Source organism: Salinivibrio sp. HTSP (genome assembly GCF_003390965.1).
GTDB lineage: Bacteria > Pseudomonadota > Gammaproteobacteria > Enterobacterales > Vibrionaceae > Salinivibrio > Salinivibrio kushneri.
The window spans coordinates 1-57,671 of record NZ_PXUD01000027.1; the positions used below are offsets into that span (position 1 = coordinate 1).

The 57,671-nt window shown below is 50.9% G+C and carries 50 protein-coding genes and 1 tRNA gene; 13 read left to right on the forward strand and 38 right to left on the reverse strand.

What is annotated here, in order from left to right:
• Positions 1 to 104: 104 nt before the first annotated feature.
• The 6 genes from C7A19_RS05550 to rlmE all read right to left on the reverse strand — a co-directional run bounded on the left by C7A19_RS05550 (position 105) and on the right by rlmE (position 5,593).
• Positions 105 to 190: transfer RNA gene (locus tag C7A19_RS05550), tRNA-Leu, on the reverse strand.
• Between the two features lie 7 nt (positions 191 to 197).
• Positions 198 to 536: a preprotein translocase subunit SecG gene (gene secG / locus C7A19_RS05555; protein WP_069362133.1), complete on the reverse strand. Its 339-nt coding sequence runs from the start codon at positions 534 to 536 to the stop codon at positions 198 to 200.
• 177 nt (positions 537 to 713) lie between these two features.
• A complete protein-coding gene (glmM, locus tag C7A19_RS05560; protein ID WP_077458691.1) occupies positions 714 to 2,051 on the reverse strand; it encodes a phosphoglucosamine mutase in 1,338 nt (445 codons plus the stop codon).
• Positions 2,051 to 2,902: a dihydropteroate synthase gene (folP, locus tag C7A19_RS05565; RefSeq protein ID WP_155522546.1), complete on the reverse strand. Its 852-nt coding sequence runs from the start codon at positions 2,900 to 2,902 to the stop codon at positions 2,051 to 2,053. The genes glmM and folP overlap by 1 nt, the downstream gene beginning before the upstream one ends.
• A 60-nt stretch (positions 2,903 to 2,962) precedes the next feature.
• The gene (gene ftsH, locus C7A19_RS05570; protein ID WP_069362131.1) at positions 2,963 to 4,912 is read right to left on the reverse strand and encodes an ATP-dependent zinc metalloprotease FtsH; all 1,950 of its coding nucleotides are present in this window, start codon (positions 4,910 to 4,912) and stop codon (positions 2,963 to 2,965) included.
• 51 nt (positions 4,913 to 4,963) lie between these two features.
• Entirely contained in the window at positions 4,964 to 5,593 is a 630-nt protein-coding gene (rlmE, locus tag C7A19_RS05575; protein WP_116644412.1) for a 23S rRNA (uridine(2552)-2'-O)-methyltransferase RlmE, read from the reverse strand.
• A gap of 205 nt (positions 5,594 to 5,798) precedes the next feature.
• Here rlmE and yhbY point away from each other — a divergent pair, with 205 nt between their 5' ends.
• Positions 5,799 to 6,095, forward strand: coding sequence for a ribosome assembly RNA-binding protein YhbY (yhbY, locus tag C7A19_RS05580; protein ID WP_069362129.1), 297 nt, complete (start codon positions 5,799 to 5,801; stop codon positions 6,093 to 6,095).
• 102 nt (positions 6,096 to 6,197) lie between these two features.
• On the opposite strand, the gene greA is transcribed toward yhbY, so the two are convergent.
• Entirely contained in the window at positions 6,198 to 6,671 is a 474-nt protein-coding gene (greA, locus tag C7A19_RS05585) for a transcription elongation factor GreA (protein ID WP_069362161.1), read from the reverse strand.
• A gap of 291 nt (positions 6,672 to 6,962) precedes the next feature.
• Between greA and dacB the strand changes: the two genes are divergently transcribed.
• Positions 6,963 to 8,405, forward strand: coding sequence for a D-alanyl-D-alanine carboxypeptidase/D-alanyl-D-alanine-endopeptidase (gene dacB, locus C7A19_RS05590; protein ID WP_116644413.1), 1,443 nt, complete (start codon positions 6,963 to 6,965; stop codon positions 8,403 to 8,405).
• Positions 8,406 to 8,457: 52 nt separating this feature from the next.
• Here the strand turns inward: dacB and carB are convergent, their stop codons facing one another.
• The 9 genes from carB to murJ form a co-directional block, all read right to left on the reverse strand.
• Entirely contained in the window at positions 8,458 to 11,685 is a 3,228-nt protein-coding gene (carB, locus tag C7A19_RS05595; RefSeq protein ID WP_077522884.1) for a carbamoyl-phosphate synthase large subunit, read from the reverse strand.
• Positions 11,686 to 11,700: 15 nt separating this feature from the next.
• Positions 11,701 to 12,840 carry a glutamine-hydrolyzing carbamoyl-phosphate synthase small subunit gene (carA, locus tag C7A19_RS05600; RefSeq protein ID WP_069362127.1) on the reverse strand — a complete coding sequence of 380 codons (1,140 nt, stop codon included), beginning with the start codon at positions 12,838 to 12,840 and terminating at the stop codon, positions 11,701 to 11,703.
• 466 nt (positions 12,841 to 13,306) lie between these two features.
• Entirely contained in the window at positions 13,307 to 14,110 is an 804-nt protein-coding gene (dapB, locus tag C7A19_RS05605; RefSeq protein WP_069362126.1) for a 4-hydroxy-tetrahydrodipicolinate reductase, read from the reverse strand.
• Positions 14,111 to 14,245: 135 nt separating this feature from the next.
• Positions 14,246 to 15,190 carry a 4-hydroxy-3-methylbut-2-enyl diphosphate reductase gene (gene ispH / locus C7A19_RS05610; protein ID WP_077458694.1) on the reverse strand — a complete coding sequence of 315 codons (945 nt, stop codon included), beginning with the start codon at positions 15,188 to 15,190 and terminating at the stop codon, positions 14,246 to 14,248.
• A gap of 10 nt (positions 15,191 to 15,200) precedes the next feature.
• Entirely contained in the window at positions 15,201 to 15,632 is a 432-nt protein-coding gene (gene fkpB / locus C7A19_RS05615; protein WP_069362124.1) for an FKBP-type peptidyl-prolyl cis-trans isomerase, read from the reverse strand.
• A gap of 44 nt (positions 15,633 to 15,676) precedes the next feature.
• Positions 15,677 to 16,186, reverse strand: coding sequence for a signal peptidase II (lspA, locus tag C7A19_RS05620; protein WP_069362123.1), 510 nt, complete (start codon positions 16,184 to 16,186; stop codon positions 15,677 to 15,679).
• Positions 16,186 to 19,011, reverse strand: coding sequence for an isoleucine--tRNA ligase (gene ileS / locus C7A19_RS05625; protein ID WP_116644414.1), 2,826 nt, complete (start codon positions 19,009 to 19,011; stop codon positions 16,186 to 16,188). Before ileS ends, lspA begins: the two co-directional genes overlap by 1 nt.
• A gap of 30 nt (positions 19,012 to 19,041) precedes the next feature.
• Positions 19,042 to 19,977 carry a bifunctional riboflavin kinase/FAD synthetase gene (ribF, locus tag C7A19_RS05630; RefSeq protein WP_069362121.1) on the reverse strand — a complete coding sequence of 312 codons (936 nt, stop codon included), beginning with the start codon at positions 19,975 to 19,977 and terminating at the stop codon, positions 19,042 to 19,044.
• Positions 19,978 to 20,068: 91 nt separating this feature from the next.
• Entirely contained in the window at positions 20,069 to 21,640 is a 1,572-nt protein-coding gene (gene murJ / locus C7A19_RS05635; RefSeq protein WP_077650917.1) for a murein biosynthesis integral membrane protein MurJ, read from the reverse strand.
• A 286-nt stretch (positions 21,641 to 21,926) separates the two neighbouring features.
• Between murJ and rpsT the strand changes: the two genes are divergently transcribed.
• The gene (gene rpsT, locus C7A19_RS05640) at positions 21,927 to 22,187 is read left to right on the forward strand and encodes a 30S ribosomal protein S20 (RefSeq protein ID WP_046075100.1); all 261 of its coding nucleotides are present in this window, start codon (positions 21,927 to 21,929) and stop codon (positions 22,185 to 22,187) included.
• 55 nt (positions 22,188 to 22,242) lie between these two features.
• Here the strand turns inward: rpsT and C7A19_RS05645 are convergent, their stop codons facing one another.
• The 4 genes from C7A19_RS05645 to nhaA all read right to left on the reverse strand — a co-directional run bounded on the left by C7A19_RS05645 (position 22,243) and on the right by nhaA (position 25,042).
• Positions 22,243 to 22,560: a metalloregulator ArsR/SmtB family transcription factor gene (locus C7A19_RS05645; protein WP_069362119.1), complete on the reverse strand. Its 318-nt coding sequence runs from the start codon at positions 22,558 to 22,560 to the stop codon at positions 22,243 to 22,245.
• Positions 22,561 to 22,626: 66 nt separating this feature from the next.
• Positions 22,627 to 23,520 carry a transcriptional activator NhaR gene (gene nhaR / locus C7A19_RS05650; RefSeq protein ID WP_046075098.1) on the reverse strand — a complete coding sequence of 298 codons (894 nt, stop codon included), beginning with the start codon at positions 23,518 to 23,520 and terminating at the stop codon, positions 22,627 to 22,629.
• A gap of 72 nt (positions 23,521 to 23,592) precedes the next feature.
• The gene (locus tag C7A19_RS05655; RefSeq protein ID WP_116644415.1) at positions 23,593 to 23,868 is read right to left on the reverse strand and encodes a hypothetical protein; all 276 of its coding nucleotides are present in this window, start codon (positions 23,866 to 23,868) and stop codon (positions 23,593 to 23,595) included.
• Positions 23,837 to 25,042 (reverse strand): Na+/H+ antiporter NhaA, encoded by a 1,206-nt coding sequence (nhaA, locus tag C7A19_RS05660; protein ID WP_077522874.1) that lies wholly within the window; start codon positions 25,040 to 25,042, stop codon positions 23,837 to 23,839. The genes C7A19_RS05655 and nhaA overlap by 32 nt, the downstream gene beginning before the upstream one ends.
• A gap of 420 nt (positions 25,043 to 25,462) precedes the next feature.
• Between nhaA and C7A19_RS05665 the strand changes: the two genes are divergently transcribed.
• Complete coding sequence (locus tag C7A19_RS05665) at positions 25,463 to 26,611, forward strand: Na/Pi symporter (protein WP_077772283.1); 1,149 nt, start codon at positions 25,463 to 25,465, stop codon at positions 26,609 to 26,611.
• Between the two features lie 100 nt (positions 26,612 to 26,711).
• Here C7A19_RS05665 and C7A19_RS05670 read toward each other — a convergent pair whose 3' ends face one another.
• The 5 genes from C7A19_RS05670 to rppH form a co-directional block, all read right to left on the reverse strand.
• Positions 26,712 to 27,551 (reverse strand): thymidylate synthase, encoded by an 840-nt coding sequence (locus C7A19_RS05670; protein ID WP_116644416.1) that lies wholly within the window; start codon positions 27,549 to 27,551, stop codon positions 26,712 to 26,714.
• Positions 27,552 to 27,639: 88 nt separating this feature from the next.
• A complete protein-coding gene (gene lgt, locus C7A19_RS05675) occupies positions 27,640 to 28,437 on the reverse strand; it encodes a prolipoprotein diacylglyceryl transferase (RefSeq protein ID WP_077522870.1) in 798 nt (265 codons plus the stop codon).
• A 12-nt stretch (positions 28,438 to 28,449) separates the two neighbouring features.
• Positions 28,450 to 29,259 carry a sulfite exporter TauE/SafE family protein gene (locus C7A19_RS05680; RefSeq protein WP_069362113.1) on the reverse strand — a complete coding sequence of 270 codons (810 nt, stop codon included), beginning with the start codon at positions 29,257 to 29,259 and terminating at the stop codon, positions 28,450 to 28,452.
• On the reverse strand, positions 29,256 to 31,514 hold the full coding sequence (ptsP, locus tag C7A19_RS05685) for a phosphoenolpyruvate--protein phosphotransferase (protein ID WP_077458702.1): 2,259 nt from the start codon (positions 31,512 to 31,514) through the stop codon (positions 29,256 to 29,258). Before ptsP ends, C7A19_RS05680 begins: the two co-directional genes overlap by 4 nt.
• Positions 31,515 to 31,532: 18 nt before the next feature.
• Complete coding sequence (rppH, locus tag C7A19_RS05690; protein ID WP_046075090.1) at positions 31,533 to 32,045, reverse strand: RNA pyrophosphohydrolase; 513 nt, start codon at positions 32,043 to 32,045, stop codon at positions 31,533 to 31,535.
• 619 nt (positions 32,046 to 32,664) lie between these two features.
• On the opposite strand from rppH, the gene mutH reads away from it, so the two are divergent.
• Complete coding sequence (mutH, locus tag C7A19_RS05695) at positions 32,665 to 33,339, forward strand: DNA mismatch repair endonuclease MutH (protein ID WP_069362111.1); 675 nt, start codon at positions 32,665 to 32,667, stop codon at positions 33,337 to 33,339.
• A gap of 51 nt (positions 33,340 to 33,390) precedes the next feature.
• On the opposite strand, the gene C7A19_RS05700 is transcribed toward mutH, so the two are convergent.
• A complete protein-coding gene (locus tag C7A19_RS05700) occupies positions 33,391 to 33,693 on the reverse strand; it encodes a DUF6482 family protein (protein WP_069362110.1) in 303 nt (100 codons plus the stop codon).
• Positions 33,694 to 33,892: 199 nt separating this feature from the next.
• On the opposite strand from C7A19_RS05700, the gene C7A19_RS05705 reads away from it, so the two are divergent.
• Complete coding sequence (locus C7A19_RS05705; RefSeq protein ID WP_069362109.1) at positions 33,893 to 34,927, forward strand: NADP(H)-dependent aldo-keto reductase; 1,035 nt, start codon at positions 33,893 to 33,895, stop codon at positions 34,925 to 34,927.
• A 55-nt stretch (positions 34,928 to 34,982) separates the two neighbouring features.
• Here the strand turns inward: C7A19_RS05705 and C7A19_RS05710 are convergent, their stop codons facing one another.
• Complete coding sequence (locus C7A19_RS05710; protein ID WP_116644417.1) at positions 34,983 to 36,539, reverse strand: alpha-glucoside-specific PTS transporter subunit IIBC; 1,557 nt, start codon at positions 36,537 to 36,539, stop codon at positions 34,983 to 34,985.
• 51 nt (positions 36,540 to 36,590) lie between these two features.
• Positions 36,591 to 37,919: a 6-phospho-alpha-glucosidase gene (locus C7A19_RS05715; protein ID WP_235614267.1), complete on the reverse strand. Its 1,329-nt coding sequence runs from the start codon at positions 37,917 to 37,919 to the stop codon at positions 36,591 to 36,593.
• Between the two features lie 168 nt (positions 37,920 to 38,087).
• Here C7A19_RS05715 and C7A19_RS05720 point away from each other — a divergent pair, with 168 nt between their 5' ends.
• Together C7A19_RS05720 and C7A19_RS05725 are read left to right on the forward strand one after the other, a co-directional pair.
• Positions 38,088 to 38,807 (forward strand): GntR family transcriptional regulator, encoded by a 720-nt coding sequence (locus C7A19_RS05720; RefSeq protein WP_077459011.1) that lies wholly within the window; start codon positions 38,088 to 38,090, stop codon positions 38,805 to 38,807.
• Positions 38,808 to 38,890: 83 nt separating this feature from the next.
• Complete coding sequence (locus tag C7A19_RS05725; RefSeq protein ID WP_077608222.1) at positions 38,891 to 39,322, forward strand: PACE efflux transporter; 432 nt, start codon at positions 38,891 to 38,893, stop codon at positions 39,320 to 39,322.
• Between the two features lie 34 nt (positions 39,323 to 39,356).
• Here C7A19_RS05725 and C7A19_RS05730 read toward each other — a convergent pair whose 3' ends face one another.
• The 5 genes from C7A19_RS05730 to xerD all read right to left on the reverse strand — a co-directional run bounded on the left by C7A19_RS05730 (position 39,357) and on the right by xerD (position 46,306).
• Positions 39,357 to 40,694, reverse strand: a complete 1,338-nt coding sequence (locus C7A19_RS05730) for a sigma-54 dependent transcriptional regulator (RefSeq protein ID WP_069362104.1) — start codon at positions 40,692 to 40,694, stop codon at positions 39,357 to 39,359.
• Between the two features lie 235 nt (positions 40,695 to 40,929).
• Positions 40,930 to 42,438: a lysine--tRNA ligase gene (gene lysS / locus C7A19_RS05735; RefSeq protein ID WP_116644418.1), complete on the reverse strand. Its 1,509-nt coding sequence runs from the start codon at positions 42,436 to 42,438 to the stop codon at positions 40,930 to 40,932.
• A gap of 26 nt (positions 42,439 to 42,464) precedes the next feature.
• A protein-coding gene (gene prfB, locus C7A19_RS05740; protein WP_116644419.1) for a peptide chain release factor 2 occupies positions 42,465 to 43,563 on the reverse strand; the annotation gives its coding sequence in 2 pieces (ribosomal slippage) (positions 42,465 to 43,487 and positions 43,489 to 43,563; 1,098 coding nt in all).
• 94 nt (positions 43,564 to 43,657) lie between these two features.
• Positions 43,658 to 45,388 carry a single-stranded-DNA-specific exonuclease RecJ gene (gene recJ, locus C7A19_RS05745; RefSeq protein ID WP_116644420.1) on the reverse strand — a complete coding sequence of 577 codons (1,731 nt, stop codon included), beginning with the start codon at positions 45,386 to 45,388 and terminating at the stop codon, positions 43,658 to 43,660.
• 21 nt (positions 45,389 to 45,409) lie between these two features.
• On the reverse strand, positions 45,410 to 46,306 hold the full coding sequence (gene xerD / locus C7A19_RS05750) for a site-specific tyrosine recombinase XerD (RefSeq protein WP_162300251.1): 897 nt from the start codon (positions 46,304 to 46,306) through the stop codon (positions 45,410 to 45,412).
• A 143-nt stretch (positions 46,307 to 46,449) separates the two neighbouring features.
• Between xerD and fldB the strand changes: the two genes are divergently transcribed.
• Entirely contained in the window at positions 46,450 to 46,968 is a 519-nt protein-coding gene (gene fldB, locus C7A19_RS05755) for a flavodoxin FldB (RefSeq protein WP_069362101.1), read from the forward strand.
• An 85-nt stretch (positions 46,969 to 47,053) separates the two neighbouring features.
• Here the strand turns inward: fldB and brnQ are convergent, their stop codons facing one another.
• Complete coding sequence (gene brnQ, locus C7A19_RS05760; protein WP_077486867.1) at positions 47,054 to 48,358, reverse strand: branched-chain amino acid transport system II carrier protein; 1,305 nt, start codon at positions 48,356 to 48,358, stop codon at positions 47,054 to 47,056.
• A 308-nt stretch (positions 48,359 to 48,666) separates the two neighbouring features.
• Here brnQ and C7A19_RS05765 point away from each other — a divergent pair, with 308 nt between their 5' ends.
• From C7A19_RS05765 to C7A19_RS05775, 3 genes are all read left to right on the forward strand, one after another.
• A complete protein-coding gene (locus C7A19_RS05765) occupies positions 48,667 to 49,371 on the forward strand; it encodes a methyltransferase (protein WP_162300249.1) in 705 nt (234 codons plus the stop codon).
• Between the two features lie 160 nt (positions 49,372 to 49,531).
• On the forward strand, positions 49,532 to 50,698 hold the full coding sequence (gene srmB, locus C7A19_RS05770) for an ATP-dependent RNA helicase SrmB (RefSeq protein ID WP_235614269.1): 1,167 nt from the start codon (positions 49,532 to 49,534) through the stop codon (positions 50,696 to 50,698).
• Between the two features lie 237 nt (positions 50,699 to 50,935).
• Entirely contained in the window at positions 50,936 to 52,483 is a 1,548-nt protein-coding gene (locus C7A19_RS05775) for an alanine/glycine:cation symporter family protein (RefSeq protein ID WP_116644424.1), read from the forward strand.
• A gap of 78 nt (positions 52,484 to 52,561) precedes the next feature.
• Here the strand turns inward: C7A19_RS05775 and C7A19_RS05780 are convergent, their stop codons facing one another.
• Entirely contained in the window at positions 52,562 to 53,260 is a 699-nt protein-coding gene (locus C7A19_RS05780; RefSeq protein WP_077608229.1) for an oxidative stress defense protein, read from the reverse strand.
• A gap of 301 nt (positions 53,261 to 53,561) precedes the next feature.
• Between C7A19_RS05780 and C7A19_RS05785 the strand changes: the two genes are divergently transcribed.
• Positions 53,562 to 54,152: a LysE/ArgO family amino acid transporter gene (locus C7A19_RS05785; protein ID WP_069362154.1), complete on the forward strand. Its 591-nt coding sequence runs from the start codon at positions 53,562 to 53,564 to the stop codon at positions 54,150 to 54,152.
• Between the two features lie 56 nt (positions 54,153 to 54,208).
• Here C7A19_RS05785 and mscS read toward each other — a convergent pair whose 3' ends face one another.
• The 3 genes from mscS to C7A19_RS05800 form a co-directional block, all read right to left on the reverse strand.
• Positions 54,209 to 55,066: a small-conductance mechanosensitive channel MscS gene (mscS, locus tag C7A19_RS05790; RefSeq protein ID WP_077486872.1), complete on the reverse strand. Its 858-nt coding sequence runs from the start codon at positions 55,064 to 55,066 to the stop codon at positions 54,209 to 54,211.
• Between the two features lie 173 nt (positions 55,067 to 55,239).
• A complete protein-coding gene (fbaA, locus tag C7A19_RS05795) occupies positions 55,240 to 56,316 on the reverse strand; it encodes a class II fructose-bisphosphate aldolase (protein WP_077486873.1) in 1,077 nt (358 codons plus the stop codon).
• Positions 56,317 to 56,469: 153 nt separating this feature from the next.
• Complete coding sequence (locus tag C7A19_RS05800) at positions 56,470 to 57,636, reverse strand: phosphoglycerate kinase (RefSeq protein WP_069362095.1); 1,167 nt, start codon at positions 57,634 to 57,636, stop codon at positions 56,470 to 56,472.
• Between the last annotated feature and the right edge of the window lie 35 nt (positions 57,637 to 57,671).

The following is a 57,671-nucleotide window of genomic DNA, read 5'->3' on the forward strand; positions in this document are numbered from 1 at the left end:
GGTTATGAGCCCGACGAGCTACCAAACTGCTCCATCCCGCGTCCGATTGCGATTATTATATCGCTTTTTGCAACAAAGGTGCAAGCTAATGCCCTTTGTGAACTTGGTGCCGAGAGCGGGACTTGAACCCGCACGCCTATAAGGCACTACCCCCTCAAGATAGCGTGTCTACCAATTCCACCACCTCGGCTCAATTTTTACTGAGGGATCTCACTGTTATCAACAGGGATTTCGTCCTCTTTTGGCGTCGCTTGCTGTTGCGTAGCAGGCTCGCTTAAATCTTCAAAACCGCCTTTTGCTTCAGGTTTGTGTGCAGTGAGGTTACCCAGCACCAAACTTAACGCAAAGAATGCAATTGCAAAACCGGTTGTCATTCGGGTTAAAAAATTTCCAGAGCCGCCAGAGCCAAATACTGTATTTGATGCTCCAGCCCCGAACGAGGCTCCCATATCTGCGCCTTTACCTTGCTGAACCAGAACCAGGCCAATTACACCGATTGCGGCCAACAGATAAATCACAAGTAGAATTTCGTACATGGTTCCACCTATGCTCCAGGTTGTTGAGCCGGCAGTGTTACTTCTCAGCCAGCGCAGCCCCCTTTGTTGGGAGCGGGTGAATACTAGCGAAAGCGCGGTGACGAAACAAGAGGAAATTGCAAAAAACCTTGATTTCGACGCTGTTTGCGCAATCTATGACCACCCGCTCGACGGTTATCAACAATTCGCCTTCACAGCCTCTGCGATTTCAAGCGCATAAGCGTGAACCTTGTCGGTATCCGGTCCCTCAACCATCACTCGAATCAAAGGTTCCGTCCCGGATTTACGTAACAGTACACGCCCTTGCTCGCCCAGCTTTTGCTCGACATTGGCTTTCGCTGCCAGCACCGGCTCGCTTTGTAACGGGTCAACCGTGCCACTAAAACGGACGTTCTCTAATACCTGAGGCAACAAGGTCATCCCGTCACTCAACGCTTTTAGATCCATGCCCGTCGCGGCGATGCTCGCCAACACTTGTAGTGCAGCGACAATGCCATCGCCGGTCGTGACTTTATCCAGCACAATGACGTGACCCGAGTTTTCGGCACCGATCCGCCACCCTTTCTCTTGCAGCAGCTCCATCACATAACGGTCGCCCACTTTGGCGCGTGCAAACGGAATACCGAGAGACTGAAGTGCAAGCTCCATCCCCATGTTGGTCATCAAGGTACCAACCACGCCGCCTTTTAATTCACCACGACGAAGGCTCTCGCGGGCGATAATATATGCAATCTGGTCGCCGTCGACTTTATTGCCAAGGTGATCCACCATGATGACGCGGTCTCCATCCCCGTCAAAAGCAATGCCTAAATCGGCTTTTTGCTCGAGGACGTGTTTTTGTAACGCACGTACGTCCGTGGCTCCCACCTCATCGTTAATATTGGTGCCGTTAGGGGCACAGCCAATGGTGGTCACCTCCGCACCCAGCTCACGAAATACCGAAGGCGCAATGTGATAGGTGGCACCATGGGCGCAATCGAGCACAATTTTTAACCCACTCAGGCTCAACGCGCTGGGGAAGGTGCCTTTACAGAATTCGATGTAACGCCCGGCCGCGTCGTTAATGCGGCTGGCTTTACCTAACTCCGCCGACTCGACACAAGTCAATGTTTTTTCCAGCTCAGCTTCAATCGCTAACTCAACCTCATCAGCCAGTTTCGTGCCCTCGGAGGAGAAAAACTTAATCCCGTTATCGTAATGCGGGTTATGCGAGGCCGAAATCACAATCCCGGCTTCCGCGCGGAACGTTTGGGTTAAGTAAGCAATCGCAGGTGTCGGCATAGGGCCGGTAAAGGCCGCTTCCAATCCCGCCGCAGACAGCCCTGACTCGAGCGCCGACTCTAACATATAACCAGAAATACGCGTGTCTTTACCAATCAGTACCTTACGCGTGCCTTGTTGCGACAATACGCGACCTGCGGCCCAGCCAAGTTTTAGCATAAATTCCGGCGTAATGGGAAATTCGCCCACCTTGCCGCGCACACCATCGGTGCCAAAATACTTACGCTCTGTCATTATTTTTCTTCTCCTAATTCATTTTTTACGCACGCTGTCATGGCGACCACCTTGAGCGCATCAGCGGTTTCTTTCACATCATGGACGCGAATGATCTGTGCGCCTTTCGCCGCGGCTAAGGTGGCACAGGCAAGGCTACCGCCCAGAATATCCTGCGGCGTTTTATCTAAAATCTTATAAATCATTGACTTACGAGACATTCCTGCTAATACAGGTAATCCAAAGTCATGAAAAGCATCGAGGTCAGCAAGAAGCTGATAGTTATGCGCCAACGTCTTACCAAAACCAAAGCCAGGATCCAGAATGATATTCTGTCGATGGATCCCCGCCTCAGTGCAGGCGTCGATACGTGCCGCTAAAAACGTTTTCACCTCACCAACGACATCTTGGTAGTCAGGGGCCGCTTGCATTGTTCGTGGCTGTCCTTGCATGTGCATGATGCACACAGGCACTTGCAGATCCGCTGCCGCTTCCAACGCCCCAGGCGCTTGTAATGCGCGCACATCATTAATGAGATTGGCACCCGCATTGACTGCGGCACGCATGACGGCTGCTTTACTGGTATCAATTGAAATCCAACAATCAGATTGCTCACGAATCGCTTCAATGACGGGAACAACACGATTAATCTCGTCTTGCTCATCGACATCGGCCGCACCTGGGCGCGTCGACTCGCCACCAATATCGAGAATGGTGGCGCCGTCTGCGAGCATCTGCATCGCACGTTCGACCGCTTTATCACAATGCTGAAATTGGCCGCCATCGGAAAAGGAATCTGGCGTGACGTTTAAAACCCCCATGATGACGGGGCGGGTCAGAGAGAGTGTGAGGTTATTGTGTGTTATTTGCATGCGTTTTTCCGAGCACGATCAAAAAAACCCCGACGTATCGGGGTTTGTATTCATGGGTATTTACGCTTCAGACTGGTTTTCTGAATCAAGCGGTTTTTGCTTTTTGTCGTCAGATGATTCGTCAGACGCGCTCGCTTTCGAGGCATCCGGCTTGCTTGGAGTATCATCAGAGGATGACCCCCCATCGCCACCTTCCCAGCCAGCAGGCTCTCGTACATCACGGCGAGCCATCAAGTCATCGATCTGCGCCGCATCAATGGTTTCGTACTTCATCAACGCATCTTTCATCGCGTGCATGATATCTAGGTTTTCTTCCAAGATTTGCTTGGCGCGATCGTAGTTGCGATCGATGATGCCACGGATCTCCGCGTCAATAAGTCGAGCCGTTTCATCGGAGATGTGCTTGGTCTGTGCCATAGAGCGGCCTAGGAAGACTTCACCTTCTTCTTCTGCATAAAGCAGTGGACCCAGCTTCTCTGAGAAGCCCCATTGCGTCACCATCTTGCGGGCAATATCGGTCGCGCGCTCGATGTCGTTCGATGCCCCTGTCGAGACTTTTTCCTTGCCGTAGATCAGCTCTTCTGCCAAACGGCCGCCGTACAGGCTCGAAATCATCGAGTCGAGATGCTGGCGCGACATGCTGATCCTGTCTTGCTCAGGCAAGTACATGGTCACACCCAATGCACGCCCACGCGGGATAATGGAGACCTTGTAAACCGGGTCATGTTCTGGCACCAAGCGACCAACAATGGCGTGACCCGCTTCGTGATACGCCGTTGACTCTTTGGTTTCTTCCGACATCACCATTGAACGGCGCTCTGCACCCATCATGATTTTGTCTTTCGCCAGTTCAAACTCGACCATCGACACCACACGTTTATTACCACGCGCAGAGAACAATGCCGCTTCGTTAACCAGGTTAGCCAAGTCAGCCCCTGAGAAACCTGGTGTACCGCGCGCAATCAGTGAGGCATCGACATCATTACCCAGCGGCACTTTGCGCATGTGTACTTTGAGAATATGCTCACGGCCACGCACATCTGGCAAGCTCACCACCACTTGACGGTCAAAACGACCAGGACGCAATAGCGCAGGGTCCAATACGTCTGGACGGTTGGTCGCCGCAATGACGATAACGCCTTCGTTGCCCTCAAAGCCATCCATTTCGACCAACATCTGGTTCAAGGTTTGCTCACGCTCGTCGTGACCACCACCAAGCCCAGCGCCACGCTGACGACCGACGGCGTCGATTTCATCGATAAAGATGATACACGGCGAGGCTTTTTTTGCCTGTTCGAACATGTCACGGACACGTGATGCGCCCACACCCACGAACATTTCCACAAAGTCAGAGCCAGAAATGGTAAAGAACGGCACTTTCGCTTCACCAGCAATCGCTTTGGCGAGCAAGGTTTTACCGGTACCTGGAGGGCCGACCATCAATACGCCGGTTGGGATTTTACCGCCTAGTTTTTGGAAACGGCTTGGATCGCGCAGGTAATCCACCAGCTCTTTCACGTCTTCTTTCGCCTCATCGCAGCCTGCGACGTCAGTGAAGGTAGTCTTAACCTGCTCTTCACTCATCATTTTGGCTTTCGATTTACCAAACGACATGGCACCTTTGCCGCCACCGCCTTGCATCTGGCGCATGAAGAAAATCCACACCCCGATAAGCAGTAGCATTGGGAACCAAGAAATGAAGATTGATGCCAACATGCTTGGCTCTTCAGGTGGCGTCCCTTTCACGCGAACGTTTTTATTAAGCAAATCATCCAACAACTTTGGATCATTCATCACAGGCATAAAGGTGACATAGCGTGAGCCGTCACGTCGGGTGACACTCAGCTCACGATCGTCAAATTTTACTTCCTGTATTTGATCGTTGCCGATTTCGCGTACGAAAGAGGTATAGTCGACTTGACGACCGGCGCTGTCTCCTGGTCCAAAGCTTTGGAACACAGACATTAAGACAACGGCGATAACCAGCCACAGAATCAAGTTTTTTGCCATGTCACTCAAGGTGTTAGCCTCGCATAACTGAGATAGATAAATGTAAGGGTACTACAGTTTATAACCTGTAGCCACAATGTAGACTTCTCGCGACCTTGCACGGGATGAGTCGGGTTTTCGAATTTTGACCGCTGTAAACATTTTACGCACCTCGGCCAAATACTGATCAAAGCCTTCGCCCTGAAAAACTTTTACCACGAAGCTGCCTTTCGGTCCCAGCACTTCACGGCACATTTCTAATGCCAATTCGACCAAATACATCGCTTTGGGTTGATCGGCCGCCTGATTGCCGCTCATGTTTGGCGCCATGTCAGACATCACCACATCAACTTGGTTGGGTTGAATGCGCTCGAGCAAGGTATCGAGTACCGTTTGTTCGCGAAAGTCCCCTTGCAGAAAGCTAACACCTGGCATGGAATCCATCGGTAAGATATCGCAAGCAATCACTTGCCCGTCGTCACCGACTTGTGTCGCGGCATATTGTGACCAACCTCCGGGGGCAGCGCCCAGATCCACTACCGTCATTCCCGGTTTCAAGATGCGATCTTTGTGCTGAATCTCTTCTAGCTTAAAAATCGCCCGAGATCGATACCCTTTCTTCTGCGCTTCATGAACGTATTTGTCGTCGAAGTGTTCTTTCAACCAGCGTCCTGAGCTGGCAGAGTGTTTTTTATTCGCCATGTTGTTCCTACTACGCCCACCCATCGCACCACATTCATATAAAATTCAGACAATTGTGTGCGTTAGCTTATTCTCAAAGACAGACTTACTCTCACCCAGCAGACCAAGTGCTTGCCATCCGCCCACTTTCTAGTGTTTCAGTTTGTGGTGAGATGGCGTTAGAATGGCATGTTTTCAACCCCTAGCAAATAGAAATCGAGCCAACATGAAACTCAGCACCAAACAAAAACAGTATCTCAAAGGACTGGCTCACCCCCTTAAGCCTGTCGTCTTAATGGGCGCCAATGGTTTAACTGAAGCCGTGGTCGCTGAAATTGAGCTTGCACTTGACCACCACGAGTTGATTAAAGTGAAAGTCGCTTCAGAAGACCGTGAGACCAAAAACCTGATTGTCGACGCCATTCTTCGGGAAACCGGCGCCGAAAAAGTGCAGGTGATCGGTAAAACCTTGGTGATTTATCGCCAAAGCGAAGATCGCAAAATTGAATTACCACGCAAATAGTCACGTGCGTGATCAGTCTGTGCTATCGCATAACAAAAAGGCCGCATTGCGGCCTTTTTACTGTCTCAGCATCGGAGAAGGGTTACATTCAGTAACACTTTTCTATACGTAATCGACGCTATCGAGTTCGAACTCTTTGACGCCACCCGGGGTAGTGATGCTCACTTCTTCCCCTTCTTCTTTTCCAATCAGGCCACGGGCGATGGGAGAATTCACCGAAATTAAATTCGCTTTGATGTCGGCTTCATCATCACCCACGATCCGATAGGTCACTTCTTCGTCCGTGTTCACGTCAATCAAGGTGACCGTCGCGCCAAAAATCACTTTGCCATTATTCGGCATTTTAGTGACATCAATCACCTGTGCCACCGACAGCTTGTACTCGATGTCACGGATTTGCGCCTCACAAATACCCTGCTCTTCACGAGCCGCATGATATTCTGCATTTTCTTTTAAGTCACCGAGTTCACGCGCCTCTGCAATGGCGTTGGAGATCTCAGGGCGACGCTTGATCAACTTGTCCAGCTCTTCTCGTAGCAGCTGCTCACCGCGTACGGTCATTGGCACTTTATCCATAAATGACATTACCTCTTTCAATCCACAGCAAAGGGATTTTGGCAAAACAAAGCCACGCCCAAATAAAATATCTGGGCGCGGCGGAATTCAACGCTTTTTTTAGATTGTAAACAAGAATTCGCGCAAAATCATCTCTTATCCGGCGATAGCGTGAGCCATCCATCTGCGATCCACTTTGCGGCTATCCACTTTATCATCAGCTTAACGAGAGGGTTGTCCGCCCCGAACCGCTTGTCTTCAAGGCTAGACAGGGTAGGATGGCATGCATGCGCAAATAAAAAGGCTTTTATCATGCTTTCCGCTCTTTTTCGCCATCTCGCTCTGATGACGATTTTCCTGGTGCCGTTTGCGTCGGCCTCGGCGGCGTCGTTAACGCTGGCACAACTGACACCGTTGCTGCCTAAAGGCAGCCAAGTCGCGCTATGGGTGAGTGATGCGGAGCAAAATCACCCCCAGATCAGTGAGCAAGCCGATGCGCTGCTACCCCCAGCCAGTACACAAAAGCTTCTCACCGGACTCGCCGCCCGGCTTTATTTACCCAGCACCTTCCGTTTTTCCACCCGATTGGTGCAAAGCGGTGATGACATCGCCCTTATTTTTAATGGTGATCCGTTACTGACTCGAAAAGATATTCGTCAACTGCTGAGTCAATTACCGCGTCGCGGTCTCGATACCATTAACAATCTCTATCTGGATGGACACGCGTTTGCTGGTCGCACCCGTGCGCCTGGCTGGCCATGGGATATTTTAGCGGTCTGCTACAGTGCGCCTTCCACGGCAATCACCCTCAATCACAACTGCGTGCAAGGGGCGATTTATAGCCAGCCTGATAGCAGGTTGACACGCGTACATGTCCCTGACCATCAGCCCGTTTCAATAGAGAACCAAGCGCGAGCGGTAAGCGAGGACGAACAAGCTACCCGCCATTGCGGGCTCGATCTCACCGCGACAGCAAAAAACACCTATTATTTTTCCGGTTGCCTCCCGCATCGGGCGCGTCCGCTGCCACTCAACTTTGCCGTACAAACGCCATCGATTTACGTCAAAGCCATTGTGGCCGATGAGCTCGCGCGCCTGAATGTGCGCGTGAAAGGCGATATTCGCGTGGCGCGGGCACCCAGTCAGTCACGCGAGCTGGCTCGTCACCAGTCAGCCCCCCTTACCTCCCTGCTCACCACGATGCTGCGCGACTCTGACAACCTCATTGCCGATAATCTTCTCAAAGCCTTAGGGCGCCGCTACTTTCAGCAGCCAGGCTCCTATCGCAATGGCGTCGCGGCGGTGAAGGCGATATTACAGGAGGCTGGGATTGACCTATCACAGGCCGTGCTGGTCGATGGTTCAGGGCTGTCTCGTAATAACCGTCTCAGCGCCCGCCAACTGGCGCAGGTGATGCATTATATCACCACGCATCCGACACTGGGCATGACTCAAATGCTCCCCACTGCCGGCGTGGATGGTACCCTCAAGTATCGCCAGAGCATTCGTCATGCGCCCATAAAAGGACGTTTAAAGGCCAAAAGTGGCTCGCTGTATGGCAGCTTTAATTTGGCTGGGATGCTAGAAGATGATTCAGGAAAACAGCACATCGTAGTGCAACTTGTCAGTCATTATCATCCCGAGGAAGACGCGCAGCCGGAGAATGTTCCCTCGCCGATTACTCAGTTTGAGCGTGAGTTTTATATGGCGCTGATCCGCGGTCAGTTAGGGCCGCCACTGGCCCAATCTCACTGAATAAAAAAAGCCCGCCAAGATAGCGGGCTGATATGCGTTGACAGTCGTACCGTTATGATTTGGTCTGCACCCGTGCATGCAAAGATTGCACAGGGTTGACCTTGCTCATGTCCGCCGCTGTTAGCGCCATACACGTGGCGAAGGCGGCGTTCAGCGTAGTGGTGTAATTCACCTTGGCTGCGAGCGCGCCGCGACGCAAGACTTTTGAATCTTCAATCGCTTGGCGTCCTTCCGTGGTGTTGACAATGTAGCTGTACTCACCATTTTTGATACGATCAAGAATGTGTGGTCGCCCTTCATGCACCTTATTGACCAAACGCGGATTGATACCCGCCTCACCAAGGATCACCGCGGTGCCATGGGTCGCGTCGAGCTCAAAGCCAAGCTTGAGTAACTTCGCTGCTAAATCCACCACGCGCTGTTTGTCATTATTGCGCACCGATAACAAGGCCCGTCCGCCCTCGCTGTACGCTTTACCGCAGGCGAGGTCTGCTTTTGCAAAGGCTTCGGCAAAGGTATCCCCCACGCCCATCACCTCACCGGTCGAACGCATTTCAGGGCCCAGTAATGGATCAACCCCTGGGAATTTGTTGAACGGTAGCACCACCTCTTTCACCGAGTAATAAGGCGGGATCACCTCTTTGACAAACCCTTGCTCAGCCAGGGAGCGGCCTGCCATGACGCGCGCAGCGATTTTCGCCAGAGGAACACCCGTCGCTTTAGAGACAAATGGCACCGTTCGAGCAGCGCGCGGGTTGACCTCGATGAGATAGATTTCATCATCCTTCACCGCAAATTGCGTATTGACCAATCCATTTACGCCTAACTCCAACGCCAGCTTGCGCACCTGTTCACGCATGCGATCTTGGATATCGTCACTTAACGTATACGCGGGCAGCGAGCATGCAGAGTCACCAGAGTGCACGCCTGCTTGCTCGATGTGCTCCATGATGCCGCCAATCACTGCCGTTTCACCATCGCACACCGCATCAATGTCCACTTCCGTCGCATCATCCAAGAAATGGTCCAGCAGCACGGGAGATTCGTGCGAGACACTCACCGCCTCATTAAAGTAGCGGCGCAGGTCGGTCTCATCATAGACAATTTCCATCGCCCGTCCGCCCAATACGTAAGACGGACGCACCACCAACGGATAACCAATTTCTTTGGCTTTCTCCACCGCTTGCTCCAGTGCAGTGACTGTCGCGTTGGCAGGTTGTTTGAGGCCAAGGCGCTGTACGGCATCTTGGAAACGCTCACGGTCTTCGGCACGGTCAATCGCATCTGGGCTGGTACCGATAATCGGCACACCCGCCGCTTCTAAGTCACGGGCCAGTTTAAGAGGCGTTTGCCCACCGTACTGAACAATGACCCCTTCAGGCTTTTCAACGTTCACTATCGCCAGCACATCTTCTAGAGTGATGGGTTCAAAGTACAAACGGTCAGAGGTGTCATAGTCGGTAGAAACGGTTTCTGGGTTACAGTTAACCATGATGGTTTCAAAACCGTCTTCACGCAGGGCCAATGACGCGTGAACACAGCAGTAATCGAACTCGATCCCTTGCCCAATGCGGTTAGGGCCACCGCCAATAACCATGATTTTCTTCTTATCTGTCGGCTGTGACTCACACTCTTCATCGTAGGTGGAATACATATAGGCCGTATCCGACGAGAACTCAGCAGCACAGGTGTCGACACGCTTATAGACAGGGTGAATCTGAAATTTGTCCCGCAGCTTGCGCACTTCAATTTCTGATACGCCCAACAAGGCGGCCAAACGCGCATCGGAAAAGCCTTTACGCTTTAACTGACGCAATGCGGCTTTATTAAGCCCCGCAAAGCCCTGCTCACGCACTTGCTGCTCATGCTTGACGATGTCTTCGATTTGCACCAAGAACCAACGGTCGATATTGGTCAGGTTAAACACCCCATCAACCGACATCCCTGCGCGGAAAGCATCGGCAATGTACCAAATCCGCTCTGCGCCTGGCTCTTTGAGTTCATGACGGATTTCGGTCAATGCCGTATCGTCATCCAGGTTCACCATTTCGTCAAAGCCCGCCGCACCGACTTCTAGGCCGCGCAGTGCTTTTTGCAATGATTCTTGCTGGTTACGTCCAATCGCCATCACCTCACCCACTGACTTCATCTGGGTGGTTAAGCGATCGTTGGCACCGGCAAATTTTTCAAAGTTAAAGCGTGGGATCTTAGTGACCACATAATCAATGGTCGGCTCGAACGACGCGGGCGTGGCGCCACCGGTGATATCGTTCATCAACTCGTCAAGGGTAAAGCCCACCGCCAACTTGGCTGCCACTTTGGCAATTGGGAAGCCGGTCGCTTTTGACGCGAGCGCCGAAGAGCGTGACACGCGTGGGTTCATCTCGATGATCACCATACGGCCATTTTTGGGGTTAATACCAAATTGTACGTTCGAGCCGCCGGTCTCAACGCCAATTTCGCGCAGCACTGCCAAGGATGCGTTGCGCATTAATTGGTATTCTTTATCCGTCAGAGTTTGTGCCGGTGCCACCGTGATAGAGTCGCCCGTGTGGACCCCCATGGCGTCGAAATTTTCAATCGAGCAGACAATGATGCAGTTGTCGTTTTTATCCCGCACCACTTCCATTTCGTACTCTTTCCAGCCAATGAGGGACTCATCGATAAGCAGCTCATTGGTGGGAGATAAATCGAGACCGCGCTCGCAAATATCTTTAAACTCTTCTTGGTTGTAGGCGATGCCCCCGCCAGTGCCGCCCATGGTAAAGGAGGGGCGGATAATACAAGGAAAGCCCACTTCGTCGAGCACCTTGTGCGCCTCATCCATGCTGTGGGCGATACCCGCGCGTGGACACTCCAAACCAATGCTTTGCATCGCCTCATCGAAGCGATGACGGTCTTCGGCTTTATCAATCGCATCAGCAGTAGCACCAATCATTTCCACGCCAAATTCGGCCAACACGCCATGGCGTTCAAGATCCAGGGCGCAGTTCAAACCTGTCTGACCACCCATGGTTGGCAGTACGGCGTCAGGGCGTTCTTTTTCGATGATGTGTTTCACCACCTGCCACTGGATAGGTTCAATGTAAGTGGCATCAGCCATCTCTGGGTCGGTCATGATAGTGGCTGGGTTGGAGTTCACCAGAATGACGCGATACCCCTCTTCGCGCAGGGCTTTACACGCTTGCGCTCCGGAGTAGTCAAATTCGCAGGCTTGGCCAATGATGATAGGGCCTGCGCCCAGGATAAGAATGCTTTTTATGTCTGTGCGTTTTGGCATGCTCAACGACTCCAATTAGGCGCGATGTTGTTTGATAAGATCGATAAAATGATCAAAAAGTGGCGCGGCATCATGCGGCCCCGGACTTGCCTCGGGATGCCCTTGGAAGCTAAATGCGGGCTTATCAGTGCGATGAATACCTTGCAAACTTCCATCAAATAGAGACACATGGGTGGCTCTTAATGTGTCTGGCAGACTGTCTTTATCGGCGGCAAAGCCATGGTTCTGGCTGGTGATCATCACCACGCCACGGTCTAGGTCTTTCACCGGATGGTTAGCGCCGTGGTGGCCAAATTTCATTTTCACTGTCTTCGCGCCGCTCGCCAGCGCCAATATCTGATGGCCCAAGCAAATACCAAAGACAGGCACGCCTGCTTCTAAAAACGCTTGTGTAGCCTCAATCGCGTAATCACATGGCGCGGGATCGCCGGGGCCATTGGATAAGAAGACACCATCGGGGTTCATCGCCAACACCTCATCAGCCGGTGTCGTCGCCGGCACCACAGTCAAGCGACAGCCTCGGTCAACCAACATGCGCAAGATATTGCGTTTGGCTCCGAAGTCATAGGCGACCACGTGATACGGCAGCTCACCTTCTACGGCAGCCTCGGGCAAGCCTTGATGAAGCTGCCAAGAGCCTTGCGTCCAGCGGTAACTTTCTTTGGTGGTCACTTCTTTGGCGAGATCCATTCCCTTTAAGCCAGGAAAGTCCTGCGCTTTCGCCAGCGCCAATGCCTCATCTACACTATCGCCGGCCACAATACAGCCGTTCTGCGCGCCCTTTTCTCGCAACAAGCGCGTGAGTTTGCGCGTATCAATATCGGCAATGCCGAGAATGTTGTGATGTTTGAGGTAATCAGAAAGGGACTGTTGATTGCGGAAGTTGCTGGCTAACAGGGGGAGATCACGAATGACGAGGCCTTGGGCGTGGACTTGGCTAGATTCTTCGTCTTCGGTGTTGGTGCCGGTGTTGCCAATGTGGGGATAGGTGAGTGTCACGATCTGACGGGAATAAGAGGGGTCGGTGAGTATTTCTTGATACCCCGTCATCGAGGTATTGAAAACCACTTCTCCCACCGCGGTGCCATCAGCGCCGATCGGGGTACCGTGGAACACTGTCCCATCTTCTAGGACTAAGAGCGCAGACTTGCTCAAGACAACCTCCAGTTATATAGAAATGCACTTTTTACGACTAACGTTGCATTCACGTATTCCATCTAAGATCAAAACCCGCGTCAAGCTGAATTTTGACAAATTGCGCGCATTCTAGGGACGAGGCGGCTAGCTGTCAATCAAAGCACAGTATTTTTCTTTATTTTATTAGTCACTCACTAAAAAAGCGCCATCAAAGCACCATAAAAACAAACCTAAACCGCGATTTACGGACAAAAAACACCCAAATCGAGCACTGAGATTCTTTTATTGCTCGTGTTTTCTCTCTTTAAAATGAAATCAAACTCGCAAACGTTTACCTTGCATTACTAAATGCTGATGAAGGCGACTTTGTCACTTAAAGTTCACGGAAGGCGCATAAAGAATAAGAAATAAGGAAATGAAAAGAAAACAGGGCAAAGCAAACAAGAGGGGATAAAAAAACATCGCGCCGAAGCGCGATGAATAATTATTTAAGATTGAGGACATCTTGCATCGTGTATAAACCGCGTTGATGCTGATTGAGCCATACCGCGGCACGTACCGCCCCTTTAGCAAAGGTATTACGATTAGAGGCCTTGTGTGTGATTTCGACACGCTCGCCAATATCGGCAAACATCGCTGTGTGTTCGCCGACAATGTCCCCCGCTCGAATGGTCGCGAAGCCAATTTCGTCTTTACTCCGCTCGCCAGTGATCCCCTCACGGGCATAAACCGCCACGTCACTAAGCTGGTTACCCATCGCCCCCGCGATCGCTTCACCCATACCTAATGCAGTACCTGATGGTGCGTCCACTTTATGGCGATGGTGCGCTTCAACAATTTCAATGTCGCACTCGTCTCCCATCACTTTCGCCGCCTGCTCAAGCAACTTGAAGACAAGGTTCACACCCACACTGTAGTTGGGCGCCATCACCATCGCTGTCGAGGATGCCGCCTCTTCAATGGTTTGTTTTTGCGCCTCATCAAAGCCGGTGGTACCGATAACCAGTTGCTTACCGACCTCTTGGCACAGCGTTAAATTGGCCAAGGTTGCAGCGGGAGCGGTAAAATCAATCACCACGTCAAAGTCGTCACTGACTTTACGCAAATCGTCCACCACATTGACGCCCAAGCGGCCGATCCCTGCCAGCTCGCCTGCATCGGTGCCGACTAAGCTAGATTCCGGCCTTTCGCTCGCCGCCCCTAATACGGCACCTGGATACTGTGAAACCGCTTGGATAAGGTTGCGCCCCATGCGCCCAGCCGCACCGGCTATGGCAATACGTACCATGATTTTCCCCTTTGTCACTTTGCCAGTTCACTGGCTCCTTCTCGGTAACCCATCACTCTAGCGCGTTCCTTGGCACTTGTATATTGGCGAAAAAAAGGGAAGCACGTGCTCCCCTCCTCGTCTTGATTATCACCCCTAGGTGACTTCTCGAATTTGCAGCTCTTTAGGCACTTCAAAAAACATGTTTTCTTCACGCCCAGCAAGGTTATCAACATGGGTCGCCCCCAGCTGCTTGATCCGCTCGATAATTTGATCCACTAGCTCTTCTGGTGCCGACGCACCGGCCGTGATCCCCACAGTATGCTTGCCTTCAAACCAAGCCGGATCAATATCTTCTGCCGTGTCAGTTAAATAACCTGGCGTTCCCAGTTTTTCGGATAACTCACGCAGACGGTTTGAGTTAGAGCTATTTTTTGAGCCGACAACCACCATCACATCACAGCTTTGCGCTAGATCGCGCACCGCATCTTGACGGTTCTGGGTGGCGTAACAAATGTCGTCTTTGCGTGGTCCTTGGATGTTAGGAAACACCTTACGCAGAGTATCAATCACATCCGCGGTTTCGTCGACCGACAGGGTGGTTTGACTGACATAATGCAGGTTATCCGGATCGCTCACCTCCAAGGTATACACATCCTCTGGGGTTTCGACCAAATACATCCCACCGGTTTCACTGGCGTATTGTCCCATGGTGCCTTCCACTTCAGGGTGGCCGGCATGGCCTATCAGTACCACTTCCATATTCTTACGGCTGGCACGCGCGACTTCCATATGCACCTTGGTCACTAGTGGGCAGGTCGCATCAAACACGGTTAACTGACGCGACTTGGCCTCATTGCGCACGGCCTGAGACACGCCGTGGGCGGAGAAAATCACAATACTGTCATCAGGCACTTCGCTGATCTGCTCAACAAAGATCGCCCCACGCTGCTTTAAGCCTTCCACCACAAAACGGTTATGCACCACTTCATGACGGACATAAATGGGAGGCTGATAGATTTCTAGCGCGCGCTCAACAATACTGATGGCACGGTCAACCCCTGCGCAAAAACCACGGGGGTTGGCAAGTAAGATCTTCATGTGTCCGCCTTTATTGCACACTTATAATTTCAACATCAAAAATGACGGTTTTCCCAGCCAGCGGGTGGTTAAAATCAACCGTGACGGAATCGCCCGTCACTGCCGTCACAATCCCCGGGATCTCCTGTCCTTGCGGCCCACTAAAGGCAATGATCGCCCCTTCTTCTGCGGGCGTTTCTCCACCAAAGTGACGGCGATCCATGTGATGGATGTTATCCGGGTTAGGTTGGCCGAATGCATCCTCTGGTGCCAAGGTGAAGCTGCTCGACTCCCCTTCTTTTAAGCCAAGAAGGCAAGTTTCAAAGTTTTCCGTCAAACTCCCGTCGCCCATTACCAGCTTCGCCGGTTTACCCGCATTGTGGGTGGTATCGGCGACCGAGCCATCTTCAAGTTTGATGGTAAAGTGCATAATGACTTCGCTAGACGCTGTGATTGCTGTCATGATTCATCCTTTTAGAACGTCGCGGTAACGGGGATAGATACGCATCACTCATGTTTGGTCGATGACTGGCCTTGACGAAAACTATCCAAAATAATCAATGCCGCGCCCACGCAAATCGCCGAATCGGCGAGATTAAACGCTGGCCAGTGCGACTGACCGAGATAGAAATCTAGAAAGTCAATCACATAGCCATGCACAAGACGATCAAACAGATTACCCAGGGCCCCGCCAATGATCATTGCATAAGCAATATTGATCATGCGTTTATCGGCCGGGGTATGCCGCATCCAATACGCCAATAACCCGCTCACCCCCAGTGCAATAACACTGAAAAGCCAACGTTGCCAGCCACCCGCATCACTTAAAAAACTGAACGCCGCGCCATGATTGTGCACGTACGTCAGGTTAAAGAAAGGCAATACTTCAATCCGATTCGCAAACCCGTATTCCATGGTTTGCATCACCAGCCACTTGCTGCCGATATCAAGTGCAAAGACCAGTGGCGCCAGCCAAAGCCAGCGCCATCCTGATTGTGAGAGGGAAAGAGTCTGCATCACACAAATTGGCGAGTTTCGCCTTCTCCTGCAATATTGGTCACGCATCGGCCACAGATCTCTTCATGACCTGCAATGGTGCCGACATCAGCAACGTGGTGCCAACAGCGCTCACACTTGGCCGCGCTTGATGCCGCCACTTCTACGGCCAATCCGTCGAGTTCCGTCTGCGTGGCAGACGCTGGCGCGTCACCGGCGACCACAGTTGCTTTCGAGGTCAGCAATACAAAGCGAAGCTCATCACCCATCAAGCGCAGCTTCTCGGCAAAATCAGCGGGAGCATAGAGGGTGACTTCCGCTTCTAATGAGCCACCAATGACTTTTTCATTCCGCGCTTGCTCAAGAGTTTTGTTCACTGCATCACGCACATCAAGCAGTTTCGCCCAGAAAGCCTGATTCAGCACAGCCTGCTGTTCTAGGTCAAACAAGCCGTCATACCAGACTTCGGTGAACACAAACGGGTTACGCTCACCCGGCATTTCATTCCAGATCTCATCGGCGGTAAATGACATAATCGGTGCCATCCAGCGTACCAGTGCTTCTACGATGTGGAACAGCGCCGTTTGACAACTGCGGTGCGCATGGCTGCCTGCTTTGGCGGTGTACTGACGGTCCTTGATGATATCGAGATAGAACGAGCCCATCTCAATCGAGCAGAACTGCATTAAGCGCTGGGTTACTTGGTGGAAGTTACACGCATCATACGCGGCAGTGATCTCTTGTTGCGCTTCGAGGGCGCGGCTCACTGCCCAGCGATCGACCGCCACCAAATCGTCTGGTGCAACCAAGTCAGTTTTAGGATCAAAACCGTGTAGGTTAGCGAGCAAGAAGCGCGAGGTATTACGGATACGACGATAAGCATCAGCACTGCGCTTGAGAATTTCATCCGACACACTGATCTCACCCGTGTAATCGGTTGATGCCACCCACAAACGAAGAATGTCAGCGCCCAGCTTGTTCATCACATCTTGCGGCATGATGGTGTTACCCAGCGACTTCGACATTTTGCGACCGTTACCATCAACGGTAAAGCCATGCGTCAGTACGCGGCGGTAAGGCGCTTGGCCTTTAATTGCCACTGACGTCATCAGCGATGACTGGAACCAGCCACGATGTTGATCCGAGCCTTCCAAGTACATATCGGCTTCTTGACCGTTAAACTCATCACGCTGATTGACCACGGCATAGTGCGTCGCACCAGAGTCAAACCACACATCTAGGGTATCCAAAACTTTCTCATACTGGTCAGCGTCATCGCCTAGCAGTTCGTTTAGATCGAGATCCCACCACGCTTGAATACCGGCTTTTTCTACACGCTGAGCCACCTGCTCAATCAGGTTGAGCGTATCCGGGTGTAGCTCGGAGGTTTCTTTATGCACGAACAGGGCAATGGGTACGCCCCAAGTACGCTGGCGAGAAATACACCAGTCTGGACGCCCTTCTACCATCGACTCAATGCGGCTTTGTCCCCAGTCCGGGATCCACTCAACGTTCTTGATCTCTTGCAACGCTTTGTCACGCAGACCTGCTTTGTCCATGGCAATAAACCATTGCGGCGTCGCGCGGAAAATAATCGGTGTTTTGTGGCGCCAGCAATGCGGGTAGCTGTGCTCATACGCGTGATGATGCAGCAACGCCCCGTGCGTTTTCAGCGCTTCAATCACATTGTCGTTGGCTTTGAACACGTGTTGACCAGCAAACAGTGGCGTATCCGGCAGATAAACACCATTGCTGCCAACCGGGTTAGCGACTTCGAGATCGTATTTTTGTCCTACCACAAAGTCTTCTTGACCATGACCCGGCGCCGTGTGAACCACACCCGTACCGGACTCGGTGGTAACATGATCACCCAGGATCACTGGCACATCAAAGTCGTAAAAAGGATGCTGCACGCGTTGAAGCTCTAGCGCTTCACCTTTACAGAAACCAAGGTTGTGATAGTGCTCAATGCCCGCGCGATCCATCACATCTTTTGCCAGCTCTGCGGCAAGGATCAAGCGCTGTGGCTGGTCACCTTCGACTTGGACTAAGACATATTCCAAGTCCGCCGCGACCGCGACCGCACGGTTCGCCGGCAAGGTCCAAGGGGTGGTGGTCCAGATCACCGCTGACACTGGGCCTTCACCTTGGTGATCGCCAGCTAGGGTAAATACGTTAACCAATGCTTGCTCATCCACCGCGCGGAAAGTCACGTCAATCGACGGTGATGTCTTATCTTGGTACTCAACTTCGGCTTCCGCGAGCGCTGAGCCACAGTCTGTACACCAGTGCACAGGCTTGAAGCCTTTGTGTAGATGGCCATTACCGGCAATTTTACCCAATGCACGGATAATATTGGCTTCGGTATTAAAATCCATGGTCAGGTAAGGCTTATCCCACTCACCTAACACGCCAAGGCGTTTAAAGTCCGCTTTTTGGCCTTCCACTTGTTTGGCGGCATATTCACGGCACTTTTCACGGAACTCGGCGGTAGAAACTTTCTGACCTGGCTTGCCAACTTTTTTCTCTACCATCAACTCGATAGGCAGACCGTGGCAGTCCCAGCCAGGGACGTACGGTGCGTCATAGTCCGCCAGCGTTTTCGATTTAATAATAATGTCTTTGAGAATTTTATTAACAGAGTGACCAATATGAATGTTGCCGTTCGCGTACGGAGGACCGTCGTGCAAAATAAATGTTTTTTTGCCTTTCTTCGCTTGACGGATTGCACCGTAAAGATCTTCATCGTACCAACGCTTGAGCATATCAGGCTCACGCTTAGCAAGATTACCTCGCATCGGAAACGCGGTTTCCGGCAGGTTTAAGGTATCTTTGTAGTCACTCATTGATTATTGATTCCGTATGGAGGTTACACTCTAGACATTATTGGCATCAGCCAGCCACGCACGCGCGGCTGATGCATCTCGTTGAATTTGCATTTTTAACGCGTCTACTGACGCAAATTTGGTCTCGTCACGCAACTTATGTAACAAGCTCACTTCAAGCTGTTTGCCATATAAGTCGAGCGTGTGATCAAAAAGGTGTACTTCGAGTTGCTGGTGCGTGCCGTTGACCGTCGGGCGATGTCCTACATTTGCCACTCCAGGTAATGATTGCCCGTCGATGGCCACCGTTACCGCATAAACACCAGACACAGGTGAAACGCGACGTTTAAGCAACACATTCGCCGTAGGAAAACCAATCGTTCGCCCCAGCTTGCGCCCGTGGGCAACCCGGCCACAAATACTATAAGGACGCCCCAGCATATCGGCCGCGGCTTTCATTTCACCCGCGGAAAGCGCATCACGAATCGCGGTGCTACTCACGCGACGATCACTGACACAAAAGCTTTCAGTGCTGACAACCGCAAAGTCATGCTCTTGTCCGGCTTGCGCTAAACGGGAAAAATCGCCCGCTCGCTTAAGGCCAAAGCGAAAGTCGTCACCCACAACCAGAAACTTAACACCCAATTGATTGACCAACAAGCGGTCCACAAAGGCATCTGGACTCATGGCGGCGAAGGCCGGGGTAAAACTGACGCACAACAACCTATCGACGCCCAGTTTGGCAAGCTGGGTGTATTTATCCCGCAATCGCGATAATCGCGCAGGCGCTTGCTCACCAAGGAATAACTCGAGCGGTTGCGGCTCGAACAGCATCACAGTCGCAGGCAAGTCAAGGGCTCTGGCCTTCTCTACCACTTGACGCAAAACAGCTTGGTGACCTAGGTGGACACCATCGAAATTCCCGATGGTCAGTACACAGCCTCGGTGTTGCGCCCGGATGTTGTGGATGCCTCGAATTAATTCCATCGCCTGCTGACTATTTGAACTATTAAAACTGGCGGATTATATACTAGTCAGCGCCGGCAATCAGCCCTGGATTGATAATCCGCGCTTTCTATCATCCACGGTGTCGAATATCACTCAACCGCACACCGACCAACAAGGCGGTGACAAGATAAAGCGCACCGCCCCCCACAATAAGGCCGCCTAACGTTACGCTTCGCGATAGCAAGGACATAGACACCCATTGAGACAACGCAGGCATCACCAGGTACAACCCGCCGATCATCACGCTCACCGCCAACACGAGTTTGCTAATAAAGCCGAGGGTCGCCCGCGATAACTGATAAATACCTTGTCGGTGTAATCCTTGATAGAGCAGGCCGGCGTTAATCAACGCAGAAAGTGCGGTCGCCATGGCCAGCCCGACATAACTAAACAAGTAAGCAAAAATGGCGTTAAAAACCATGTTACTCACCATGGCAATGACCCCGTACTTAACAGGCGTTTTAGTATCTTGGCGGGCGTAGTAGCCAGGCGCAAGGACCTTAATCACCATAAAGTTGACCAAACCACACGCATAGGCCATCAAGGATAAACTCGCCGCCTCTACGTCGGGGACGCCAAACTCACCCCGCATAAAGAGCACCATCAACATCGGTTTGGCCAGCACGATCAACCCCGCCATCGCCGGGATCCCAAGGAGCAACACCATACGTACCCCCCAGTCCATGGTGGCGGAAAATTGCTGAGGCGATTGATCCACATGCTTTTTCGATAACGCAGGGAGAATAACGGTGGCGATGGCGATGCCAAACAAACCGAGCGGAAACTCAAGCAAACGATCAGAGTAATACAGCCAACTGATCGATCCTGTCATCAAGAAACTGGCGATAAAGGTATCGAATAATAGGTTAATTTGGCTCACCGAGACCCCGAAAAGCGCCGGAATCATTAGCTGACGTATTTTCACTACCCCAGGATGACGCCATCCCCATTTAGGTTTGACCAACATGCCTTCTTGAGCGAGAAAAGGCAGTTGAAATAAAAGCTGAACCGCCCCCCCAACAAAGACACCAATCGCCAGGCCAATTTCAGGTTGGGCAAGATGCGGGGAGAGCCCTATCGCCGCCGCGATAATCGCGATATTCAAAAAAACAGGGGTGAAGCTCGACACAGCAAACTTGTTTAGCGTGTTGAGTATTGCCCCGGATAAAGCCACAAAGGTAATAAACCACAAATAAGGGAAGGTAATTTTGAGCATCAAGCTGGCAAGCTCGAATTTAGCCCCATCAGGTCGTCCTTCTAACCAATCAACAAACCATCCGGTACCAAACAGCGCCGCTAACACTGGCGAGCCAACCACCCCGAGCAAGGTGACAAGGGTGACCAAGCCACCCAAGGTGCCCACCACATTCGCCACCAGCTCACGCGATTGTGCGCGCGTGTCATCTTCTTTGTCGAGCGCTTGATATTCGGTTAATACGGGCACAAACGCTTGTGAGAAGGCCCCTTCCGCGAACAAACGGCGCAGAAAATTCGGAATTTTGTTGGCGAAAAAGAACACATCGGCGGCCGCTCCTGCCCCCATCAAATTCGCGATCACCACATCACGAACCAACCCTAAAACACGGGACACCAAAGTCATGGTGCTCACGATGAGCCCAGAGCGTAAAAGTCGCTTACTCACGGTTACCTCTTGAAAACACGTGCCCAATGCGCGTCACTGTCGCGCCTTTATTGTTTCTTTCCGCTGTCGCGCCATCGCTGACATCGATAAGAAATGGAAATATAGGTGACGTCGGGGCTGAAATGCTGATAGAATCAGCCGCCATATTAACTGTGATAACCCCGCAGCGCCAACACATCGTTGGAGCGGCGGATCTTTGCACAAATGAATTGACAATAGAGGTAAAAAGAGGCATAGTCCTCCGCCTTGAAATGTCACCGAACAAAAAGATTTGGGAGTTAGACCCTTGGCGAATATCAAATCTGCTAAGAAGCGTGCGATCCAGTCTGAGAAGCGTCGCCAGCACAACGCAAGCCGTCGCTCTATGATGCGCACCTATATGAAGAAAACTGCTTCAGCTATCGCTGCAGGCGACAAAGAAGCGGCAACCGCTGCTTTTGCACAAGTTCAGCCTATTCTTGATCGTTCAGCCACCAAAGGCCTGATCCACAAGAACAAAGCCGCTCGTTACAAAGCAGCATTTGCAGCACAAATTAAAGCGCTGTAATTTTGCTCTTTGCAAAGAGATAAAAAAAACCGGCCTCGGCCGGTTTTTTTATGGCTTAAGGATTGGGTGAATCCACGGTTTCCTTACAATACAGATCATGTAGTAACTGGATAACCGCCTCGACTTCATCACTTTTTAGCGAGTAATACACGGTTTGCGCTTCTTTACGCGTGGCCACCAGGCCATCTTTACGAAGCCAAGCAAGGTGTTGAGACAGCGCCGACTGGCTTAGAGGCACGCGATCTACGAGCTGCCCCACCGACAACTCTCCTTGCAATAAATAACACAGAATGAATAGGCGTTTCTCGTTAGCCATGGCCTTGAGCAAGTTTACCGCCTTCGGCCCATTCTGCTGCATACGGGCTAAATCCATTCAACTTCCATCATTGATTAATACTCATTGCCGTGAGTCTAGCACGATCTTTATGTCAGCTTGTAACTAAACAAATAAGCGACTGTAATCTGCCTCACAAATCCGCTTGACCGCTGGGTGCTGGATCATCCGCTCAGCGAATATCACATAGTATTCTTCTTTAACCGCGCTCAGCTCAACAATTTGCACCGCCTGTCCCAACCGGGTCACTTCTTCAGCATACGTGGTGGGCGCAATGAATAGTGCCTGATGACTAATGCCAAATGCTTTCATCAGTGCAGAGTCATCAAACTCACCCAGTATGTTGGGCACGATGCCTTGTTGATCAAACCACTGTGTGAGTTTTCGTCCCATAGCGGTTGCTTTGCTCGGCATCAATATTTTTTGCGTGGCAAGACGGATAGGTAGCGGCACATCGGGGGGCTCTGCGGGATTAGAGGAATACAAACTCATGCTACTCTCACCAAGCTTGACGCTAAATAACCCCGCCTGTTGCGTGGAATCGACTGGGCAGTCGGACAAGATCATATCCAATTTATGCTGAGAAAGCTGTTCGAGTAGCATCTCGTGCGTCGATTCAAAACAACGTAGGTGGATGGCATTATCGTTCGGGATAGCGTGAAGCAAGATTTGACTGATCAAACGCTTAGATAAGGCATCAGCCACCCCTACATCAAATAAGATGTTTTCTTGTTGGCTATAGTTAACAATATCCAGCATCTCATAACTCAAGCCAAACATACGGTCCGCATATTGAAAAACGAGCTGACCCAGTTCGGTGGGCTCAACATAACGGCCATTGCGTTTAGTCAGCTTGCCATTTAAGCGCTGTTCCAGCGCTCGGATTTGCCCTGTCACGGTTTGTGGTGTTAAACAAAGTTTGTCCGCCCCTTGGGTGATAGAACCTTGCTTGCAGACCATCCAAAAATAGTAAAGGTGGTTGTAGTTTAGGTGAGCCATGCTGATTGATAAAAAAACGCCAGAGTGGCAGCTTACGCTGCCCCTCTGGCGCCTTCAAGTTCCATGCACGTTTTAGTCTTTCACATCATCTTTATCGAGCGGCTTTCTCACCCGCTCTCCAGCACGATGCTCTAACGCACGCTCCGAAAAGCTCGACCCATTTTCGACTTTATCTGTGTCGTTTAATGAGGCCTTCATCGCTTTTCCATCTGCCACGCCCGCTAAGTAGGCTTGGCACACGTCGCTGTTATCCTTTTCTCCGTGGCAGTACATCTCTTGGTTCGCCGCCATGGCAGAGCCAGAGACGGCAACCAGGCTAGTAATCAATGCTAGTGTCGCCTTCTTCATACTCGTCTCCTCGTTCATCAGCAAGCGCGCTGGCTGGGGGCAATGCAAAGTGCAAGACCGCATAACCAATCACCGCGGCCAAGGTTGATCCTATCAAGATCCCCAGACGAGAGAGTGTGACGAACTCGCCATTCACACCGACAAAGGCCAGTGACGAGATAAAAATCGACATGGTAAAACCAATACCACAAAGCACTGACACCGCGAAGATGTGGGTGAAATTCACACGTGCTGGTAATTTGGCAATGCCTAGTTTCACCGCTGCCCAGCTAAAGCTAAAGATACCCAAAGGCTTACCAATCAGCAGACCTAGAGCGATACCTAGCGGCAACATTTCAGTTAAGTTGGCCAAAGAGACGCCATCCAAAGACACCCCGGCATTGGCAAAGGCGAAGATAGGCAGGATCAAATACGACACATAAGGATGCAGGGCGTGCTCCATTTTTTTCAACGGTGATGGGTCATCATCCGTTTTCCCCTTAAGTGGGATAGCAAAACCAAGCACCACACCGGCAAGGGTCGCGTGAACACCTGACTGCAGAACACTGAACCATAGCAGCAAGCCGACCACCACATAGGCAGTGATACTGGTGACTTTGCGCATATTCATCGCCACCAAGACCAAGGTAGCCGCAAATGCGCCCGCTAAAGCAACCACAGACAAATCACTGCTGTAGAACAGTGCAATGATCACTATTACGCCAAGATCGTCAATAATCGCTAACGCGAGCAAGAAGACCTTTAACGCCAAAGGGACACGATTACCCAGCAATGCTAAGACGCCGAGGGCAAAGGCAATATCGGTCGCAGCCGGGATCGCCCATCCCGATACCGCGAGTGGATCGCCCCAGTTAAAGGCGAGGTAAACCAATGCGGGTGCGAGCATACCCCCAATGGCGGCGACCGCCGGGAAGGTCGCTTTATCTTTCGAGTTTAAGGCACCTTGCACCAACTCACGCTTCACTTCCAAACCAATCAGCAGGAAAAAAATCACCATCAAGCCGTCGTTGATCCAATGACCAACCGATAAACCGGCTATATAGGTATGAAGGGTGCTGTCATATAAAGGCTGTAGATCCGAGTTCGCTACGAACATCGCCAATACCGCCGCAATAATCAGCACAATACCTCCTGCGGATTCCATTTTCAGAAACTGACGAATGACATCAGTCATTTAAGCACTCCATACAAAAAAAGTGGATTTCCGTAGTCTAGTCAGCCAGACCACTTTTAGAAAAATCGTTTGTTCTGATAGTAAACATCGGGAAAACCGATATGAAAACTAACTTACCATTGATTTATTCGCAGTCTAATCTTTTTTTACCTTGTTAACCGCCCTGCTTCTAGCATAGTGCCATCGAGCGCGCGCCTGTTACATTTTTTTACGCGGATTTTTTTACGGCACCGAACGGTCACAAATAATACTTAAAATCAGCAAGCTAACTGACGCGAATTCCACTGATAACCTCGTCCAGATCGGATTTTCAAACCACTGCAGTATTTGTGTCATATTTCTGAAATATTACCTTCTTACTATCGCCGCAGATTTTTGCTTTGACACTAAACTGACATCGAACTGTCACGGAGATATCTTATGACTCCCCATGCTACAGCGGTAGAGGCAACCCAGAGCTCCTCAAATTGGTTCCGTTGGACCAAGCTTGCCGTCATGCTTTACCTCCTACTGGTGGCCGTTGCCATGGTAGGAAGCGGCTTTAAATGGGCCGTTGGCGACGAAGCTAAGACGCTCTTTGCGTTTGCCTCTCATCCCGTAGCTGGCTTAATGATTGGTATTGTTGCTACCGCATTGATCCAATCGTCAAGTACAGTCACCTCAATTATAGTTGGCTTAGTCGCGGGTGGCCTCCCCGTTGAAGCGGCCATTCCGATGGTCATGGGGGCGAACGTAGGCACCTCGGTCACCAACACCATCGTCAGCCTTGGTCATGCCCGCTGTAAGGTGGAGTTCAGTCGCGCATTTAGCTGCGCCACCGTTCATGATTTCTTCAACCTGTTCGCCGTGGCTATCTTCCTGCCATTAGAGATGGCGTTCGGTTTGCTGAACAAGATTTCCGAGTGGTTGGTTTCACCGCTGACGCAAGCCAGTGACATGAGCATTAAAGGGTTGAACTTTGTTAAGCCGCTGACAAAACCCGTGGTTAACGCGGTGCAATCACCGCTTGAAGCCGCCCTGCCTGGTAACATTGGTGGCGCTATCATGATTGTCATGGGGATTGCTGCCATCGTGATTGCGATCACCATCATGGGCAAAGTGATGAAAAAGCTGATGGTCGGTCGTGCCAAAGACATGCTGAAAAACGCGATTGGTCGTGGCCCGCTGCATGGCATTTTCTCAGGCTCTGTGGTCACTGTTTTAGTGCAGTCTTCATCGACAACCACCAGCTTAATGGTGCCGCTGGTCGGCTCAGGCGTGTTGAAAGTCCGTGATATTTACCCATTCACCTTGGGCGCCAATATCGGTACCTGTATCACTGCCTTACTCGCCGCCACGGCGGTTACCGGTGAGTTTGCTGTCTTTGCTCTGCAAATTGCACTGGTGCACTTAAGCTTCAACATTCTGGCGACGACCCTGATTTTCGGTATTCCGTTCTTGCGTGAGTTACCACTTAAAGGCGCCGACTGGCTCGGTAAGTTGGCTGCTAAATCTAAAGTCGCCGTGCTCGCATATATCAGCCTTGTCTTTGTTGTCGTGCCAGGAAGCATCGTGCTGTTATCTCAGTAATCTTCCTGCCACCCCCGAAAAAAACCACCGTCTAAACGGTGGTTTTTTTATTGGTTCAACGGCACTGGAGCTCGCTGCGTATCGCGAACCCGCGACATCATTAAATGGCGATCGGTGCTTTAATGGTCGGGTGTGGGTCGTATCCCTCAATCTCAAAATCATCAATTTGATAATCGAAAATAGACGCCGGTTTACGCTTGATCACCAAGCGAGGCAGCGCACGTGGTTCACGTTTAAGTTGCTCGTAAACAATCTCGTCGGTTAAATGGTTGTGATAAAGATGCACGTCACCAAAGGTATGGACAAAATCACCCACCGCTAAATCGCATTGTTGCGCAATCATGTGAGTGAAAAGCGCATAGCTGGCAATGTTAAACGGCACTCCCAAGAAGTAATCGGCGCTGCGCTGATATAACTGGCAGGAAAGCTTGCCATCGGCCACATAGAACTGGAACAAACAATGACAAGGCGCTAAGGCCATCTTGCCTTGTTCGGCGTTCTCTGTTGGGCTTATCGACTCATCAGGCAAGTCAGCAGGGTTCCAAGCGGTAATGATATGACGACGTGAATTAGGTTTCGTTTTAATTTGCTCGATCAGTTGTTCGATTTGATCCACGGTCGAGCCATCAGGACACGCCCAAGATCGCCACTGCGCACCATACACAGGCCCCAAATCACCGCTTTCGGTTGCCCACTCATCCCAGATACGCACTTTATTATCTTGCAAATACTGCACGTTAGTATCGCCGTTAAGAAACCATAAAAGCTCATGGATAATGGCGCGCGTGTAGAGTTTCTTGGTAGTCAGTAGCGGAAAGCCAGCGGCGAGATCAAACCGCAGTTGCCGACCAAACACAGACCGTGTTCCCACGCCAGTGCGATCCCCTCTATCCGTCCCATTATCGAGAATATCCTGCATCAAAGCCTGATACTGCTTCATAGTGTTTCCTATCATTGGCCAAACGAACAAAAGGCACCGCTGAGGTGCCTTGGTGGTTCACTTACTATAACCGATTCGCGCTATTCGGTCACTTGGCGGGTTGGCGACGGTACGCCCATCCCACCATCACAGCCCCCGCAATGATCATCGGTAATGACAACAGTTGCCCCATGCTGAAAATGCCGGCAAACAAGCCTAGGTGCGCATCAGGCTCACGGAAATACTCCACAATAAAGCGGAACGTCCCGTAGCCTGTCAAGAAAAGCCCTGATACTGCGCCCATCGGGCGCGGCTTTTTGATATAGAGGTTGAGAATGATAAACAGGGCGACACCTTCTAGCGCAAACTCATAAAGCTGTGAGGGGTGCCGCGGCCAAGGGCCACCACTTGGGAATACCATCGCCCACGGGACATCTGTCACCCGCCCCCAAAGTTCACCATTGATAAAATTCCCTAGGCGACCTGCGCCCAGTCCAAAGGGTACCAGCGGCGCGATAAAGTCGGCGACGGTAAAAAAGTGACGCTGCGTTTTACGCGCGTACCACACCATGGCGGTGATCACACCCAGCAAGCCCCCGTGGAAGGACATGCCACCTGTCCACACTTTGAATAAAAACAGCGGATCGGCAACAAAGGCATCAAATTGATAAAATAGGACGTAGCCAATGCGTCCCCCGAGCACGACCCCCAAAAAGCCAGCAAAAAGGAGATCGCTGACTTCTTCTTTGCTCCAACCGCTATTCGGTTTGGCCGCACGATGATTCGCCAGCCATAAGGCGAACACAAAGCCCAGTAAATACATTAAGCCGTACCAACGCACGGCTACCGGACCAAGTTCAAATAAGATGGGGTCGATTGACGGAAAGGTAATGTAGCCTTCGGCCATGAATGGGATCCTTTATTTCAACAACATGCTGACGCCGACGATAACAAGAAAGACGGCAAAAATACGTTTTATTTGCGCTGTGGGTAGCCTCACCGCCAGTTGGGCACCGACCCGTGTCATCCACACCGACGTTGACACGACGCCGAGCAGCGCAGGCAAATACAAATATCCGACACTGAGCGCGGGCAAGGGTTCCGTTTGACGCCAACCCAACCACACAAAACTTACCATGCCACCCAGCGCCAACACCGCGCCCCCCGCCGAGGCACTGCCAATAGCTTGGTGCATACTGACGCCGCGCCAATGCAGGTATGGGACGGTAAAAGAGCCGCCCCCAATGCCCGCTAAGCTCGAGAGTGTCCCGATCAGTGTGCCCGCAAAGGACAGTCGCAGCCAATGCGGTAAAGGGCGCGCGCGATAGGGACGCCGATTGAGCGACATTTGTAGCGCCATGGCAAGCACTATCACGCCAAACAGGCGAGGCAACCAGTCGTGTGGTAGCCGATCCGCCAGCCCAGCCCCCAAGATGCCGCCCAGCATCATACCAGGGACGAGCGCTTTAACCGCCTCAAGGTGAACATTCCCCAGACGAAAATGGCGCCAAGCAGAGGCGCTTGAGGTCAGTACAATGGTGGCAAGTGAGGTGGCGAGCGCGATAGGCATCACCACAGTGGGCGCAATACCAAACACGGGAAGCAAGAAGGTAAGAGCGGGCACCACGACTAAGCCCCCACCAATGCCCAGCAGGCCAGATAAAGTCCCTACACAGGCCCCCAGCAGCATACACACCACAAACAGCAGCACGGTTAAGCTGGTGATCATCGCATTTGTCCGATTTTGACCAACGCCTCTAACCCTTGCGCGGCGAGAAAGGCTTCAGTCGCGGTGCGGATCTCGCTTGGGTGATCCAGCGTCAACACCTGATTGGCCAGCATGACCAAGCGCTCATGGGGTAAGCGGCTTAGCAAGTATTTAATTTTGGCCACGTTGCGGGTGTTCATACTCAGTTGGTGGTACCCCAAGCCCACCAATAATGAGGCCCCCACCGGATCGCCGGCTAGCTCACCACACACACTGACAGGTAATTGATGACGCGTTCCCACCGCGGCAATCGACGCTAATGCGTGTAATACCGAGGGATGCAAAGCATCAAAAATATCAGCCACGCGCGCATTGTTGCGATCAACCGCTAATAGATATTGAGTGAGATCATTGGTGCCGACCGAGAGAAAATCCACATCTCGGGCAATGTTATCAAGCTGATATAAAATAGAAGGCACCTCAACCATGATCCCTAATAAAGGAATGTTGAGACTCTGCCCGGCGTGCTGGGCCTCTTGGCTGACCTCTTGATAAGCTCGGCTAATGAGCGCTTTTGCCTCCAGTAGCTCGTTACGTCCCGAGATCATGGGTAACAATAGCTTTAAATTATTGAGGCCGATACTGGCACGTAACATCGCACGTACCTGAATTAAGAAGATATCTGGATGATCGAGGGTAAAGCGGATCCCCCGCCAGCCTAAAAACGGGTTGTCCTCTTCAACACTTAAATACGGTAATGGTTTATCGCCGCCAATATCCAAGGTGCGCATCACCACAGGTTTATCGGGATAACTGGCAAGAATCGCACGGTATTGTTTGACCTGCTCGTCTTCAGAGGGAAAACGGCGCTGCATTAGAAACGGGACTTCCGTACGAAAGAGCCCAACCCCATCAACCCCTTGATTGATCGCAATTTGGCTATCCGCGCTTAAGCCGGCATTCAAATGCACTTCAACACGTGTGCCATCCTGAGTTTGTCCCGGGGCCGCCAGTGCGCTCTCAAAGGTAGATTGCAGGCTCGCTTCTTCTTGCACCAGGTGCTGGTATTCGTTGATCAATGCCTCAGCGGGCTCGATCATCAACACCCCTTTGTGGCCATCGAGGATCACGGTTTTTTGATGAAGCTTGGCGGGCGAAAAGCTGACGCCCATTACCGCCGGAATCCCCAACGCACGTGCCAAGATAGCCGCGTGTGAGTTCGCCGCCCCTTCTTCGGCGACCACACCCGTCAGTAATGCGCGGGGAATTGACGCTAACATGCCCGCCGTTAACTCTCGCGCCAACAGCACAATGGGCGTCGAAACCGGTGGTGGACTCCCCGCCGGTGCGATTAAAAAGTAAAGCAGCCGCTGTCCTAACTCTTTCACATCGCCGGCACGGGCTTTTAGGTAAGGATCATCCATCGCGGCGAAACGGGCAGAAAAGGCTTCAACCGTTTGTCTTACCGCCCAGGTGGCGGCATCCCCCTGCTGGATCCGCACCGTCATATCTTCACGCAGCATAGGATCGTTAAGCAGATGAACAAACAAATCAAAAATCGCCAGCGCGTCTTTTTGTAGCTCTTTATCAAAGCGTTTACGCAGACGACGAAACTCGGTACTGGCATCGTCAATCGCCGCATCCAGTCTATCGAGTTCACCTTGTGTATCTAGGTGGCAAGCGGGCGCCACCTCTTCAAGCCGCGGTTGGGAGTCATCACACCAAGCTTGTGCGATGCCAATGCCCGGCGACGCAGGCATTCCCTCTAGTAACACCGGTGACGGGGCTCCCTGCCAGCCACCTTGCGCATCGGCATGGGCAAACACCACCGCCAGCTGTGCGGCTAAGGTCACGAGAAAGGACTCTTCGCTCTCATCAAACTGGCGGGGTTGGTGTTGCTGCACCACCAGCACACCCAACACCTTTTTGCGATAAATGATGGGCGTGCCAAGAAAGGATTGAAACGCATCCTCGCCGGTAGAGGGGAAAGGTTTGAACGCAGGATGCTCACGCGCATACGCCAAATTTAAAGGCTCAGCGCGCTCACCTACCACACCGACCAACCCCTCGCCAAATGCCATCGACACTTGTGCACAAGGGTCGAGGCCTTGTGTTGCCATCAGCTCGAACTGTTGGTGTTCGGCATTGGCAAGATAAACGGAGCAGCACTCGGTACGCATCGCCACGCAAGTTTGTTGCACTAAAGTGTGTAACGCCTGCTCAAGATCTGAAGACGCCGCTACACTTTGCACAATATGTCGTAACTGCGTGAGCACCCGATTTCTCCTCTACACTTATCCTCGCTTATGTCGACGTCGAGGTTTGCGTTCTTTAAACGGCATCGCAAGTGGCGCAAACTCTTTCATCGCGCGCCGATACACCTCGCGCTTAAACGCCACCACTTGCCGCACTGGATACCAATAACTCACCCAGCGCCAACCATCAAATTCAGGCGTGCCTCCGCGCGAGACATTGACGCGTGACTCGTCACATTCAAGTTTTAGCAAAAACCACTTCTGCTTTTGCCCAATACACACGGGCTTAGAATCCCAGCGCACCAAGCGTTTGGGTAACTTATAGCGCAGCCAATGTCGACTGGTCCCTAAGATGCGTACATCTTTCTTGGTCAGACCTACCTCTTCGTACAACTCCCGGTACATCGCTTGTTCAGGGCTTTCCCCTTCATCGATGCCACCTTGTGGAAACTGCCACGAATGCTGACCATATCGACGAGCCCAGAGAACTTGACCGTGGCCGTTACAAATTACTATCCCCACATTGGGACGATAGCCATCGCCATCAATCACTGGACGACCTCAATGATAAATCTCTACTGAACCTGATTTTTTCACAAAAAGCGGTAAAGGGTAAACAAACATTGTGGATTGAGCGTTGTTTTTGCGCACTCGTCGTCATCTGAGGATAACTTAACCCCTAACAGGAAGTTATAAACATAGCAATGAGAGTTTGCGCACATTTATTCACGCTTTCTGTGGATAGATTTGTGAAGAAGCCAAGAAAAAGTGTACTTATCGAACGATTCAGGATCTTGCAATGATGTTTAAAATAACCAAATCAACATAAAAAACATTAAAAATCATTTATTTAAAACAAAACCGAAACAACAAGATCTTTTTCGGGATCGAATGATCATCAAATAAACACAGATCGCTCAAAGATCCACCAACAAGAAAATTATCCACACCGATAGCGCAAAAAAGCGCCAAGTTCGCCATTTTTCCCATTTTTACCGCGATTTATGTACTGTATATTTGATCATGAGAGTGAGCTATCCCATCAATCATCCCTCCTCTGTGGATAACCAGAGGAGAAAGAGTAGGATCATCGAAATGGGATCCACTTGCAGCCGATACGGCAGTTCTTGATAATGCACGCTCATCCGTTAACGAGCAGGATCCCAACACAGTGACACCGCCCCCCGCATCCGAGCAGATATTGATGGAACGCGCGCTTGCCCTTGCTGGTTTGACCCTTGGCGAAGTCAGCGAGACACTGTCGATCCCTTGTCCAGCGTCACTCACACGGGAGAAAGGCTGGATTGGCATGCTACTCGAAACCTGCTTGGGTGCCAACGCGGGCAGCAAACCCGAACAAGACTTCGCACACTTAGGTATTGAGCTAAAAACCATTCCCGTTAACCGTGAGGGGAAACCACTGGAAACCACCTTTGTGTGTGTGGCGCCACTCACTGGGATCGCGGGGATACGCTGGGAAAATAGTCATGTGCGGCAAAAGCTATCACGGGTTTTGTGGGTGCCGGTTGAAGGCGAACGCGATATACCGGTATCACAGCGCTGCATTGGCACGCCATTATTATGGTCTCCTAGCCAAGAGGAAGAAGCGCAACTACGCGCCGATTGGGAAGAGTTAATGGATTGGGTGGCTCTCGGTCGCGTGACGGAAATCACCGCCCGCCAAGGTGAGTCGCTCCAACTACGGCCCAAAGCGGCCAACGGTAAAGCCCTGACCGACGCTTTCGGGCCCAGTGGTGAGCCGATCCGTACCTTGCCGCGCGGCTTCTATTTACGCACCCAGTTTACCCACCAGATCTTGCGTCGTTACTTTGTGGATCCGAAATAAGCGTCGATCCGCACGCGTGATAACCCCATCGCTTCGCTTTAAGGGTAACCATCAAAAACGAATGGGCATGTCTTCTCGACAGCCTGGCTCTCCGCCCGTGGCAAACTCATCGTAAGGATCCATCAAGCGCAGTACGCCCTCTTCAATCCCTAACGCTTTAAGTTTTTCTCCCACTTGTCCGACATGATCAAACTGCATCACTTCACCGGTTTGGTCCGAGCGTAAAGGCTCTAATTCATGCTTCACTTCGACTTCGACCGAGTATTTCGCGCCGCCTGCGTGTGCCATCACATAACATTGTGGGCATGAGCGAGGATCCGCGCGCATCCATGCTTTGAGCTGTGAATAGTTCATCTGATTTTCCTCTAGATTACACTTTCTCGTGTCCATCATGCCTAGCAATAACACCGCGCTCAGACCGATACGATCGGACAATCCATTTAGTAATGGTCAATATTTAACCAACTGTCAAGCCACCGCTAAACCGCTTTCGATCATTTTTAAAATTCTCTACTATGGACTGCCATAGGTCGATTGCAGACAAGGAGAAAGGATGCAATACCACCGTTTGCCCCATTCCTCGCTAGAGGTGAGTAAAGTGTGCTTAGGCACCATGACATTTGGTGAGCAAAATAGTGAAGCTGACGCTCATGCGCAGCTCGATCTTGCCTTTGAACGGGGCGTTAATTTTATTGATACCGCAGAAATGTATCCCGTTCCCCCCAGCCAATCCACGCAAGGGTTAACCGAACAGTACATCGGCAGCTGGTTAGAAAAGTCCGGGAAGCGCGATCGTGTTATCCTCGCAACCAAAGTGGCGGGGCCACGCAATGTTCCTTACATCCGTGACAACATGTCGCTTAACCGACGCCATATTCATCAAGCCGTTGAAGATAGCCTGACACGACTAAAAACCGACTATATCGATTTGTATCAAGTGCACTGGCCACAGCGGCACAATAACTGTTTTGGTAAGCTCAATTATCCGTATCAAGATGAACACTCTGGGGTCACCATCCTCGATACCCTGGATGCACTGAATGAACTCGTCCAAGCAGGAAAAATTCGTTATATCGGCGTTTCAAACGAAACGCCTTGGGGCGTGATGCGCTATTTGCATCTGGCAGAGAAGCATGGCCTCACGCGTATCGTTTCTATTCAGAACCCTTATAATTTGCTTAACCGCACCTTTGAAGTCGGTCTGTCGGAAATCAGTCATCATGAAGGGGTGGAATTGCTCGCCTACTCGCCGCTGGCGTTTGGCGCGTTGAGCGGTAAATATTTGCAAGGCGCACGCCCGAAAGGGGCCCGTTGTACACTGCACCAACGCTTCGCACGCTACTTTACCGAGTCAGGGCAAAAGGCCACGCAAGAGTATGTCGATCTTGCCCAGCGCCATGGTCTTGATCCGGCACAAATGGCACTCGCGTTCGTCAATAGTCGTCCTTTTGTCGCCTCTAACATCATTGGCGCCACGACGCTAAAACAGCTAGAGAGTAATCTCGATAGCTTGGATCTGACGCTGAGTGACGATGTGCTTGCTGGTATTGATGAGATCGCTAACCGCTACCCTAACCCCTGCCCTTAGATCGCAAACGGCAGCCCCTTGGGGTTGCCGTCCTGTGTTTTACTCCATACGCCTATTACGCCCGTGTCAATTGCGTCATTTCTTCGCGAACCTGAGGTACAGTTAAGCCAACAATAATTTGAAAGCTATCACCATTACGTACCACGTTTACTGCGCCATGCTCTTGAAAATATTGCGTTTCCGCTACTTTTTCAGGCTCATGTACCTTGATACGTAACCGCGTGGCACAATTGGTGAGCAGGGCTATGTTGTCTTTACCACCTAACCCTTCAATAAACGCGCTCGCTTGTCCACTATCAATCACACCGCTTGATGAATCACTCTGTTGCGCGCCCTTATAGTCGGCTTTGGTATAAAGCTTCGCCTCTGCGCTACCTCGACCAGGGGTGGGAATATCAAACTTCAAAATCAGCGCGCGGAACACCACAAAGTAGATAGCGGTGAAACTCAGGCCGATGAGCACTTGCACAATATAGGTGTCACCATGCAAGCTGCCCAGCGGTAGCCAGTTTTGAAAAATAAAGTCGATAAGCCCAGTCTGAAAATTACCTGAGACACCAAACCAATAGGCAATGGTTGCCATGGTGGCTGCCAATACCGCGTGGAGCGCAAACAATGCCGGCGCGATAAACAAGAAGGTAAACTCAATCGGCTCGGTGATCCCAGTAAGAATGGCCGTCAATGCCGCACCAAGCACCAAGCCAAGCACCATTTTCTTGTTTTCTGGCTTCGCGGTTGCGTAAAGCGCCATAGCAATACCCGTACAACCAAAGACTTTCCCCATGCCAGTCAACATCAAGCCACCTTGCGGGAATTGCTCGGTTAAGGGAGCAGGATTGCTGGCAAAGTTTTGGATATTTTGAATCCAATGGGCCACTGTGCCGCCATCCACCGCTACAGGTCCATAAAATACCGGGCCATAGACAAAGTGATGCAGACCTGTTGGGATCATAATCCGCTCAAGGAAGGTGAACATCCACACCCCGAATGACCCCGCACCGACTAAAAAGGTTTGTAGATTATTAATGCCGTGCTGAATACTTGGCCAGGTAAAACAGGTGATGATCGCCATGAGTACCATGATGGGGAAACTCACAATAACCACCAAGGGTGTGCCACCAAACACTGCCGCCCAGTTTGGTAGTTTTTTGTCGAAGAAACGGTTGTGAACCCAAACGGAGAGGCTAGCAATTACGATGGCGCCCAATAGGTTAGTATCCAAAGTCAGTATACCGCCCACATCAGTAAGCCCACGCTCACCCTCCACATAGTTCACCCCAAGCTCAGGTCCCCAGAACTGTAAAATGCCACCAATCACATAATTAAAGGTGATGTATGACACCAGTGTGGCAAGCACTGCACGCCCGGATGCAGATTTTGCTAGTGCTATCGGTAACCCTACCGCAAACACCAGGGCCATATTTTTAAACACCGCCAACGAGGCTTGGAGAAGGATCGTTGACACTTTTACCCATGCACTGCCTTCCACCGCCCAAGGAAAGAGATCTTGGTTGAGCAGCATCACCGATAAGCCTAATAACATACCGGCTGCAGGAAAGAGGAGCACAGGGACAAACATTGCTGCGCCAAAGCGCTGGATCATATCTTTCATGATGATCGCTCCCAGATGTTGGCCCCAGATGGTCTCTGGGGCATCGTATTATTAATGAAATTGAGGTAGATAGTCGCCGTTCACACGTAAAAGCTCATCGACGATTTGTTGCGCTTTTGGCACATCCACAACGGTTCGGTTGAGCGTGAGCGCATTGACCAGTGTTTGTCGATCCCCGCTAAACCATGCATCCACGACCAGCTTTTCGTAGCCGAGTTGGCCTTCGATCAGTGCTTTTTGGAACGTCGGGATGGTTCCGACCGCAAAACGTTTCGGGCCGTCATTGGTTAACGCGGCCGGCACTTCCACCATGGCATCATTCTGAATATTGGGGATCGCGCCATCGTTTGGCACGATAACCAGATACGTCTCGCCACGGTTATAGGCCAAGGAGGCCGCTACACGCACCATATAGCGCCCATGGATATCTGCATGAAGATGCTCATTAGCGGTAGTGCCCGCGGCAATGATGCGCTCATTCAGGCTAAACACGCGCTTTTCTCGCCCATTGATTACTTGGCGCGCACGCGTATTAGCAATATCTTCTTTTTCCACCATTTTTTCCGGATACAAGTAGTACTGCAGATAAGTATTGGGTAAGTACTCAGGATTGTCTTTCAACATGGTCTGCATGTTTTTAAACGTTGCCTGCCATGAAGGGTCATCGGCAATTTCTGGGTCAACAGCACTGATCCCCTCTTCCAAAATGATGCGTTTAATCTCATCGGTCAGGTCGACCCCATCTCGGTTTCGTACCTTGGTAAACCATCCAAAGTGATTCAGCCCAAAGTATTCCGGCACCAAGTCCCAGATTTCGCAGCCGAGTAATTGCGCATAACTCACCATAATGGCAGCGGGCATGTCGCAGATGTTTAGAATGCGGTTGTCATGAGGAAACTCGCGCTGCAAGGCTTCAGCGACAATGGCGGCTGGGTTGGTATAGTTTAAAATCCAAGCATCCGGAGCAAAGTGACGGATGTCATTCACGAGAGTGATCATGTCTCCTATCGAGCGTAGTCCATACGCCATGCCGCCCGCGCCACAGGTTTCTTGACCGACACAGCCATAAGAGAGTGGAATCTGCTCATCACGCTCACGCATCGGTAACCCACCCGTGCGGATCTGAATAAAGAAGAAATCGGCATCTGAAAATGCGGTTTCTTTATCCGTGGTATAAACAAACTCTTCGACCTCAGGATAAGCCTCGCGCAGCAAGATCTCCGTCGCTTTGGCATTCGAGGCTTGTCTTTGTTCATCAATGTCATAGAAGGTGATTTTGCTTAGCGGAAATGCTTCTTTTTCAGCAATCAAGCTATTGATCATCCCCAATGTATAGGTGCTTCCACCCCCAACGATAGTGAGCTTTTGTGGTTTCATCATCGTGCCTCCTCTTAATATGTATCTTTAATGTATTACATAAATAATACTTTAAGAATACACAAAAGGGCATTTATTGATCGAAGGCACAATGAAAATCTATTTATGTACTTCAAATGTATTATCGATCACAGTTTGTTATGATGGGGAATGCAGCCAAAAGGAGCCGACATGTTGAAACCTCGCTACATGCAAATAGCCGATTTACTCACTGAGCAGATTAAAGATGGCACCCTCACACCGGGCGCGATGATGCCGACTGAGGCCACGCTACAGGCTACCTATGACGTCAGCCGCGTCACCATACGTAAGGCGATGAAGGTGTTGGTTGATAACGATCTGCTTTACCGCGTCCGAGGTAGCGGCAGTTATGTAAAAGCCCCTAAAGCACAGCACAACGCCTTTCAACTGATGGGATTTATCGAAGAGGTCTCCGCACAAGGCAAAACACCCAGCTCAAAAGTGATCGCATTTGAAACGTCACCTTGTAGCCACACCATTGCCAGTAAATTGAACTTGGAGGAAGGGACGTTGATTTATGAAATCCAACGTCTTCGTTTGATTGATGGCGAGCCAGAAATCCTTGAGTGCACCTACCTGCCGGTGGCCATGTTTACCGATCTCAGTATCGAAGTGATGCAAACATCAAAATACGACTATATCGAGCGACATAAGGGGATGCAGATCGCGAAAAGTCGCCAATGTGTCTGGCCAGATAGTACGTCAACCTCACTCGCCGCGCGCCTCAACACCCGGGAAAATACGCCCATATTGCGGGTCGAATCCGTCAGTGAGCTTGTCGACGGGACACCGTTTGAATATACCGTGAACTACTTTCGCTTGCATCAGTACAGCTTTGAATTCATCGCCCACCGCCAAACGCCACAATAATTCGTTACCTGGAGGCGTCTCGGTTGCGTTGTTGGTCATTACGTGTAATCTTGCTGCATTATCCAATCGCAACCGGAAATCTGATGCGAACAAAAGCAGATAGATGGCGCCATGCTATCGGTTTTGAACTAACGGGCTTGATCTTGGTGGTCTTGGGGCTCAATTGGATCCTCGGGGCGGACATCGGTCACCTTGGGATCATGGGCGCGATTTTTTCGGTGCTCGCCACCCTTTGGAATTATGTCTACAACATTGGCTTTGATAAAGCGATGCTGGCATGGCGGGGCTCAGTGCTTAAAACCTTACCGCTGCGTCTGCTGCATGCGGTGATCTTTGAAGCCGGACTGCTGATTGCGACCATTCCCTTTATCATGTGGTGGCTGTCGATGAACTTTTGGCAAGCACTCAGTATGGATATCGGGCTAGTCCTATTTTATCTTGTGTATGCATTTGTTTATAACTGGCTTTACGACTACCTGTTTCCAATCCCAAATGCGCAATCCCAGCAGGGCTGAGTTTTCAGCCCTCAACATCATGGGGACAAGTGATTTACTGACGGAAGGTACGCGGCGAGGGGATCAAGTTGTGTTTGTTCAATAGCCGATACATAGTCGCACGTGACACACCAAGCTCTTTAGCCGCCGCCGACACTTGTCCTTTATTCTCTTCAAGGACGGCGATCAGGGCGTCTCGTTCAGACTCTTCACGGATTTTACGTAAGCTTTGTTTATAATCTCCCTGACGAGGAAGATCTAAGTGCTCCGCTTCAATCACCAGATGATCGGCCAACAGTACTGCCCGTTTCACCTGATTAATCAGCTCGCGCACATTACCCGGCCACGAGTAACTGCTCAACACACGCTTGGCTTCGTCGGAAAACGTCCTCGCTTGTGTGTTGTATTGACGTGCAAACTTAAGCAAAAAGTATTCTGCCAAATCAGGTACATCAGACTGACGGTCTTTTAATGAAGGCATATTAATGCGCAGCACATTTAGCCGGTAATACAGATCTTCACGAAAAAGCCCCTCAGCCACACGTTTCTCCAAATCCATATGGGTCGAGGCAATCACCCGCACATCCAGGTCGTGTTCGTATTTGTCATGGCTGATATCTAAGGTGCCCTCTTGCAGCAAGTGCAATAAGTGCCCTTGTAAATGCAGCGGCAGGTCACCAATCTCGTCAAAAAAGAGGGTGCCTTTATGGCATTGGCGGATTTTTCCACGCGAATGCTCGTCGCCCAATAGCGCTTGCTGCATTTGCTCGTCGGCAAGCGCCGAGCATTTAATCGACTCAAATCGCGCTTTTGCACGGGTTGAAGCATGATGAACTGCTTGCGCTACCAGCTCCTTGCCTGTACCGCTCTCGCCGGCTATCAATACAGACACATCAGTGGGCGCGACACGCCTGACCTGATCACGCAACTTTTTCATCGCTGGGCTGGCGCCTTCCAAACCCATATCGCTATGATCGCCCAGTTGCGGCCATACTTGTCGTTCAAGGCGCAACATACCCAATTGGTGACCAATGGTGCTCATCAACTGCGAGTTAGGAACGGGCGAGGTGAAGTAATCAATACAAAAACTAACAATAAACTGGCAAATGGCTTCGTTCGTCAGTTGGTTTTCTCTAACTAAAGCTAGCCAGCGCACCTGTTTATTGCGGTTAACCAGTGATGCCACACCATTAAGGCTAAAGTCATCATGACTTAAATCGACAATACCTATACAAGGGCCGATATCTTGTAGCAATGACTGCGCGGCTCGCAAATCATAACAGCGATGACAATGCCAACCAGCTTGCTCAAGGGTCGCTAACCAAGGCTCATAGGTCCCGCCGACAACGACGAGTGAGCTCAAGGTTTTGTCAGTCCCCGAATCGAATCCCATAACACCTGCCTTACATCCAGTCTGTCTTTTTCGCCAGCGAATCAAGCCCCTATTATAAAGAAGGGCAAGTTCTAATCTGTCTCAATAAAGAGACATACGATGGGTTGTAATACGGATAATTGTAGCCAGATATCTGAAAAATCCAGATAAAATATCGCAGGTTTTTGAGAAAACAACGACGCAAGGCGCAAAAAAAGCGGCTCATTGAGCCGCTTGTGCTGTGGTCTGTCCAGTATTAACTGCCTTGCTGTGGGCGCATGGCTGGGAACAAGATCACATCACGAATCGTATGCGTGTTGGTGAATAACATCACCAATCGGTCGATACCAATTCCTTGTCCCGCCGTCGGTGGCAAGCCATGCTCGAGTGCGTTGATGTAATCCGCATCGTAGTACATCGCCTCATCATCACCGGCATCTTTGGCATCTACCTGGGCTTTGAAACGTGCATCTTGGTCTTCTGCGTCGTTAAGCTCCGAGAAGCCATTCGCCACTTCACGCCCACCGACGAAGAATTCAAAACGGTCGGTCACAAACGGGTTATCATCATTGCGACGCGCCAGCGGTGAAATATCGGCTGGATATTCGGTGATAAAGGTTGGCTGAATCAACTGCGGTTCAGCTGTCTCACCAAAGATCTCTTCCAGCAACTGTCCAGCCGTCCAGAATGACTCAACACTGATTTTGAGTGATTTCGCTATCGAGGCAAGGTGATCACGATCTTGTACCGTCTCATACGTCAGCGCCTGAATATCAGCATGATCAGGGTTATATTGCTTGATAGCATCGAGCATGGTCATTCGCGGATAAGGCCCTGCGAAATTAATGTCATGCTCACCATAAGGCAATACAGACTGTCCCATCACGTCCAGCGCCACGCGAGAGAGCATGTCTTCCGTAAGATCCATCAGATCATTGTAATCGGCATACGCCATATAGAATTCCATCATGGTGAATTCAGGATTATGACGCGGTGAAAGCCCTTCATTACGGAAGTTACGGTTCACTTCAAACACACGCTCAAAGCCGCCGACAACCAAACGCTTTAAATAAAGCTCGGGCGCCACACGTAAGTACATGTCGATATCAAGCGCATTATGGTGGGTGGTAAAGGGACGCGCGGTAGCACCGCCTGGGATGACGTGCATCATCGGCGTTTCCACTTCCATAAAGTGTTTATCCACCATGTAATTACGGATGGCGGTGACCACATTGGAGCGTACCTGGAAAGCGTGACGCGATTCTTCGTTGACAATCAGGTCCACATAGCGCTGACGATAGCGCAGCTCCTGGTCAGCTAGCCCATGGAATTTTTCCGGTAGCGGCCGTAGGGCTTTCGTCAGCAGCTGGTAGCGCTCCATGTTGACATACAGATCGCCTTTACCAGATTTATGTAGCGCACCGTGAACACCAATGATGTCGCCGATGTCTAAGCCTTGGTACTCGGCTTTCAACGCCTTTTGCACGTCTTTTGACGCATAGGCTTGAATACGGCCCGAGACATCTTGTACCACCATAAATGGACCGCGTTTAGCCATGATGCGGCCCGCAATGGTCACTTTGTGGTCCAGTGTTTCGAGTTCCGCTTTTTCTTTCTCGCCAAATTCAGCTTGCAAGTCAGCCGCTAAGTGCTCACGACGGAAATCATTAGGATGGCCGTTTGCCTTACAATTTTCACGAATGTGAGTGAGCTTGGCACGACGCTCGGCAATCAGCTTATTTTCATCTGGTAACTGGTCAGTCATAGAAAACCCTTTACATTAATTCGTCATTACAGGCCAGATTTGAGGCTGGCTTCAATAAATTTGTCCAAGTCGCCGTCGAGAACGGCCTGCGTATTGCGGTTTTCAATACCGGTACGCAAGTCTTTGATACGCGAATCATCTAATACGTAGGAGCGGATCTGGCTGCCCCAACCGATATCAGATTTGGCGTCTTCGTTGGCTTGTTTTTCCGCGTTTTGCTTTTGTAGCTCAAGCTCAAACAACTTCGCACGCAGCTGTTTCATCGCCTGATCTTTGTTTTTATGCTGTGAGCGATCGTTTTGGCATTGCACCACGGTGTTGGTCGGCACGTGGGTGATCCGCACTGCTGACTCGGTGGTGTTAACGTGCTGCCCACCCGCACCAGAAGCACGGTAGACATCAATCCGTAAATCTGATGGGTTAATATAGATATCAATGTTGTCATCGATTTCCGGGTACACAAACGCCGAGGCAAACGAGGTATGACGACGGCCCCCCGAGTCGAAAGGCGATTTACGCACCAGACGATGAACGCCCGTTTCCGTGCGTAGCCAGCCGTAGGCGTATTCACCGGTGATGCGTACCGTGGCAGATTTTAATCCAGCCACATCCCCCTCAGACACTTCAATCACTTCAGCTTTGAAGCCTCTCGCATCCGCCCAGCGCAAGTACATGCGGAGCATCATGTTGGTCCAATCTTGCGCTTCGGTACCGCCTGACCCGGCTTGCAGGTCAATATAGCAATCAGACGCATCGTGCTCACCAGAAAACATGCGGCGGAATTCTAGCTTGGTTAGCTTGGCTTCAAGCTCCACCAGCTCCGGCTCCACCTCGTCAAAGGTTTCTTGATCGTCTTCCTCGACCGCAAGCATCAGCAGTTCGTTGACGTCTTCGCCGCCTTGAGTCAGTTGCTCGATGGTTTCCACCACCGCTTCAAGGGAAGCACGCTCTTTACCCAGCGCTTGTGCACGTTGTGGTTCATTCCACACGTCCGGTTGTTCTAACTCGGCATTAACTTCTTCTAGACGCTCTTTTTTAGCATCATAGTCAAAGATACCCCCGGAGGACATCGGTACGTTCGGCGATATCGGCGAGGCGATTTTTGATTGGATTAATCTCAAACATGGTCAAGCATCTTCATTATTAGCGGAAATTTAACCGCCGAATTTTAGCGAATTGTCGCGCCAATAAACAGGGCGTGATGGAAAAAGCCGCATATTTAAGCGGCTTCAAGGTGAGAGATGATCAACTGGGCGCTACGATTACCGCGAAACTCATTGATATCCAGGCGGTAAACGAGTCGTAACGTCTTGGTACTGGGATCGGGCCAGCGACGCAAATCAACGTTAAAAGCAATGGCATCAATCATGGTGCCGCCGCCTTCCGGCTCGACCATCAATTTTAAGTGTTTGCCGCCCACCAGTTTTTGCTGCAGCACCTTAAAAATGCCATCGAACTGCGGCTCCGGGAAGCCTTGTCCCCAAGGACCGCCTGCTTGAATGGTTTCGGCTGTCTCTAATCCCAGCTCGTGACTTTGTAAGGGACCATCACTTAACAAGACACCTTTTAAGTCGTCCTCACTGACCTGCTCACGCACCTGCGCATCAAACTGCTTGGCGAAGGCATCAAACTGTGCCTCGTCGATGGTCAGTCCAGCCGCCATGGCATGGCCGCCAAACTTTTTAATTAATCCGGGATTTAAGGTATCAATCCGATCCAATGTATCGCGCATATGCAAACCCGGAATCGAACGCGCTGAACCTTTTATCAGTCCATCCCCCCCATCGGCAAACGCAATCACAGGGCGATGAAATTGATCTTTTAAGCGCGAGGCGAGGATCCCAATCACGCCTTGGTGCCAGTCACGCTGAAACAGCGCCAGCCCTACCGGCAATTCTTGCTCGGACTGTTCGGCAATCAAGCGCTCACACCAAGCCACGGCTTCTTGCTTCATGCCTTGCTCTATATCTTTGCGGGTTTGATTGAGCGCATCCAACTCAGACGCCATGCGTCTGGCAGCATGAATGTTGTCACACAGTAAAAGCTCGACCCCAAACGCCATATCATCTAAACGCCCCGCGGCATTGATCCTTGGCCCCAATGCAAAGCCGAAATCACTGGCGACAAGCGTAGCCATGTTGCGATTGGCCACCTCGATAAGCGCCTGGATCCCAGGGCGGCAACGCCCAGCGCGGATCCGCTGCAACCCCTGATGTACAAGAATACGGTTATTACCATCTAACGCTACCACGTCGGCGACCGTGCCCAGCGCGACCAAATCCAGCAACTCGGCTAAGTTAGGGATGGCCAGTCCCTGCTGCTCAAACCACCCTTGGTCGCGCAAATGCGCACGCAGCGCCAGCATCAAATAAAAGGCGACCCCCACACCGGCAAGCGCCTTCGAGGGAAAACCACAGTCATCCAGATTCGGGTTCACCATGGCGTCGGCCTCAGGCAGTGTCTCACCCGGTAGATGGTGATCGGTCACCAGCACCTGCATACCGAGCGCTTTGGCGTGCGCCACTCCTGACAACGAGGACACCCCGTTGTCCACAGTCATGATAAGCTCTGCTCCCCGCTCCGAGGCTTGGTCAACCACCTCAGGGCTTAAGCCGTAGCCATCGTCAAAGCGGTTTGGCACCAGGTAATCGACGCGGGAGGCACCCATCATGCGTAAGGCTTTGACGGAGAGCGCTGACGATGTCGCGCCATCGGCGTCAAAGTCACCCACAATCAAGATGGATTGATGGGTCTTTAGCGCCTCGGCGAGCAAGTTAACGGCAGCATCAATCCCGGTTAACGCTTGATATTGATGCAAGCCAGCCACGCTGCGGTTAAGCTCGCTGTCTTCCTTTAAACCACGATTAGCGTATAAGCGTTGCAATAGCGGCGGAATGGCATCGCTGAATGCCGGTGTCACTGACGGCGTACGTCTTTTTATTTCTATCATGAAGTTGTCACCAGTTATCGGTTAGCCGCGTGGGTGGTGTGTTTGATGCAGCTGCTTCAAACGCTCGGTGGCCACATGGGTATAGATTTGCGTCGTCGATAGGTCACTGTGTCCAAGTAACATCTGCACCACGCGTAAATCGGCCCCATGATTGAGTAAGTGAGTCGCAAACGCATGACGTAAAACATGCGGCGACAGATCATCGGTCTCAATCCCTGCCAGTTGCGCGTAATACTTGATGCGATGCCAAAAGGTTTGCCGTGTCATCTGGCGTGCTCGTTTGCTTGGGAAAAACACATCAGTACTGGTCTCGCCCAGCAATAGCGGGCGACTATACGCCAAATAGTGCTCCAGCCAATCCACGGCCGACTCTCCCATCGGCACCAAGCGTTCTTTATCCCCTTTACCAGACACTCGCACCACACCTTGGCGCAAGCTCACATTCTCCATAGTTAGCCCGATAAGCTCTGTCACTCGCAAACCCGTCGCATATAACAGCTCCAACATGGCTTTGTCTCTAAGCTCAAGCGGATCGTCGGTATTCGGTGCCATTAATAGTGCATCGATTTGATCCTCCGTGAGATCTTTCGGTAGTCGCTTGGGCTGTTTCGGACTGATCAGAGTGGCACTGGGGTCGTCGGGACGCAACTTCTGTCGATACAAGTACTGGAATAGGCGACGCAACGCCGACACCATACGACTGCGCGTGCTGGATTGGTAGCCCTGCTCATGTAGCCAATATTGGTAATCTAGTAAGTCTTGCTTGCTCACCGCTACCAGCGAGCGAGTATCGAGCCAATGGCACAGCTTCAATAAATCTGTGCGATACGAATTTAACGTGTTTTCGGAGAGCCCGCGCTCCATCCACATAGCATCCAAAAATTGCTCGATGCGTTCAATGTTGTTCGTCACCTTCAGCCCACTTGGTTATTAATCGAAAAAACACGCCCATCACTTGGGTCACGGCCAGCCGCGATTATACAAAATGTCGCTTCCTGTTGCTGGATCATATTACCGTTGAGCAGGTAAACTGCGCCCATGACACACAAACGAGTCGTGCTATGAAAATCGGTCTTTTTTATGGTTCTACCACCTGCTACACCGAAATGGCCGCGGAGAAAATCCGTGACTTTATCGGTGATGATTTGGTCGAACTACATAATGTCAAAGAAACACCGCTCGCCAAAATGGCAGATTACGATTTGCTGCTACTTGGGATCTCAACCTGGGATTTTGGTGAGCTACAAGAAGATTGGGAAGCGGTTTGGCAAGACATTGATAGTCTCCAACTAGACGGCAAAGTCATCGCCTTGTTTGGCTTGGGCGACCAAGAAGGATACGCCGAATGGTATCTGGATGCCATGGGCATGCTCCATCAGCAACTACAAGGCTGTGGCGCACAGTTTATCGGTTACTGGTCTACCGAAGGTTACCGTTTTGATGCCTCAAAAGCCGTCACTGAGGACGGCAAGCAATTTGTCGGTCTTGCCCTTGATGAAGACTCTGAGTACGAACTCAGTGACGAACGGATCCAAAACTGGTGCGAGCAAGTGCTGGTCGAGTACCAAGCTTTACTCTGATACGCGGCCTGTTTAATCCCCTCAAATAAAAAACCGCGCCCAACCAGCGCGGTTTTTCTTCACGACTATGTCGCGGTCAACATGATTAGGCTTCCGCTAGCGCATTAGCACGTGATCCAACAAACTTTGCCACGCCCATTGCCACCAGTGTGGGCAGCAGCCAAGCCATACCGACATCAAACAGCGGTAGGAAGCTAAAGGCACTCATGTCAGCGCCCATGACTTTTGCCGCATCAAGCAAGCTAAACAGCAATGCCACGCCCAATACGAGGCGATACCCTAGCGCTGGGTTTGGTAACCAGCGACGGATGAAGGTCAAGCCAATCAGTGCAATCGCAACCGGGTATAATGCGAATAAGACAGGAATAGAAATAGCGATAAGCTGTTTAAGACCCACATTGGCCACCACCGCACAGACAGTCGCGACGACGACCACCCAGCGACGATACGTCCATGATGTGAGCGAGCTAAAGTAATCGGCACACGCACTCACCAACCCAATCACAGTGGTCAAACACGCCAGGCCAATAATCGCCGCGAGGATCATTTGCCCGACCGGGCCAAACAGTGCATCCACGTAAGCGGCCATGATTTCGCCGCCATTTTGCGTCCCTTGCGCCACCACACTGGCGGTTGAGCCTAAATAGAACAGCGACACGTACACAAACGCCAATCCAGCCGCGGCGATAATACCGGCGTAAATCAGATACATGCAGGTTGCTTTGTTGTCTTCGATACCTTTTTTGCGGATCACATCGACAATCAACATGCCGAACATCAAGGCCGCAAAGGTATCCATGGTGTTATAACCTTCCAAAAAGCCGGTTGTCAGCGCGTTTTCAACATAGCTACCCTGCGCGGCCACCACGTCGCCTTGAGGATTGATGATCACTGCAATAGCCAAAATCGCGAGCGCCGCGAAGAGCAGGGGCGTCAAGAACTTACCGATGGTATCAATCAGTTTGCCTTGAGATAGCGAGAAAAACATCGCGACGGCAAAAAAGACCACAGAGAAAGCGCCCAACTCTAACTGTCCTGGCGCAGATAAAAACGGTTTAAAACCAATTTCATAGGCAACGAGTCCGGCGCGAGGGGCGGCAAAAGCAGGGCCAATAATGATAAAAATCAGCACGGCCATCAGTGTCGCGACCCCCGTTGGCAGATCACGGGTCAGACCCTTCCAGCCGCCGCCTGCCACTGCAACCGCAATAATACCGATTAAAGGAAGACCGACCGCGGTGATCAAAAATCCGATCATCGCGGCGGTGTAATGATCACCGGCTAACATGCCAGCTTGTGGGGGAAAGATTATATTTCCAGCGCCTAAGAAAAAGGCAAAGGTCATAAAACCTAACGCTAAAATATCTACTAATTTTAAACGTTTAGTCACGATGTATACCTACAGCTTGAAGATAGTGTTTGCAATCAATAATGTTTCACCCAGCTGAAACTCTCATTTATAATATTTTGTTTCAGACGATGGGCAGAGCGCAGAATAATGAAGAAGTTCATAGTCACAGTAAAGGCATTGACAAAAAACCTTGTGATCTTCTGCTTTAGCAATAACAATCAGCTCAATAAACTATCTATCATGTTATCCATGGTATTTTTTAACGATCAATATCGATAACATAGTGGTTACACAAAAGACAAAAATGCTAACTCTTGATGCCACTACGTCGCCAGAGTGCAGGACACATGAGCCAATTTCGCTTTAAACAATTTGTTATCGACCACGGCAATTGTGGCATGAAAGTCAGTACAGATGGTGTACTGCTAGGCGCTTGGGCTCAGCCTGGGACGGCGAGCAACAGCTTGGACATCGGGACAGGAACCGGTTTGTTAGCGCTGATGTTAGCACAACGTTTTGCTCATCTATCGCTGACGGCGGTCGAGTACGATCCGTCCGCCTTTCACTGCGCCACGTTAAATGTGAGAGCGTCACGGTTTGCCGCGCAAATCCAATTGCACCACGGTGATATTAACGACTTTGCGTGTCGCGAACAGTGGCAACATATTGTCTGCAATCCCCCTTATTTCACCAGTGGTGCGCTTTCAAGCAACCCACAACGAGCCGTTGCCAGACATGCCAGTACCTTAAGCCATCCCGCGCTTATTGCCTGTCTAAAGCGGTTACTCGCCCCCACAGGGTGTGCGGATCTGATTTTGCCCACCAAAGAAGCCAATGCATTCATTGAGAATGCACAAGCACAAGGGCTTTACTTACAGCGTCGCGTTTTGGTCAGCCCCACACCGGAAAAAGCCCCCTCTCGCGTATTATTCACGCTAAGCCCGACGACGGGCGCGGTCAGATCTGATACGATCGCGGTGCGCGAGCAAGATGGCACCTACACGCAGGCTTTTGCCGATCTGACGCGAGCATTTTACCTTAAACTCTCGTAAGCCAAATCGAGCAGCGCCTCGCTATCATTGGCCTTGGGCGCGCTGCCCATTTACACTATTTGCGTCTATAATACCGCGCTTAACTATCCTTGGAGAATTACCTGTGCGAAGCTTTGCCGAACTCGAGCTGGATCCAGAACTGCTCAGTGCACTTGACGATATGGGCTATCAGCGCCCTACGCTGATCCAATCTGAGGTTATCCCCCACGGTATGGATGGACGTGACATCCTTGCCTCCGCGCCAACGGGAACCGGCAAAACGGCGGCTTTTTTGCTGCCCATGTTGCAGCACTTACTCGACTTTCCGCGGCAAAAACCCGGGCCAGGTCGCGTACTGGTTCTCACTCCCACGCGTGAGTTAGCCATTCAGGTAGCTGATGAAGCGCGCGCATTAGCGAAAAATACCAGTCTTAAGATCTTCACCATCACCGGCGGGATTTCATACCAAGAGCACGCGGAGCAGCTGGGTAAAACACAGGATATTGTGGTGGCAACGCCTGGCCGTTTGATGGAGTACATTGAAGCTGAGCGATTCGATTGCCGCGCCGTTGAATGCCTGATCTTAGATGAAGCAGACCGGATGCTCGATATGGGGTTTGCGAATGCGGTCAATCGACTCTCTGATGAGTGCCAGCGCCGCCGTCAGACCATGCTCTTCTCCGCCACACTAGAAGGGCGCGGGGTAGCAGGCTTTACCGAGGATCTGCTAGATAACCCTGAGCTGGTGGATGTGACACCGCCACGCCGCGAGCGTAAAAAAATCACCCAGTGGTATCACCGCTGTGATGATTTGGAGCATAAACGCGCCTTGCTTACATCCATTGTTACCGAACAGGCAGAGCGCGCGATTGTATTTATTAAAACACGTGAACGCTTGGCGGAGCTTCGTGATTATATGCAGTCACAAAAACTGGATTGCGCCTGGATCCAAGGTGAAATGCAACAAGCGAAACGTAACAATGCGATTAACCGGTTTAGCGAAGGAAAAGTGAAGGTCCTACTGGCCACGGATGTCGCGGCACGCGGTATTGATGTCCCAGATATTACCCATGTGATCAATTATGATCTTCCGCGAACCGCCGATGTGTACTTACATCGCATAGGCCGCACAGCACGTGCCGGTAAGAAAGGCTCTGCGATTTCACTGGTCGAAGCCCATGACCAACCGATGATGGATAGGATCACGCGCTACATGGATGAAGAGATTAAAGAGCGAACCATTGATGGCTTGAAGCCTAAACATAAAAAAGCAGAGCACAAGAAGAAAAAAAAGAAGCAAAACGTTAAAAACTCGAGCAAAGTCAAAAAGCCTAAAAAACGCAAATAGAACTAGACACCTATCAGCCTAACTGACTCGCTGATATATAAGGCATTACTCAAGGAGGCCCGTAAAGGCCTCCTTTTTTTCGCTATCGGCGTCCATTTTGTTGAGCACAAAACGATCAGATTCACACATCGCGCAATATAAAGACACAAAATATTAACAATTGAACTGAAAATCAGTTTAAGATGCTATTTGCGATAACAACAAAACATGATGCAAACACAGTAGAAGGAACTCACTATGCAATCGTTTGTCGATTTCTTAAATAGCATCATATGGAGCCCCGTTCTGATTTACACCTGCTTAGGTGCGGGACTGTTTTACTCCATACTGACGCGCTTTGTTCAAATCCGTCACTTCTCCGAAATGTGGCGACTGCTCTTTTCAGGGAAAAGCTCAACCAAAGGGATTTCTTCCTTCCAAGCCTTAGCAGTATCACTCTCTGGCCGTGTCGGTACAGGTAATATCGCTGGCGTCGCCGCCGCTATCGGTTTTGGTGGCCCTGGCGCGGTATTCTGGATGTGGGTCGTTGCTTTTCTAGGCGCGGCAACCGCTTACACTGAATCAACCTTGGCACAAATTTATAAAGAAGAAGACAATGGTGAGTTCCGTGGTGGTCCTGCTTATTACATCGAAAAAGCGATGGGACAGAAATGGTATGCCATCCTCTTCGCGCTCGCGACCTTACTCGCCTGTGGTGTGATGCTACCTGGGGTACAATCCAATGCGATTGGTAATGCGGTCGAAACCGCGTTTGGCTCTGGCGCCATGGTTGATACCGCGATGTTTGGTTCACTTGAAGTGTCGAAAGTGATTACCGGTGCCTTCATCTCTATCGTGCTCGGGTTCATCATTTTCGGTGGTGTTAAACGCATTGCCCACTTTACGCAAATCGTGGTGCCCTTTATGGCACTGGCGTACATCATTATTGCGTTTGTGATCATTCTGTTGAACATCAGTGAAATTCCCGCCGTGGTTTCTATGATCATCGGCGATGCCTTCACACCGATGGCAGGTGCCGGTGCAGCTATTGGTTGGGGGGTTAAACGTGGTGTTTACTCCAACGAAGCCGGTCAAGGTACAGGTCCACACGCTGCTGCTGCTGCCAACGTTGACCACCCAGCTCAGCAAGGTTTGGTGCAATCCTTCTCGGTGTACATCGATACCCTGCTGGTATGCTCGGCAACCGCGTTTATGATCATCATTACTGGTGCTTACAACGTCCATGGTCCGGGTGAAGCCTATATCGTGCAAAACTTGGCATCTTCGGTCGCGGCAAATAGCCCTGAATTTACCCAGCTGGCGATTGAAGCAGCGATGCCTGGCCTAGGTAAACCCTTTATCGCCTTCGCGCTCTTCTTCTTCGCCTTTACCACTATTTTAGCCTACTACTACATTGCCGAAACCAACATTGCCTACCTGCGTCGCACGATCAAGGTGCCAGGGATGATGTTTGCGCTGAAAGTGGTGCTAATGTCCGCCGTGTTCTATGGCTGTGTGCGGAGTGCTAACCTCGCTTGGGCGTTTGGTGATGCCGGTGTGGGTTTGATGGCGTGGTTAAACATTGTTGGCATCATCATCATCTTCTTTATCTCTAAGCCAGCCCTTAAGGCGCTAAAAGATTATGAAGAGCAACAGGCCAGAGGGGTAGAAACCTACACCTTCGATCCCGTTAAGCTTGGCATCAAAAATGCCGATTACTGGGAACAACGTCTGGCGCGTCGTAATGGCAAGCAAGACAGTGAAACCACCGATGCCGATGGCAAACCTATCAATCCAACGGCATAAGATTCAAACACAGAATCAATGGTAAAAAAGGGAGGGCGCACCAGCGCCCTTTTTTGATCACAGTGCTCGACAAGGCTATTAGTCATCAAGACGGAAAATAATATCAACCTGATCACGCACCTGCATGGTCGCATCTTGATAGCTTGCGGCGACATCGGCGCTGCCGCTGCGCATCTCGGCATTCATCATCACAGGGCGTGGATTGCTGGACCGATAGCGAATTTGCCAGACGCCATCGAGACGCATATCCATGCTTTTCGCGAGCGATTCAGCTTTTGTTTTAGCATCATTGACCGCCGCATCACGGGCTTTATCTTTCAATGCCGACTGGTCACTACTGGTTAGCTGTACTTGCCGGATTCGGTTAATCCCCTCGCCCAGCGCCCCATCTAACACTGCATTCAACTTATCGAGCTGGTTAAGTGTCACGGTAACCTGGCGCTCAGCACGGTAGCCAATCAGCTCAGGCGCTTTGTCTTTGACATGTTGATAACGCGGTGACAGCTGAATATGCGCACTCTCGATTTGTTCGCGCTTTACCCCTTGTGCCGACAGCCGATTAATAAACGCTGTGACCGCTTTGTCGGATGCGGCTTTTGCCGCTTTTGCCGTTTTTCGCTCGGTCACCACCCCCACATCAATCGTGGCCATATCAGGCGCAGCCGTCACTTCCCCGACACCGGTAATGTCCAAATGCGGAAAATCAATATTGGCCATCGCGGCTGGTGCTGTCACCAAGGCGCTAGTCAGGCAAAGCATTGCTTTAAACTTACACATTCTCTCTCCTTTCATGGATTCAAATTATCATGAGGTTATAGGTCAGACTCTTTTTTCAGCAAAAGACTCCCTCGCTTGCGTCAGATTTATGTCAAAACATCAACAACGCCATTGATGATGCCACATCAAGCTGATGGTGACCGGCGACTTGTCGCCCTACGCTTGCATCCTTTCAATGATGAAGAAAATTCGGTTCCCTTTACGCGTCTCTGTGCTTAAAGTGAGGGGATAACACGAGAAAAAGGAATAGACCGTGAGCAGTTTTCTAGTCGCCCTTCAGGGCTTAGGATTAAGCCTAACCATGATTATTCCCATTGGCGCTCAGAATGCCTATGTGATTAACCAAGGTATCAGCCGTGAACACCATATGACCACAGCGTCGATCTGCTTTATCTGCGATATTATCTTGATTTCAAGTGGGATTTTTGGCGGAGGGGCCTTATTGGCAAGTTACCCTATACTGCTCAATACCATCACGCTCGCAGGGATCGGCTTTTTGAGTGTCTACGCGTGGCAGTTTATCCAGAGCGCACGTCAGCACAACCAAGAGGCGTCAATGGAAGCCCCCACCATGAGTCGAGGCCGCCGCGCAGTGATCATTGGCGCCTTGGCGGTGACCTTGCTCAATCCGCATGTGTATCTCGATACCGTGGTGGTGTTGGGTGCAATTGGTGGCCAATTTGCGTTCGATGAACGCGTCGCTTTTACTGTTGGGGCCCTAATGGGATCGTGCCTTTGGTTTTACGGCTTATCGGCAGGGGCCGCACGCTTGTCACCGTGGCTATCCACGCCCTCTATTCGACGGCTACTCGACCTACTCATGGCAAGTATGATGCTATTCGTGGCCGGTAAGCTCGCACTCGGCCTTTACGCACGTTTACTGGCGAGTTAAAAAACAGGGATGCGGCCACACTGCCGCATCCATAATGGCTATCACCGACCGTGAGGTTATGCTTGGCGTTCGCTGCGCTCGACGTGAACACTCATTTGCGGGAATGGAATTTCAATACCATGTTCGTCCAGCGCTTCTTTGATGGTTGGCAGCAGCTCAAAGTAAACGCTCCAGTAGTCTTCTGTTTTCACCCAAGGGCGCACCACAAAATTGACCGATGAGTCGGCTAACGTCATCACCGCCACATTGGGTTCAGGATCTTTCAGAATCAAGGGATGTTGGGTCAGAATATCCATCAACACAGTTTTGGTTTTCTTTAAATCCGCGCTGTACGCGACGCCAATCGTCAAGTCAACACGGCGTGTGGCATGCTTGGAATAGTTAGTGATTGGGCTGCTGATCACCGACCCATTTGGCACCACCACCATTTTGTTATCCGGGGTAGTGAGCACCGTAGAGAACACTTGAATGGACTCAACAGAGCCAGCGACGCCTGCCAATTCGACGTAATCGCCTGATTTGAACGGACGGAACATCACAATCAACACCCCGGCGGCAAAGTTTGCCAACGAGCCTTGCAAAGCCAGACCCACGGCTAAACCTGCGGCACCTAAGATGGCAATCACAGACGCCGTTTGTACACCCACACGGCTCAACGCGGCAATCAAAACGATCACAAACAACAAGTAACGCACGAGGCCGTGGAGAAATTCCACCACCGCGTTATCCATGTTGCGCTTGCGCATGACACCTGCCATGGAGTTAGCTAAACCTTTAACCACAAGGTTACCAATCACCAAGATCAATAGCGCGGAAATAATGTTCACTCCGTACTGAATCAAGAGATCTTGATTATCCATTAGCCAGGTCTGGGCCCACTTAGCACCCTCTACCATTGTGTTTTCCTCACTCATTCACTTTCCCTCTGCAAGTTGGGATAAACGGTAACCCTATGTTAACAGCCTTTTACTGGTCGCTGTCTATCTCATTCACGCGAAATGTCTCCGCAATGATACGAGTCAGTATCACGCAGATATAAAAAAACCCGCCAAGTGGCGGGCTTTTACATTCAACACTGTTGTGACGTTTACAGGACGTCAACGGCGTTGAGGTCTTTGAAAGCTTGCTCAAGGCGCGCAACCATCGACTCTTGCCCTTTACGTAGCCAAACGCGTGGGTCATAGAATTTTTTGTTAGGTTGATCGTCACCTTTCGGGTTACCGATTTGAGTTTGTAGGTAGCCTTCGTTGTCTTGGTAATACTGACGAATACCATCCCAAGTCGCCCACTGAGTATCGGTATCGATGTTCATTTTGATCACACCGTAGCCAATGGATTCTTGAATTTGTGCTTCGGAAGAACCCGAGCCGCCATGGAAGACGAAGTTCAGACCATTGGTCGGTAGACCAAATTTCTCTGAGCAGTAAGCCTGTGATTCACGTAGGATTTCTGGCTTAAGTACCACGTTACCTGGCTTGTAAACACCGTGTACGTTACCGAATGACGCAGCAATGGTGAAACGGTGGCTAACGGCTGACAGTTTTTCGTATGCGTAAGCCACTTCTTCTGGCTTGGTGTACAGATCAGCGGTATCAACATCGCTGTTATCCACGCCGTCTTCTTCACCACCCGTAATACCCAGTTCGATTTCTAGCGTCATGCCCATTTTGTCCATGCGCGCAAGGTATTCGGCACAGATTTCCATGTTCTCTTCAAGCGACTCTTCAGACAGGTCAATCATGTGAGAAGAGAAAAGCGGTTTGCCGTGCTCTTTGAAGAAGGCTTCACCCGCGTCAAGTAGGCCATCAATCCACGGCAGTAGTTTCTTCGCTGCGTGGTCAGTGTGCATGATCACAGGCACACCGTAGACTTCAGCCATCGCGTGAACGTATTTCGCACCGGCAACAGCGCCTTTAATTTGCGCTTCTTGGCCTTCTAGTTTCAGACCTTTGCCCGGGAAGAAACCCGCACCACCGTTAGAGAACTGGATAACCACTGGCGCTTTTACTTTCGCCGCTGCTTCCATCACTGCGTTGATTGAGTCAGTGTTAACGACGTTTACTGCAGGCAATGCAAACTTGTTCTCTTTGGCAACTTCAAATACTTTCTGAACGTCATCGCCAAAGATAACGCCAGGTTTTACAAAATCAAAAACTTTAGACATGGCTCTTGTCCTATTCACTCGGGTTGTCTTTGCTGAACTGAGTAAAGATGCCTGAGGCACCTTTATCAATCGGGTGCAATCGTTTACGACTCGGCCTATTGTAGTCAAACGAAAGCAAGAACGGGAGATGTCACTCCCGTTTTATTATCTGGTTTATGCGTCTTTCGCACGTGCTTCCAGCATTTCTACCGCAGGCAGAGGCTTGCCTTCAACAAACTCTAGGAATGCACCGCCACCGGTTGAGATGTAAGACACATCAGCTTGGATACCAAACTTATCAATCGCTGCGAGGGTATCGCCGCCACCCGCAACAGAGAAGCCTTCAGACTCCGCGATCGCTTTTGAAATGCCTGCCGTGCCCGCTTCAAAGTTCTTAAACTCAAACACGCCAACAGGGCCATTCCACAGAATGGTTTTGGCATTTTTCAAAATGTCCGCCAACGCTTGGGTTGATTCAGGACCGAGGTCAAAAATCATATCGTCGTCTTGTACATCTTCAACGCGCTTGATCTCTGCTTCCGCGTTTTCATCAAATGCCTTCGCACACGCCACGTCGGTGGCAACAGGAATATGGCACTCTTCCATTAGAGATTTCGCCGTGTCGACTAAGTCCGCCTCATACAGCGACTTACCAACATTGTGACCGTCAGCGGCGATAAAGGTGTTGGCGATACCACCACCAACAACCAGTTGGTCTGCCACGGTTGACAGTGATTTCAGTACCGTCAGCTTGGTAGACACTTTTGAACCACCCACAATCGCCACCATTGGGCGTGCCGGGTTGTCCATCGCTTTGCCTAATGCCTCAAGCTCGTTAGCCAGCAATGGGCCAGCGCAAGCCACAGGCGCATACGTGCCCACACCATGAGTTGAGGCTTGGGCGCGGTGAGCCGTACCAAATGCGTCCATCACAAAAATATCGCACAGTGCCGCGTACTTTTTAGACAGCGCTTCGTCGTTCTTCTTCTCGCCTTTGTTGAAGCGAACGTTCTCAAGCACCACCAGCTCACCGGCGTTAAGCTCAAGGCCGTCTAGATAGTCTTTCGCGAGGCTGACCTGACAATCAAGTGCGTCATCTAGGTAGTTCACTACTGGCTGCAGTGAATACTGATCTTCAGGCTGGCCTTCTTCAGGGCGGCCGAGGTGAGAGGTCACCATGACTTTTGCACCGGCTTCTAAGCAGTGCTTAATCGTAGGCAATGATGCCAAAATACGTGCATCAGAGGTCACTTTACCGTCTTTTACAGGCACGTTCAGATCAGCACGGATAAACACACGCTTTCCGGCAAGATCTAAGTCGGTCATCTTAATTACAGACATATGGTCCTCGCTATAAGGTTGCAAATTGAAACTGA

Bases quoted from the DNA above. Each gene is read 5' to 3' on its own strand.
- secG (WP_069362133.1), bottom strand. From the start codon at position 536: ATGTACGAAATTCTACTTGTGATTTATCTGTTGGCCGCAATCGGTGTA.
- glmM (WP_077458691.1), bottom strand. From the start codon at position 2,051: ATGACAGAGCGTAAGTATTTTGGCACCGATGGTGTGCGCGGCAAGGTG.
- folP (WP_155522546.1), bottom strand. From the start codon at position 2,902: ATGCAAATAACACACAATAACCTCACACTCTCTCTGACCCGCCCCGTC.
- ftsH (WP_069362131.1), bottom strand. From the start codon at position 4,912: ATGGCAAAAAACTTGATTCTGTGGCTGGTTATCGCCGTTGTCTTAATG.
- rlmE (WP_116644412.1), bottom strand. From the start codon at position 5,593: ATGGCGAATAAAAAACACTCTGCCAGCTCAGGACGCTGGTTGAAAGAA.
- yhbY (WP_069362129.1), top strand. From the start codon at position 5,799: ATGAAACTCAGCACCAAACAAAAACAGTATCTCAAAGGACTGGCTCAC.
- greA (WP_069362161.1), bottom strand. From the start codon at position 6,671: ATGGATAAAGTGCCAATGACCGTACGCGGTGAGCAGCTGCTACGAGAA.
- dacB (WP_116644413.1), top strand. From the start codon at position 6,963: ATGCTTTCCGCTCTTTTTCGCCATCTCGCTCTGATGACGATTTTCCTG.
- carB (WP_077522884.1), bottom strand. From the start codon at position 11,685: ATGCCAAAACGCACAGACATAAAAAGCATTCTTATCCTGGGCGCAGGC.
- dapB (WP_069362126.1), bottom strand. From the start codon at position 14,110: ATGGTACGTATTGCCATAGCCGGTGCGGCTGGGCGCATGGGGCGCAAC.
- ispH (WP_077458694.1), bottom strand. From the start codon at position 15,190: ATGAAGATCTTACTTGCCAACCCCCGTGGTTTTTGCGCAGGGGTTGAC.
- fkpB (WP_069362124.1), bottom strand. From the start codon at position 15,632: ATGACAGCAATCACAGCGTCTAGCGAAGTCATTATGCACTTTACCATC.
- lspA (WP_069362123.1), bottom strand. From the start codon at position 16,186: ATGCAGACTCTTTCCCTCTCACAATCAGGATGGCGCTGGCTTTGGCTG.
- ileS (WP_116644414.1), bottom strand. From the start codon at position 19,011: ATGAGTGACTACAAAGATACCTTAAACCTGCCGGAAACCGCGTTTCCG.
- ribF (WP_069362121.1), bottom strand. From the start codon at position 19,977: ATGGAATTAATTCGAGGCATCCACAACATCCGGGCGCAACACCGAGGC.
- C7A19_RS05645 (WP_069362119.1), bottom strand. From the start codon at position 22,560: ATGGATTTAGCCCGTATGCAGCAGAATGGGCCGAAGGCGGTAAACTTG.
- nhaR (WP_046075098.1), bottom strand. From the start codon at position 23,520: ATGGCTCACCTAAACTACAACCACCTTTACTATTTTTGGATGGTCTGC.
- C7A19_RS05655 (WP_116644415.1), bottom strand. From the start codon at position 23,868: ATGAAGAAGGCGACACTAGCATTGATTACTAGCCTGGTTGCCGTCTCT.
- nhaA (WP_077522874.1), bottom strand. From the start codon at position 25,042: ATGACTGATGTCATTCGTCAGTTTCTGAAAATGGAATCCGCAGGAGGT.
- C7A19_RS05665 (WP_077772283.1), top strand. From the start codon at position 25,463: ATGACTCCCCATGCTACAGCGGTAGAGGCAACCCAGAGCTCCTCAAAT.
- C7A19_RS05670 (WP_116644416.1), bottom strand. From the start codon at position 27,551: ATGAAGCAGTATCAGGCTTTGATGCAGGATATTCTCGATAATGGGACG.
- lgt (WP_077522870.1), bottom strand. From the start codon at position 28,437: ATGGCCGAAGGCTACATTACCTTTCCGTCAATCGACCCCATCTTATTT.
- C7A19_RS05680 (WP_069362113.1), bottom strand. From the start codon at position 29,259: ATGATCACCAGCTTAACCGTGCTGCTGTTTGTGGTGTGTATGCTGCTG.
- C7A19_RS05700 (WP_069362110.1), bottom strand. From the start codon at position 33,693: ATGAACTATTCACAGCTCAAAGCATGGATGCGCGCGGATCCTCGCTCA.
- C7A19_RS05705 (WP_069362109.1), top strand. From the start codon at position 33,893: ATGCAATACCACCGTTTGCCCCATTCCTCGCTAGAGGTGAGTAAAGTG.
- C7A19_RS05710 (WP_116644417.1), bottom strand. From the start codon at position 36,539: ATGAAAGATATGATCCAGCGCTTTGGCGCAGCAATGTTTGTCCCTGTG.
- C7A19_RS05715 (WP_235614267.1), bottom strand. From the start codon at position 37,919: ATGATGAAACCACAAAAGCTCACTATCGTTGGGGGTGGAAGCACCTAT.
- C7A19_RS05720 (WP_077459011.1), top strand. From the start codon at position 38,088: ATGTTGAAACCTCGCTACATGCAAATAGCCGATTTACTCACTGAGCAG.
- C7A19_RS05725 (WP_077608222.1), top strand. From the start codon at position 38,891: ATGCGAACAAAAGCAGATAGATGGCGCCATGCTATCGGTTTTGAACTA.
- C7A19_RS05730 (WP_069362104.1), bottom strand. From the start codon at position 40,694: ATGGGATTCGATTCGGGGACTGACAAAACCTTGAGCTCACTCGTCGTT.
- lysS (WP_116644418.1), bottom strand. From the start codon at position 42,438: ATGACTGACCAGTTACCAGATGAAAATAAGCTGATTGCCGAGCGTCGT.
- recJ (WP_116644420.1), bottom strand. From the start codon at position 45,388: ATGATAGAAATAAAAAGACGTACGCCGTCAGTGACACCGGCATTCAGC.
- fldB (WP_069362101.1), top strand. From the start codon at position 46,450: ATGAAAATCGGTCTTTTTTATGGTTCTACCACCTGCTACACCGAAATG.
- C7A19_RS05765 (WP_162300249.1), top strand. From the start codon at position 48,667: ATGAGCCAATTTCGCTTTAAACAATTTGTTATCGACCACGGCAATTGT.
- srmB (WP_235614269.1), top strand. From the start codon at position 49,532: ATGGGCTATCAGCGCCCTACGCTGATCCAATCTGAGGTTATCCCCCAC.
- C7A19_RS05775 (WP_116644424.1), top strand. From the start codon at position 50,936: ATGCAATCGTTTGTCGATTTCTTAAATAGCATCATATGGAGCCCCGTT.
- C7A19_RS05780 (WP_077608229.1), bottom strand. From the start codon at position 53,260: ATGTGTAAGTTTAAAGCAATGCTTTGCCTGACTAGCGCCTTGGTGACA.
- C7A19_RS05785 (WP_069362154.1), top strand. From the start codon at position 53,562: ATGATTATTCCCATTGGCGCTCAGAATGCCTATGTGATTAACCAAGGT.
- mscS (WP_077486872.1), bottom strand. From the start codon at position 55,066: ATGAGTGAGGAAAACACAATGGTAGAGGGTGCTAAGTGGGCCCAGACC.
- fbaA (WP_077486873.1), bottom strand. From the start codon at position 56,316: ATGTCTAAAGTTTTTGATTTTGTAAAACCTGGCGTTATCTTTGGCGAT.
- C7A19_RS05800 (WP_069362095.1), bottom strand. From the start codon at position 57,636: ATGTCTGTAATTAAGATGACCGACTTAGATCTTGCCGGAAAGCGTGTG.